This is a genomic window from Veillonella magna (assembly GCF_959600285.1).
In the GTDB taxonomy this organism is placed as follows: Bacteria; Bacillota; Negativicutes; order Veillonellales; family Veillonellaceae; genus Veillonella_A; species Veillonella_A magna.
The window spans coordinates 1-57671 of sequence record NZ_CAUGKU010000011.1 but is presented as its reverse complement, the minus strand read 5'-3'; the positions used below and the strand labels follow the sequence as shown (position 1 = coordinate 57671).

The window sequence follows — 57671 nt, the reverse complement described above, 5'->3', positions numbered from 1 at the left end:
CGGAACGCGCAGTGATTCATTACGTAGCCCAAGTACAGGGGAATTGTCTTGTGACGGTTACGTTGCGCGATCGAGATGGACGCGTGGTGGCTACTGGCGTTGGCGGTAATGCGAAGCTGACCGTAGAGAACCCACATGTATGGAGTGTCGGCAGTGGCTATTTATATACTATGGAGCTGGAGGTCAGTCGTTTAGGTAAGCAGCATGATATGTACAGCGTTCGTTTCGGTATACGGACCGTGGCTGTTAAGGGAGGACAGCTCCTTCTTAACGGTGAACCGATAACAATAAAAGGTGTTCATGTAAAAGCCGGCTTCGGCGATAGCCTTACGTACAGTGATCCGCAGGCGAAACAGCGGTTGCTGCAAATTGCTGCGTTAGGCGGCAATTGTGTATTTAGTGGTGGTAGGCCGCTTCCGGAGAATGTATTGTCCATGGCTGATGAATGTGGCCTTATGGTTATTGATGAAATTCCGGCTGTCGGTTTGGGATTGACATCAGCTAATAAGGGAGATGCACACTATGCGCGGGCGGATATGCGATCGCGTGCCTTGGAGGCGCATAAAGAAGCAATCCGGCGTCTCGTGCACCGTGATAAAAATCATACATCGGTTGTATGTTGGTCGCTCATGTATAAGCCGACTTCACTGACGAATGAGGATGCTGCTTATTTTGAAGGCATTTTCGATCAGCTTTTGCAAAGCGATTGGGAAGGGCGTCCTTGGGTGATGACGGTAGGGCAGATACCGACGTCGATTAGCGGCACCATCCTAGAAAAATGTAAGTTAATGATAGTGGCAAGCGGTGAAGATGTTTGGGGGCATGCAGCCGTAGCCGTACAGGATGCATTGTATAAGACGATTATGGAATGGCAAACAAAGGCACCGGATGTAGGTGTGGTTGCTTTGCTTGGCAAGGAAGACAATCGTGGTGCGCATCTTACATGGCAGATACAATCGTCCTTAACGGATATGTATCAAAGTCTTTTGGCGATGTTAGGTGCTATGCCTAATGTGCGCGGGGCGTTGGTATACGAAGATGCATTCGCATTGGGGAAAGAAGCGTTAAAAAGTTGGTAACAGACAGCAGTAAGGAGGATGTAATATGGTACCGGAGATTGAATTACTTAAAGGGCTGACGGAAGCGCAGCGCAATTATGTATTAATGAAAGCGGCTAGTAAAAAGGATACGGCCGTTGCTTATTTATGCTGGTTCTTAGTGGGCGTTCACTATTTTTATTTAGGCAAGCCGATTATTAATATTTTGTACTGGATTACCGGCGGTGGTTTCTTGATTTGGATGCTTATTGATTTATTTCGCATTCCCGGAATGGTGCGACGTTATAATTATAAGAAATTAGAGGAAGCCATTGCAGAAGCTAAAGAGCTGTATCCGTCAGAGCATATAACGATCGAGTCTTAAGCAAAGGGGCTGTAACGATACACCCTTACAAATAAGAAGGCGAGTTGAAGATGTATTTGTATCTTCAACCCGCCTTCTTGCCTATGTATATAAGAAAAAGGCCCTTCGGGCCTTTTCTTATTTGTAGTTGATGTAAGGTAATATAGTCTACCATACTTACTTATTTAAAAAAGCGACCAATAATTGGCATGCGTTGTCCGTCATGGCGATCCAATCCTTTAAGCAGCACCATGATGATTACATAGATGACACCGCCGATGGCTGCACTGATGACCATAGCTAAGAACATCGGCATAAGCGGAGCAATGTAACCATAGATGAAGTACATGGCTATGCCCATAATTACGGCGCTGACAATATTTTTCCAAAGGATGGAAATATCAAGAAAGTAACCGGTATAACGTTTAATCCAAATGAGATTGAGTAAAGCGGCTACGCCGATATCGGCTACGGTAGCATACGAAGCGCCGGCGATACCAAGCCAAGGAATAGCCGTTAAATTCCAGTTTAAAATTACTTTACATATGGCGGCAATCCCCATGTTGATTACCGGTAGGGTCGGTTTGCCGAGACCTTGGAGGATACCGGTCGTTACCTGGTGTAATCCGAGAAAGAAAATAGCGATAGCCAAAATTTGCGTTGCTTCGGCAGCTTTTGGCGCATTATAGATAACGGTTACTACCGGTTCGGCCAACACGTAGAGCATCAACGTAAACGGCACTGTGGCCATAAAGGTAATGCGCATAGCGCCGGATGTGCGATAGAAGACGCCTTTCGCATCGTTTAGCGACTTGGCATTGGAAATAGCCGGTACCAAGCTGGTAGCTAAGGCAGCAGTAATGATGGTGGCCAAGTTGATAAGAGGCACCGCCATACCGGTTAGATACCCGAATAACTCGGTGGCCTCACCGGTGGAAAAACCGGCAACGGCCAACCGACGAGGGACGATAAACAAATCCAGGTTAGCTACTAAAGGCAACATAACGCTGGCTAACGAAATAGGAATGGCCAGTTTAATTAATCGGTAGAGAATAGAACCGGAGCTTTCCTTCTCGATAACCGGTCGTTGCGAAAGACTGTCGGATGGAGTCATTTCGTCAGTGACGGTAGTGTTTGTATCGTTGCCGGTAGCAGTGGTTTTGTTATGGAGTTCGTTGGCACGTTGTGAAGTGCCGGTGCCTTCTAACGGTGTACCATCGGCCAAGCGTGGTAACTTATAGTAGTAATACATGAGAACGACCAATGCACCAAAGGCACCTATACCGGCACCTAAGCTAGCCCCGCCGGCAGCAGCGGCCAGTCCGTAAGGCAACAGGAGATACCCGGCACCGAGCATAACGACTACGCGCAGCAGCTGTTCGATAATTTGACTGATGGCAGTCGGTGTCATTAATTGCCAACCTTGTAAATACCCGCGATAGCAAGAGATGAGGGTAACAAAAAAGATGGCCGGCGACAAGGCAATTAATGAATAGTATGCCCTGTTATCAATGATGTATCCGGATGAAATTAACCAATCCGAACCGAAGTACATGAGCAAGCTGCACAGTAAGCCGGTGATGAATAATAAATTAAAGGATAAGGTGAATACCTTCTTGGCACCAGTATAATCGCAGCGTGCCACCTTTTCGGCGGTGACAATAGAAATCGCAATAGGAATCCCTGCACTGGATACTTGCAGAGCTAAGAGATAAATCGGAAAGGCCATCTGGTAAATACCAATCCCTTCGCCGCCGAGGACACGGGACAGTAAGATCCAGTTGATGCTGCCGATTGCTTTGACGACAAAGCCGGCAATCGTCAGTACCAGAGTGCCTTGTAAGAATCTGTTAACCATAGAAACTCCCTATAAATATGTAATACTGTTCAGCTTCTTATTGTAGCACAGTTTTTATTCCTACGCATTAGATAAATGAGAAGGTCCGGCGGCACTTTTTGCCCCGGTAGTGACAAAAAAGATGCAGTAACAAAAAGCGCTCCTCGCCGTAACGAGGAGCTTGATAAACTATAACTACTTATGAAATAGCTTGGCAGTATAGGTAATTGTAAAGATAGATAATTTTGCTACGCTGTTCATGGCAGTAAACAAAATAGTTTGCCAAGCAAGTAGCCTTACTGTAACGCTTGTTTATTATGCAAGGTTACCACATCGTCGGTATTGTCTTCGGTTACCGTGTACTGCGGAGCCGTGCCGACAAAGCGGAGTACAAGGGCGATAATAAAGTTGAGGACAAACAAGCCGGCAAATGTGTATAGTGTAATGTTATAGCCGGAGGTAGTTTCACGCAACACCGAGATCAGCATCGGACCGGCAATACCGGCAAAGCCCCACGCGGTAAGAATGCGACCATGAATAGCACTGAGTGCTTTGGTACCGAAGAGATCGCTCAAGTAAGCGGGCATGCAACTGAAGCCACCGCCATAGCAGGTGATAATCAAGAATACCAACGCTTGGAATACGAAGGGAGTATCGGTGTTAGCCAGCATAGCGAAGGCACCGATTTCCAAAAGGAAGAAGAGGGCATAGGTGATACCGCGACCGAGGTAGTCGGAGATGGTTGACCATACGATGCGACCACCGCCGTTTAACAGTCCGATAAGACCGACCATAGAAGCAGCTTGCGTCGGTGTCATGCCTACTACTTCTTGGGCCATCGGCGAGGCGACAGCCAGGAGACCGATACCGCAGGTGATGTTAATAAAGAATACCCACCACAATGCGGAGAACTGCCAGGTGCGCATAGCATCATGGGCGGTCATGCCACGCTGTAACAAACGAGATTCCGGTTTGTTAGCATCTACTGCAGGCGGTTTGAGGTACAGCGAAGATAGGGCCATAACGATGATATAGGCACAACCCAGTACCAAGAAGGTATTAATTAAGCCATAATTGACAGTAAGATACTGCATAAGGGGACCGGCGAGAAGCGCGGCAAAGCCGAAGCCCATAATAGCCAGGCCTGTGGCAAAACCACGATTGCGAGGGAAGTATTTTACCAGTGTAGATACAGGAGTGATGTAGCCAACGCCAAGGCCGATACCGCCGATGACACCATAGAAGATGTACAAGAGAGTTAAGCTATGCTGCGTTAATGCGTAAGCAGTTCCGAGCATGCCGATACCGAAGAAGCAAGTGGATAGAAGACCGCTTTTCTTCGGGCCGATTTTTTCCGCAAAGCTGCCCAGTAGACCGGCGGAGAGACCCAAAAACAGAATAGCCAAGGAGAAGGTCCAGGTGGTTTCCTTTAAGGACCAACCCATAGCGGCCATGATAGGCCGAGTCAATACACTCCAGGCGTAAACGCTGCCGATGCAAATGTGAATGCCCACGGCAGCGAGGGCGATAAGCCAACGATTTCTCATAATTTCATCCCTTTCTGTACGTCCCTCGAGTGACTCAGATACAAAAAGACCGCCTGAGCTCCTCGAAAGGGTGCCCAGACGGTCGGCAATACAAAGCGGTTACAGTACATGTGGTCAATTCCACTTATCCGTCAGCACTGTAGGCTTACTAATGATGGAATCATTATAACATACATGTATCGCTTGTCAACGTACAAATTGATAATTTTCGATTATCAATGATATGTATAAATTAGATGTAGTTACTATAGACAATAACTGTAGGCAGTACCTATAGGTAGTAACTACACACAGTAACTACAGGCAATAACCATAGCCTGCTGTCGCCGTTAACCTAATAGGTGAGTTAGGTTAGCGTTAAATACGGTTAGACGAACCGAGTACGTCTTTAATCTTATGCTGTACCATACCTTTGATGGCATCACGAGCCGGTCCTAAGTATTTGCGAGGATCGAATTCGCCGGGGTTTTTGGTAAGGTATTCGCGTACGGTAGCCGTCATAGCCAGGCGCAAGTCGGTGTCGATGTTAATTTTGCAAACAGCCATGGAAGCGGCTTTGCGAAGCATTTCTTCCGGAACACCTTGGGCTCCCGGAATGTCACCGCCGAATTCATTGCATTTTTTTACAAATTCCGGCAATACGCTGGAAGCACCGTGAAGTACGATCGGGAAGTCCGGTAATAATTTACCTACTTTTTCCAAACGGTCAAAGTCGAGGTACGGCGTGCCCTTGAACTTGTAAGCACCGTGGCTGGTGCCGATAGCGATAGCTAAGGAGTCAACGCCGGTAAGGTGTACAAATTCGGCGGCCTGTTCCGGATCGGTGAAGATAGCATCGTTGGCAGAAACATTCACGTCATCTTCTACGCCGGCCAAACGACCGAGTTCGGCTTCGACAACAACACCGTGAGCATGTGCATATTCAACTACTTTTTTAGTGAGAGCAACGTTTTCTTTGAAATCGTATTTGGAGCCGTCGATCATAACGGATGTAAAGCCGCCGTCGATGCAGTCTTTGCAAAGCTCGAAGGTGTCACCGTGGTCGAGATGTAAGGCAATCGGTAAATCCGTATCGGCTAAAGCAGCTTCTACCAATTTAATCAAGTAGATGTGCTTAGCATATTTACGGGCACCGGCGGACACCTGCAAAATTAACGGGGACTGTTCTTCTTTGGCAGCATCGACAATCCCTTGAACGATTTCCATATTATTAACATTAAAGGCACCGATAGCATAGCCGCCTTTATAGGCTTTTTCAAACATTTCTTTAGTGGATACTAATGGCATTTGTTATTCCTCCTTGTAATCACCTAATGTAATGTTCCGCTCACAGTTCGCGTGATGTCGGGATAGATTAGGTACCAGTGATACTGCTTCATGCAGTTTATTCTACTGTTAGTATAGCAAGAAGATGGTAAGTCGGCTACTATGAATTGTATATAAAAAGCACCCGCAATGGGTGCTTACGTTGTAGGCGCCGCATTGTTGTGGGACTTAATCGTTCCCAAGTGCGCTTGTAATAAGGGTTTCCATGCGTCGGGAATAGGTGCGGTCAGAGAAATATACGCTCCCGTCATGGGATGGACAAATTGCAGCCCGCCGGCGTGTAAGGCCTGGGTAGTCAGTAAATCCGTAGACCCGCCGTAAATATCATCACCTAAAAGAGGAAAGCCCAGGTGTGCCATGTGAACGCGAATTTGATGTGTACGTCCCGTATGCAATAGGAAACGCACATAAGAAAGGCGTTGTCCGTGAGCCAGGCATTCGATGTCGGTGTGAGCCCATTTGCCGGTTGGTGCGCAACAGCGTTCGATGATGCTGCCGGCTTTGCGATCAATAGGCCAGTGAACGGTTAGTTTAGCAGCAGGAAAGTTACCGTCGCAAAGACCATCGTAAATTTTACGGAATGTCACCCGTTTTTTGCTAAAACTGTGTTGCACGAAGGCATTTTTAGCAATGATAACCAGTCCGGAGGTATCCTTATCCAATCGGTGTACAGGATGAAAGGCGGCATCGGTTTGACCGGTACTGTTGTAATAGGCGATGACGGCATTCGCTAAGGTATGATACCGTTCATCGGAAGTGGGATGCATCAACAGCCCGCCGGGCTTATTGATGACGAGCAGATGTTCATCTTCGAAAGCGATGCTCAGAGGGACGGACCAAGGCTCTATATGGCGCGGTGCTTCCAAGTAGACTTCGAGGCAATCGCCGCAGCTGAGAATCGTATCCCAGGTGCATGGCAGGCCGTTGCGCTGAAATCGTCCGTGTGTTCGCAGACGCCGCCGCATTGCTTGAGAAACGCCATGTTGTTTTACGGCATGATTGATAGAGATGCGCCTTTGATCCGGTGGTATAAAAATGGATAATAAAGGTTTCATAGTTTATACACTTTCTAACTTTTGGTAATACAATGCATACATTGTATCCTATCGCCGTAGCGGATACAAGCGGGAGCATGAAAAATTTTCATATCAATTTAAAAGGGTGTGGCGAATGGCTATTCGGCAATGGTACTTCATATGATATAATATCTGTATTCCGGTATAGTATAGGAATAAGAATTGACTATAGTATAGGAATATACAATGATTACAAAGTGAGGAGGCGTGAGAATGGCAAAGGATTGTTCATTTGACGTTGTGTCGGAAGTCAACATGCAGGAGGTGGACAACGCCGTCAATCAGGCGAAGAAGGAAATCGGTACGCGCTATGATTTTCGCGGCAGTAAGTCCGAGATTTCCCTCGACGGCGATACCATCAAAGTCGTTTCCGATGATGAGTATAAATTAAATGCAGTAATAGATGTAATAAAAGGAAAAATGGTAAAGCGCGGTGTGGCGTTGAAGAATTTGGACTACGGCAAGGTAGAACCGGCTTCGGGAGCTACGGTGCGTCAGGTGATTACGATTAAAAAAGGTATTTCTAAAGAAACTGCTAAAGAAGTCGTTAAGCTGATTAAGAATATGAAGCTTAAGGTGACGGCACAGATTATGGAAGATCAAGTGCGTGTAGCCGGCAAGGATAAGGATTCGTTGCAGGCTGTCATCGGTATGTTGAAACAGCAGGACTTGCCGGTTGAACTACAGTTTGTGAATTTCCGCTCGTAATCACGCATAGGGGGCAGCTCACAAGGGCTGCTTCTTTGCGTAAGGAGGTATAGTTGGACGTAGAAAATATGCGCGGAGGATACACGACCGGGTCATGTGCCACGGCCGGTATGAAGGCGGCATTGTTGGCACTTCTTGAAGAAGAGTATCCAAGTCGCGTGCAAATAGAAAATCCTCAAGGTCAGTGGATTGATGTACCGGTAAAGGCGGTGCGTCGTCTTAGTGATACCGTAGCGGAGGCCACTATCGTTAAGGATGGCGGCGATGATCCGGATGTAACACATGGCACAGATGTGGTGACTACGGTAACGCTTACCGATGACGGTGTTCTGCGGTTTCAAGCAGGACACGGTGTAGGGACAGTGACTAAAGAGGGATTAGCATTAGCGCCGGGAGAGCCGGCCATTAACCCCGGTCCTCGGGCGATGATGAAGCTGGTGTTTGATGCATATTGCAAGGCACCGCAAGGTGTTGCGGTAACGGTAAGTGTTCCCGAAGGCGAAGCACTGGCGAAAAAAACACTTAATGCCACGCTAGGCATTGAGGGCGGCATATCCATTATCGGTACGACAGGGATTGTGAAGCCCATGAGTGAAGAAGGATTTAAAAACTCGTTGGTACCACAGCTGCGAGTCATGTATGCGGCCGGTCATAGAACAGCTGTGTTAGTGCCGGGACGCATCGGACAGGAGTTGGCTAAAAATGTACTGGGCATTCCCGTAGAACGCCAAGCAGAGACGAGTAATTTTATTGGCTTCATGTTGGAACAATGCGTTAAGATTGGTTTTACTAAAGTGCTTATTATCGGTCACATCGGTAAAATTATTAAGCTGGCCAGCGGGAGCTTTCACACACATAACCGCATGAGTGACGGACGTATGGAAACGTTGGTAGCGTACGCGGCGTTAGACGGAGCTTCGCAGAAGGTGGCTCAAGAAATTATGGAGTGCCGTACGACAGAAGCAGCTATGCCTATTCTGGCACGGGAGCATCTGGAAAGCGTCTATCAGCGTGTGGCCGATCGGGCAGCGATGCGATCCGAACGCTATATTGCAGGTGAGGCCAAGGTAGGGATTATTATTGCTACCTTGGATGGAGATATTTTAGCGGTCAATGATACGGCCCAAGCTATCGGAGGTGAAGAAGGTTGGCACATACCCTCCGTATAATCGGAATCGGTCCGGGCAACCCCGACTATGTCGTGCCCATCGGTCTCAAACGAATTGCCGAGGCCAAGGTGCTGGTAGGAAGCGAGCGTGCGCTACAGGATTTTGCCCGTGACGGACAACAGTGTTACCCGGTGACAGGCAAGCTCAGTGAACTAGCCTTGTGGATTGAACAGCAGTTAACGCATGATGATGTTGTGGTGCTGGTCAGCGGCGATACAGGGTATTATAGTTTATTACCGTACTTAAAGAAAAAATTTCCTACCTATCCGTTAGAGGTCATTCCCGGTATCAGCTCAATGACGTTTGCTTTTGCACGGCTCGGTGAAGTATGGCAGAACGCAGATTTGATGAGCTTTCACGGGCGCATTCCACCGGCGGCTAAATTGCGCTATGAAGAAGGGCGAACGTTGGGCTTTTTGACGGATAAGGAGCATAATCCGGCTGCGATTGCGCGGATTTTGATGGACGAACATGGCTGGCCGAAGGAAACAACGGCGGCTGCCTGTGAGCGCCTCAGCTATGAGGATGAACGTATTGAACGGGCCACGCTTGGCGATATTGCCGAGTTGCCCGGATTTTATCATTCAGTATTGGTGGTGATGGGATGAGACATTTTTTTGGAATTGATGATGACGAATTTATTCGCGGCGATGTACCGATGACGAAAAAAGAAATCCGTGCAATGGTGCTTAATGAAGCCCGCGTGCAGGAGGACAGTAGGGTGCTTGACGTCGGTGCCGGTACAGGATCGATTTCCATCGAAGCAGCTTTGGGGGCACCGAACGGTCACGTGTATGCCATTGAGCGTTTCGCTAAGGGCATCGAGCTTATTAAAGCAAACGCCGCTAAATTTAATGTGCATAATTTGACAGTGATTGAAGCCAAAGCGCCGGAGGGCATGGCTGACTTACCCCCGCTGGATGCGATTATTATCGGCGGCAGCGCCGGTGGCATGGGGGCTATTTTGGATGCATCCGAACGATTATTGAAAGACGGTGGTCGTTTGGTGGTTACCGCAGTGACCATGGAAACGGGGCACACGATTTTAAAGGAACTAAAAGGGCGACCATTTACGTATGAAGGATTTCAGATGCAGGTAAACCGCTTTCGCAAGGCGGGACCGTATCATCTGCTGAATCCGTTGAGTCCGATTTTTATTGTTACGGCTGTAAAGCAGCCACAGGAGGTATAGAGCGTGGCACAGGTACATATTGTCGGCGCAGGTCCGGGAGATCCGGAGCTTATTACGCGCAAGGGATATCGTTTGGTTAGTGAAGCTGATATCGTTATTTATGCAGGATCGTTGGTAAATCCTGAAATTCTGCAGGCCTGCAAAGAAGGCTGTGAAATTCATAACAGTGCTATGATGAATCTGGATGAAGTATTGGCGGTTATGAAGAAGGGCGCTGCCGAAGGAAAAAGCATTGTTCGTCTTCATACCGGTGACCCGGCTATTTACGGCGCCATTCAAGAACAGATGGATGCGCTGGATGAGTTGGGAATCAGCTATGATGTGACGCCGGGTGTCAGTTCATTCTTGGCTACGGCAGCCGCGTTGAAACAAGAATATACATTGCCGAATGTATCCCAGACAGTTATCATTACACGTATGGAAGGTAGAACCCCGATGCCGCCGAAGGAAAAGCTGGCTTTATTGGCATCCCATGAAGCAACCATGTGCATTTTCCTCAGCGTGCAGATGATTGATAAGGTTGTGGAAGAGCTTATCAGCGGCGGTTACGCAAAAGAAACGCCGGTGGCCATTGTAGTCAAGGCATCGTGGCCGGATCAGCGGATTATCCGTGGTACATTGGAAACCATTGCGGATATTGTAGCCAAGGAAGGCGTACTGCGTCAGGCGATGATTGTTGTCAGCAAGGTACTGGACAGTGACTATGAGTTGTCCAAGCTGTACGACAAAGGCTTCAGCCATATGTATCGGAGTGCTAAGGAATGAGTGTGTTAACGGCAACGGAGACTGATAAAGAAAGTGGTAGCCGGTCACGGATTGCCATTATGGCCGTAACAGCTAAAGGGGCCGCCTTAGGTCAACAGGTGGCGGCACAATTGCGCCAGTCCGGCGATGCGGTGGTATGTTACGAAAAAAGCGGCCGCGAAAGCAGTGATGAGGCTATTGTGTATACTTCGCTCAAGCCTATGATGGAGGAAATTTTTAACGGCTATGATCGGTTGCTCTTCATTATGGCCACCGGTATTGTGGTGCGCATGATTGCCCCTTATGTGGTGCATAAGTCATCGGATCCGGCCGTGGTTGTTATGGATGAAGGTGCTCATCATGCGATCAGTCTCTTGTCCGGGCATTTAGGCGGGGCCAATGAATGGACGGCAGAAATTGCGCAGATAGCCGGTGCCGATCCGGTGATAACTACAGCAACGGATGTCAATGGATTGCCGGCGCCGGATGTGTTGGCTCGCAAGCTGGGACTGGCTGTAGATGATTTTACGGATTTGCGTCATGTGAATGCTGCCATTGTAGCCGGTGAGCCGGTGCGCTATTATTTGGATACCTCGCTGTCTGAGTTTGAGACGTATCGCGAACAGGCGATGGCTTACGGCATTAAGGTAGTCCCTTTTGACGGCGCAGCTTGTCAGGGCGACGATTTGCCGAGAAGCAACGGTGATAAGGCAAATCAGATTCAGCGAACAGACCACATAAAGAGTGCCGGTGATAATGAGTGTGAGATAGTTGTGCGCATTATTATTACGGACCGCGTGATGACGGTAGAGGGTACGCGATTGTTTTTGCGACCTAAGACTATGGCGGTGGGGATTGGCTGTCGCCGCGATACACCGGCAGAGATGATAGAAGCGGCTGTACTCGACTCACTGGCCAATTTAGGACGTTCGCCGAAGAGTGTTTACGGAGCTGCATCGGTGATTGTCAAGGCTGATGAAAAGGGGTTATTGACAGCTATGAAACGATTGGGATGGCCCATTCAATTTTATACGCAAGAAGAAATGAAACCGCTCATTGCAGCGGCTGATATAGAAGAATCAAATTTTGTTAAACAGACGATAGGAGTAGGAAACGTATGCGAAACAACGGCAATGTTACTGGCCAAGAGCCGGGAATTATGGCAGAAAAAAACAGTGTATCCCAGAACCACGGTGGCAATAGCACGGGTACGGTAAAGGTAATTGGCATCGGACCGGGCAATGACGAATATATGACACCGCAGGCGCGGGAAGCTATTTTGGAAGCAGACCGTGTAGTAGGTTATTTAACGTACTTAGACTTAATTAAGGATTTGATTGCCGATAAGGAAACAGTGGGCACGGCAATGATGCAGGAAGTAGACCGTTGCCAGCAGGCGATTGACTTGGCGTTAGAAGGTCATAAGGTTGTCGTTGTATCCAGTGGTGATCCGGGCATTTACGGTATGGCCGGTTTGGTTATGGAATTGGCCAATAAGGTTGATGCGGACCGCCGTCCGGAGGTAGAAATTATTCCGGGTCTGAGTGCAGTTAATGTGGCGGCATCCGTTTTGGGGGCACCGCTTATGCACGACTTTGCAGTTATCAGTCTCAGTGATTTGATGACTCCGTGGGAGCTTATCAAAAAACGTGCGGATTTGTGTGCGGAAGGCGATATGGTTATTGCCTTGTATAATCCGCGCAGTAAAAAACGTGTTACCCATCTTGATGAAGTGCGTGAATTAGTATTGAAGCACCGCGACCCGAAGACGCCGGTAGGTATTGTACAAAAAGCGGGGCGTAAGGGTCAGCATATTGTGATTTCCGATTTGGAACACTTTACTAAAGAAGAAGTCGATATGCAGACGTTGGTTATTATCGGCAACAGTCAGACGTACGTGGAAAACGGTCGCATGATTACGCCGCGCGGTTATAAATTATGATTTGGGTTATTGCCGGTACACTCGATGGTCGGCGTCTTGCCGTGACTGTGCGTGAGCATACGAAAACTCCGGTCTTGGTATCCGTTGTCAGCCAGTATGGTGCAGAACTGGCGGCTCATGAGGGGATTGAAGTACATACCGGCCGACTGGATGAAGAGGCAATGAAGGCTCTGATTCGCGAGAAAAATATTAGTTTGCTTGTCGATGCCAGTCATCCTTATGCAGCAATCGTGACGGCTACTGCGCGCAGTGCTGCGGCGGCTGAAGGAATTCCGTTTGTTCGTTTTGAGCGAGCGGAGGTTCCTTTGCCGGCGTATGATAAGTTACATCATGTGTCGAATGAAGATGAAGCGGCTGCTCTGGCAGGAAAATTAGGCGATACTATATACCTCACGACGGGCAGTAAAACCATGCATATTTTTGCCAAGGCGGACGCATTGAAGAATAAAACGGTGTGGACCCGCGTGTTGCCGACAGCAGAGGTATTAACTATGATGGAAGAGCTGGGCGTATCACCGAAGCATATCATTGCTATGCAAGGACCGTTCAGTTATGATATGAATCGTATTATGTTTAGTGATACCAAAGCCGAAGTCGTAGTAATGAAGAATTCCGGTCTCGTAGGCGGATCTGATACGAAGTTAAAAGCGGCTATGGACCTGGGGTTGCATATTATCGTTATCGATCGCCCACAGCCTGCGAAGGGGGCTACGACGATAACATCGGCTGATGAATTTATTGATTTATGGGAGGATAGAGTAAATGGACTATGTAAAAAATCCTAAAGCCATTGAAGATAAAAGTATGGAGCTCATTTACCCGTACGTAAAAGATTTGGGTTTAACAGAGGATGAAGTGCGTGTTTATTCGCGTACGATTCATGCATCCGGCGATGTGGAGTATGCGCAGCTGGTGCGCACCAGTCCTGATGCGGTAGCAAAGGGCATCGAAGCGTTGAACAAGGGAGCGCATATTTATTGTGACGTAGAAATGGTGCGCACCGGTATCAACAAACCGGCGTTGGCATTGCGCGGCAGTGAAGTACACTGCTTGATTAAGGATCCGAAAGTAGCGGAACTGGCAAAAGAATTGGGAGTTACTCGTTCTATTGCGGCTATGCGCACCTTCGGCAAGCAGTTGGATGGACAGATTGTGGCTATTGGCAATGCACCGACCGCTCTTTATGAAGTATTGCGGTTAGCTTTGGAAGAAGGGGTACGTCCGGCACTTATTGTAGGTATCCCGGTAGGCTTTGTCGGTGCGGCGGAATCCAAGGATTACTTAATGGAAGTATCACCGGTGCCATATATTACGGTGAAAGGAAACAAAGGCGGTAGCCCGATTGCGGCTTCTGTTATTAATGCGCTTTTATATACAAATGTAAAACGCGATACTATGTTATTTGTACAGGGAGACGAGAAGAAATAAAATGACCGGAACAGCAAAGACGCGTAATGCGTGGCGTATGACGGTAGTTCTCGTATTTTTAGGGGCTGCCTTGGCAGCCCTTGTGCTGTCTATGGCCTTTGGTTCGGCGGACATCACCATTGCTAAGATTTGGCATACGCTGTGGAGTCCCACGTTACGGGATACGCAGGATATGGTTATCTGGAACATTCGCTTCCCGCGCAACATTGTAGCGGCTTTGGTAGGCGCTAACCTTGCTGTGGCCGGAGCTATCTTGCAAGCAGTGATGAAAAATCCCTTAGCAGATCCGCAGATTGTAGGCGTATCATCAGGGGCCGGCTTGGCAGGCGTTATTATTTTGATTTTATTTCCCAGCTGGGAATACTTGGTGCCGATGGTAGCTTTTGTCGGTGCTTTGGCAGCCGCTCTCATGGTGTATGCGTTGGCATGGCGCAATGGTATCCGACCGACGCGTATTATTTTGGCCGGCGTGGCAGTAGCAGCCTTTCTGGGCTCGGGGATTTCGGCATTACTGGTGTTCTACGGTGATCGCGTACAGGGAGCCCTTCTTTGGATGGTAGGCGGCTTATCGGCGCGCAGCTGGCCACAGGTGTATGTGTTGGCTCCTTACACGGTGGTAGGTCTTATTCTTGCCTTCTTGGGCAGTCGGCGGCTTACCATACTGTCATTGGGCGATGAAACGGCAAAAGGATTGGGCTTACCCGTGGAACAAACTCGCTTTATGATGACGGCTGTAGCCGCTTTTTTAGCAGCCAGTGCAGTCAGTGTGGCGGGCCTAATCGGTTTTGTGGGACTCGTTATTCCTCATATTGCCCGTATGATTATCGGTACGGAGTATCGCTTTTTATTGCCCGGATCCGCATGTTTAGGGGCAGCCGTACTTGTTGTCAGCGATACGCTGGGACGAGTTCTGTTTAGTCCTGTAGAGGTACCGGTAGGAATCATCATGGCCTTTTTCGGAGCGCCATTCTTCTTGTGGTTGTTAAGGAGGGATGCGTAATGTCGATGACGGAGCCAGTAATTACCGTTGCGAATTTATCGTTGGCCTTTGGTGAAAAACAGGTACTTAAAGAAATCGATTGGACGGTAGAAGGCGGTAAAATTACAACGCTTATAGGGCCGAACGGTTGTGGTAAAAGTACCTTGCTTAAATCTATTGTAGGTACCTTGAAGCCACAACAGGGAACGATCATGCTACAGGGAAAGCCCACATCTTCATGGGCAGCTAAGGAATTAGCCAAGCATATGGCATTTTTACCGCAAACACCGGAAATGCCAAAGGACATTACTGTGGAAGAATTGGTATACTGCGGTCGTTTTCCTCACCAAAATTGGTGGCGTAATACGGCCGGGGAAGATCGTCGTGCTGTAGAGGCAGCGATGGCGGCTACTAAAACATCGCACCTCAAGGAGCAACGGGTGAGTTCTTTATCCGGTGGCGAGCGGCAACGGGTGTGGATTGCTATGGCATTGGCCCAGGAGCCGACGGTGCTTCTTCTTGATGAACCTACAACGTATCTTGACATTAATCATCAGTTTGAGATTATGGAATTATTGCGACGCTTAAATGAAGAGCGAGGCCTGACGGTTGTCATGGTACTTCATGAATTAAATCAAGCAGCACGTTACTCAGATGCTATTGCGGTTCTCAGTGGAGGTCACATGGTAGCGACCGGTTCACCGGACACAGTCATGACAGCAGAACTGTTGCGTACAGTATTTGCCGTGGACAGTACTATCGAACGGGAATCCGATGGGTCACCGTATGTAAAAATTCACGGACTGCTGTAAGTGATAAGTTGTTCGATAACAGACTATGTTTGATAATAGACTATACATAATAAAATCGGTATCTTTGGCGGTGGCCAATCATGTATAGACGCATGATGAGCTGTTGCGAGAGATACCGATTTTTATTTTTCGTTTAGTATTACCACTGATGTATGGTTACTTACGAGGAGAATCAAAGGGACTGATGTAAGGACGAGTGCCGTTCATGACCTCCTCTGACCATGGCATCATCAAAGAGGTGATGATTGTTTTTATCTCGTTGCACGTAGGGGACCAAGCCCTCGTTGCAATAGAACTTTAATGTTTGATAGGTTAAGCCGGTCATTTTACAAACCTCTGCCATTGTATACATGAGTGCACCTCGACTTTCCTGTTGCTGATATAAATACAGTATGTGCTCACTTTAATGAAAGCTCGCTATTATTATAGCGTGGCTTTTTATTATTTTACAAAAAATACTTGACCGATAGTTACTACCGCTGTGTATAATCGGTGGCGTGATGAAAGGAGTATGAATAGATGAAGCAATCGTGGATTATAGGTATGCTGGCACTGATTAATTTTCTGGTCGGCACATCGCAATTTATTATTGTTGGTATTTTAGACAAAATTGCTGCCTCCATGGGGATTACTATCGAAATGGCAGGACAACTCGTTACAGCCTTTGCCTTAGCCAGTGCGTTTGGATCACCACCCTTTGTTATTTTAGTATCGCGTCCCCCAAAAAATGAACAATTAACAGCGGCACTAGTGACTTTGTTGGTCGGTATATTCATTTTGCTGGTGACGAATTCATTTTGGTGGATGATGTTATCTCGGGCTATCTTGGGAATTGGCTCCGGTGCATTTATCGCTATATCCTACGCTATTGCAGCATCCCTGGCCGGTAATAACGGACGGGCTGCGGCGATGTCATATATTTCTATGAGATTTAGTGCCTCCCTTACGATTCCGCTGCTGCATGGATTGCAGGGGGATGACGGAAGGGCTTATCGGTAGTGCCTTGCTAGCCTTGGGGGTTGCCAGCTTGGCAGGCTTTAAGGTCGGCGGCATTATGGCGGACTCGTTGGGAGCACGGAAGACGATTTTAATCGCCATCGCGTTACAGATGGCAGGGCTTGTATGCTTTTCGCTGTTACAGCAAGTTAGCTACGGTGCTGTTGGGGTACTGCTGATCTGGGCTATGTTCGCTTGGGTGTTTGGCTTGGCTGTGGGCATATCGCATGCGATAAATAAAAACGGTATTGTATCTTTGGTTGGCACTAAGGCGCCGAGAGTAAGATACAATACCGTTTTTTGTTTGTTAGTAATTATCGTGTAACAACCAATGATAGAATAATTACTTACATACTATCTACTTATATAGTAGTTGAAGGTGCAGATACGGCTTGAAGCAATTATAAGTTGTACGCATCTTTAATTAATTCATTCATAGCATCCGGCGTATGTAACCCCGGGTTTAAAAGGAAAAGATTTGATGGTAGATAGAATACCTTGCCGTTTTTAACAGCCTTTAGATTATTCCAAGCCGGGTTGCCGGTCATTTCCTTTTCCATAGTCTTGGTAATATCTTCCTTTTTGCCCATGGTAACGATGAAGATGACATCAGGATCATCTACCGCTAACGTTTCCAGTGAATAGGGAACTGTTTTAGCAGTGGAGTCGGCTAACTCTTTATGATTGAGGACCACATTATCCATGCCCAGTTCTTTTACCATAGAGGCAGTAATGGATTTTTCCGTTTCGGCTGTTACAGCTTTTCCGGTCGCACGCAATACGGCTACACGCGCCGGAGTCACATTGGTAAGCTTAGCCTTAGCGGCGGCGATACCGTCGTTGTATTGGGCTATTACCGCTTTTGCTTTGTCCGGCTGACCTACAATATCGCCTAAAAATTCTATAAGAGGCACATTGTCCTTGATGCCGTCATAGGTGATAAGAATATAAGGAAGCTTATTCGATTGCAACTGCGATTCAAACTTAGCATGTTGATTGGAAAGACCCAATACTAAATCGGGCTTTAATGCCAACAGCTGTTCCATATTGATGGACGCCGTATGACCTAACGATGGAAGCTTTTGCAGCTTATCGGATAAAACATCACTGGATTCTACCCGTGATACTGAAGTGCCGCCGACAGCATCAAGCATTTGCAAAATAGAATTGGACAGTACCGCAATACGTTCCGGCTTAGCAGGAATTGTGTACTGGGTGCCTTCATAAGTAACGGTGCGCGTAGCTTGTGACGCAGTAGAATCGGTCTTTCCGCAGCCGGCGATTACGGTGAGCAATCCGATGAGCAAAAGACCGAGGGCAATTAATTTTTTCATGAGCATTCACCATCCTTTGTAGTTAATATACGAATATTATTATACGGGTACGGGATGGGGCCTGCAACCCCGGAGAACGCAAAACGCCACAAGCAATGAAGTCTGTTGATGGTGAGGACATCATCGTTGTGGCGATGGCAATACGTATGAAATCGTAATGCGTAAGTGTATAGTGTACACAATTTTGCGCTGAACACGATGGGCATCGTGTATCAGAGTGTATCTCGTGTATCAGAGTGTATCAGTTATTTATTATCAGCTTGTAAGGCCTGCCATGCTTCATCGGCGTGGGCAGCAAAGATATCGCGAATCTTTTGATTTTCTCCCATGCCATGAATGTAGGTCCCTACTGTAAAGCCGGCGGCTTCCAGTTGTGATTTATGCGAATCCGGTTCATCACCGGCCATATCGTTGTTGGCATGATCGCCGGCTACCATCATCATCGGCATAAGGGTTACATGCTTGATGCCGTTGGCTTTCAGCTGTGGGATGATATCGTCAAGACGAGGCCACCCTTCCACTGAGTAGACGTACACATTTTTTAGCCCCATGGAGTCAATGCGGTCCTGGATCACGGAATAATAGGCATTGGACGGATCCGGAGTGCCGTGAGCCATGATGAGGATAGCGTCGCTGGCAGTTTGTTGCGGGAACTGTGTGCGAAGTGCATCAAGCATAGTAACGATGTCGTCACGCTGCTCTTCTTGTCCCATCCAATAAAGAAGCGGCATGCCGATGGTCATTTTTTTGAAGTTATGCTTGTATTGATTATACACGGCAGTTTTGTAATTGTATTCAAGGCCGGGAATCACATCCAATGTAGCCAAGGCCACACGGGTATAGCCTTCCTTTTGTAATTGATCAAGGGCTTCTTCCGGTGTAGGGTAGGTAATACCTTCCTTAGCCTTGATGCGGTCTATGATGATATGCGATGTAAAAGCGGTTACTACCTTTGTGCCGGGATGTTGTGCTTTGATTTCTTCTATGGTAGCATCGATTGTTTTGGCACGGGTATCTTTAAATGTGGTGCCGAAACTCATGACTACAATCGCATCCTTGTTTGGTTTGGCTTGCATAGCCGCGTCAGGATTTACGTATGTGCGCAAGCCGATTTCGGTAGCTTCCAAGAGAGCCGGTGTGGCCGTCTTTACTTCCGAACTTAATTGATAAGCTGCGTCGACAGAGGTTCCCCAAGCACCTACACCGACTAAAGCAAATGCGGCAAAGGCAGCTGCTACAGTGTGTTTCATTTTTCGATTCATGTCGTTCACTCCTAAATACCTAATCTACTCACATAATTGTCATTCATAACGAATATGCATTTTGAAATACATGTTCATTTGCATTCATCATAACAAAGAGGTTGAAAAGGGTCAATGGAAAACCGGCGTTTTAGATAGAGTAATAACAAATCGTTATATCTGCCAGAGTGAATTTGTCTATGCGTAGTCAAGGACGCGTTTTTCTGCTATCATTAATTACGACTCATGTATTATATAAAACTATAAAGACATGGCTCAAGGAGGCATATATATGAATGAATTTGAAAGCGGCACGACAGCACGCGAAACGTCAGATACCGTTTATGAAGTTGTATTTACACCGGTACTGGAACGACCGGAGTATCAAGGAGAACCGATTCACGGCAAATTATTGGCTTTGCGGGATGCAATGGGTGAAGAAGATTTTAATCGATATATTAATAGCTTGTTACGCATTACCTATAATGGCCGGGCGTTATGGCTGATTACGCGGAGTGAACGTAATCGCACCTTGATAGAAGGAAAGTACTTGCCGTTGATAGCTAAGATTTTCGATGTAGCTGCACCGCGCGTATTTTCACAGCCTTAAGAGAGAATACATTCTACTGTATGGGTTATACCGGGCAAAGTTTGTTGTGGACCGTACAGGAGAAGTTAATGATAATATTATCGTTTGGTGTAGCTGTGAAAACAGTGAAACAGTATGTGAACTATAAAAAATAAATACAGATAAAACCAGTAAAAACAAGAAATCTTGTGATAAATGCAACATTCTTTGTGATAGTCATTGATAATTTTATAAATGAGACAAATTCTCATTGACGAATTTAACAATGTACCGTATGATAAAGATACGAAATGAAAGATAACATTGTTATGCAAAGCTGCATGATAATAATCCATAACAGGTGGCAGTGAAGAAAAGTGACTCCACCATGATAGATAGGGATAACGTTGGTAGCTAGAGGACGACTGAAACGGAGGATAGTATGAACAAGAAAGGTATTATACTGGCAACATTTGGATCGATTTATGGTGAAGCCGTAGAAAAATCAGTAGGCTGCATGGAAGCCAAAATTCGTAAGACCTATCCGGAAGCAATAGTGCATCGCGTATTCTTAGCAGATGCCTTAATTGAAAAGTGGAATGAGAAATACGATAGAACTGTATGGGACTTGGAAGCAGCGATTGCGGACATGGCCGGTCAAGGCGTAAAAGATATTCATATTCTCCCCTTCACATTGGTGGCGGATCAGTGCTATCAGAAAATGCGCAAGACTATCGCTAAAATTAATTACGGAAATGACCGTGGTCTTCGCCTCAATGTAGGCAAGCCTTTATTGAGTTCGTTAGGGGTAAAAAACTACGCCGACGATTACGCCTCGACTATTGAAGCGATTATGAAGCATGTTAATATTCGGGCCCTCAATAAATCGGTATTGCTTATGGCCAACGGACAAAATCAATTAGAATTCAGTGCGTTGCAGCTAAAGTGTTTCTACGGAGCCGGACAAAATGTGGCTGTGTTTACGTCTAATGGATTTCCAAACTTTAAACAGGCATTGACCTTGTTAGAACGTTTGGATCATCATGAAGTCCTGGTGGTGCCGTTAGCACTGATTGGCTCCGAGCACCTGATGGATTTTCTTGGCGGTGAGCGTCCCGATTCGGTGGCATCGCTATTGACGGAAGAAGGCTATGGCGTATCTATTTGGAATGAAGGCTTAGGTGAAAATCCGTATATTCAAGACTTGTTCTTGAAGCATTTGGCTCACTCTATCCGCATGGTGGAGCGTAGGCAGCAAACCGGTCGCGAAGCTAGCGAGAACGAGCGCCGCGCATGTACGGCGTAAAGCAGTACGGACTCATACTACGCACGTAATTACGGATGTCGATCCCCGTTTTTGTCGCTAAGACAAGGCGGGGATTTTGTATATAAAGGGGGCTTTCCTATGAAACAAGCTATTGTTGTGGTTGCTTTTGGCACGACGGTACGGGCTGCCCGCAAGGCATGTATCGATCCTATTGTACAGCGTATTAAAGAGACATATAGCGATTATGATGTATATTTGGCATTTTCATCGCGTATTGTGGTAAAAAGATTGCGCGATGCCGGTGAAGAAGCGATTACAGAGGCCGGTATGATGGAACGTCTCATTGAAGAAGGCTATACATCATTGTTTGTGCAACCTTTGCATTTTACAGGGGGCGCAGAATATGATAAATTAAAGCGGAGTATCTTAGCCTATGAAGGACAGGGGCAACTGCGCACGGTTCGCGTCGGGCGCCCGTTGTTATTTTTCATGGGACAGGAGGAACACCCCGATGATTATGAAGCACTGATTGATACCTGCCTTAAGGCATTAATGGTGCCGCCGGAAGAAGGGGTACTCTTTGTCGGTCACGGCGGACTTAATGTAGGCAATGCTGCTTATTCGGTACTGCAGATGAAATTATGGCGTCGCGGATGGTGTAATGCACGAGTTATTACATTGGAATCCTATCCTACCTTGGAAGATACCGTACTGCCCTGGGAATGGGTGGATGGTAAGCGACCGTCGAAAATTCATGTGTATCCGTTACTATTAGTGGCAGGTGATCACATGTTAAATGACATGTTTGGTGATGAAGCGGATAGCATTGCGTCACGGTTGTATGCCGCCGGTTATGAGGTAGTAGAACATCGTCATGGTCTAGGCGAGTACCCGGCTATTGGAGATTTATATGTACAACATCTGGAGGATTGTTTGGCTAACAGGTATGAAGAACGATCGAAGCGTCGACCGGTAATTCCTGATGTTAAATAATGACGAAGGATATTATATTTACAAGGAGTGAATACTATGAAAGGCAAATTGTACGGTATTGGTGTGGGTCCGGGAGATCCGGAATTGATGACGGTAAAGGCAGCACGCATTGTTGGTGAAGCCGATATTATCATCACCCCGAAAACAGAAAAGAAGGATGGATCGGTGGCCCTGAATATTGCTAAGCCGTATATTCAGGAACATACGGAGATTGTGCCGGTTGTATTCCCGATGGTGTTGAATGATGATACGCAGCAAGAAGGTTGGGAAGAAGCACGAAATATTATCATCGGCTATTTAGAAGCCGGTAAGAATGTGGTGTTCCTTACTTTAGGTGATCCCATGTTTTACAGTACATACATGTATGTATATCGTTTGGTGGAAGGTACCGGCTATGATATCGAAACAATTCCGGGTGTTACTGCCTTCTGTGCCATCGGCTCTCACTTGGGATATCCTATTGTAGAAAAGGAAGAAGTATTGGCTATCGTACCGGCAACGGCACCGAAAGAAAAAATCGATAAGGTGCTGGCAGTTGCGGATGATGCCGTTATCATGAAGGTATATCGCAACTTTAAAGAAGTACAGGATACACTGAAGAAACATGATATGGCGGATGATGCGGTGATGATTAGTCGCGTAGGCCTTGACGGTGAAGAAGTGTATCGCGGACTTACAGATATGCCGTCCGATACGAAGCTTAATTATTTGTCTACAATCTTGGCAAAGCGTAAAGATAGATAAGCATAGGGAGGTAGCGCCTTATGAATAAGGAATACAAGATTCCGCGTATCGTTGTAGCCGGTACTAATTCCGGTGTAGGCAAGACGACGATTGTCGCAGGATTGCTGGCTGCACTGCGTGAACGCGGTATGAAGGCACAGCCCTTTAAAGTAGGACCGGATTATATCGATCCGGGCTTTCATAAAGCGGCCAGCGGTGAAGAATGCTACAATCTTGATACATGGTTGGTGCCTCAAGAGCGAATGAAACCTTTTTTTGCCGATATGGCTAAGGAGGCTGATATTGCTATCATTGAAGGCGTTATGGGCCTTTATGATGGCGGCCGTGAAGGCGTAAGTTCTACGGCACAAATTGCTAAAGAATTGGCAGCGCCGGTAATTTTGGTCATTGATTGTAAAGCCATGGGTGAAAGTGCGGCGGCTATTGCTAAGGGATTTCGTGATTATGATGACGAAGTACATCTGGCAGGCGTGCTCCTTAATCGCATCGGTTCGGATAATCACGAGCATATGATTCGCAGTGCTATGGAGCGCTTGGGAATTCCTGTTATCGGTGCTATTCGTCGTGATGATCGTATGCATTCACCGGAACGTCACTTGGGACTTACTCCGGTGACGGAAGTGGACCCGACGGATGCGATTACTACCATTCGTGAAGCTGTGAAAAGTATGGTCGATATGGATGCCTTGGAGTCTATCGCACGTAGTGCACCGGGATTGGCGGTAGCCGAAACATCGGCTGAACAAAAAATAAAACGTCGCGCTCGTATCGGTGTAGCCTACGATGAAGCGTTTTCATTTTACTATCCGGCCAGCTTGAAGGCGTTGGAAATGGCCGGTGCTACTATCGTACAGTTCAGTCCTCTGGCGGATACTGTATTGCCTGAGGTAGACGCGCTCTTTTTCGGCGGTGGTTTTCCGGAAATGTTCCTGTCGCAGTTGGAACGCAATGAAGCTATGAAAGAAGCGATTCGCGAGGCAGCGGCAGTAGGTATGCCCATATACGCGGAGTGTGGCGGTTTAATGTACATGTGTCATAGTGTTGTTGATTTTAATGGCAACGAACTGCCTATGGTTGGTTTGGTGCCGGCCGTGTGCCGTATGCAAGGTAAATTGCAAAAAGTGGGCTATGTGACGGCTACGGCATTGCAAGATACTTTGCTTGCACCGCAGGGAGTACGGTTACGAGGCCATGAATTTCATTTCTCTACCATGGAACCGATGACGGAAACGTTCCCGTGGGCGTTTCAATTTGAAGGCGGTCGCAAACCGGTAAATTATTCCGGTGGCTATGCGAAGAACAATATACTGGCTTCCTATTTACATTTAAACTTTGCCGGTAACGATGAGGCGGCGAGGCGGTTTGTTGAGGCAGCGGCTCAATGGCGTAGGAAGGTAAACACAGTAACGACAAAGTGAGGTAGGAAGGATGGCTGAACGAGGTTTAATTTTAGTCAATACCGGTGATGGCAAGGGAAAAACCACGGCTGCCTTAGGATTGGCACTGCGAGCTGTGGGCGATGGCTTACGAGTATTGATCTTACAATTTATTAAAAGTGGCGGTGGTTACGGTGAATTAAAAGGTATTGCCCGATTAGGCGAGTCCATTGAAATTCGCCCGATGGGGAATGGCTTTGTCTATCACCGACAAGAGCAATCGGAAGAAGCGATGGCGACACATAAAAAAGCGGCAGACGAGGCATGGGCTATGCTGGAACGAGAAGTACAATCCGATGCGTGGGATATCATTGTCATGGATGAGATTAACTACGCTATGAAGTTTGGCCTGGTGTCGGAAGAGAAGGTTCTTTCTATGCTGAAAGCGAAACCAGAACGCCTTCACGTTGTCTTAACGGGGCGTGATGCACCGGAGTCTATTATTGCGATAGCCGATACCGTGACCGAGATGCGAATGGTGAAGCATGCATATCAAAAAGGTATCAAAGCCATGAAGGGCATTGAGTTCTGAATGTATTGTACAAATGGATAGAAGATAGATGTATACAGGTTGGATCGGTGATGAAGAGCACCGGTTCAGCTTTTTCTATGATGCATTTTTAATATCGAAAAAATTAGAAATGCACCCTTGAAAATACCTTGGGACATGGTATAATTGAATTGTAGTAAGAGACACTAATATAAGAACTTGGTTGTATAAGAAAGTTCTTACTTAGGTATATTTTTATAATTCCAAGGGGGTTATTACAATGGCTTTAGTAAACTATGTAAAATCTGCAGACTTCAAAACTGAAAAACACGTTCCTGTTATTACTGCTCCGGATAAAGTAGCTGCCGGCGAAAAAGTTGAAATTCGTTTGGAAGTAGGCAAAGACATTGCACATCCGAACACTACGGAACATCATATTGCTTGGATTAAATTGTATTATGTAGAAGAAGGCACTACATTGCCGTATGAAGTAGCTCGCCTTGAATTCAATGTACATGGTGAAGCCGGTGCAGGTGCTAACGAAGGCCCTGTATTTGCTGAAGCAGCCGGTGTTGTTACGGCAACCTTCAAAAAATCCGGTAAATTGATTGCTACTTCCTACTGTAACATTCATGGCTTGTGGGAATCCGAAAAGGATATCGTAGTAGGCTAAGTTAATACATAATAGAAGCATGCGTGCTTTTTAATGAGAAAGGGCCGCACCGAGGTTTGTGAAACAACTTATTTCGGTGTGGTCCTTTTTTCTTATATCTTGGTGTCATGCCTGGCAAAAAAAGTAGTAATCGAAGAGTAGAACATCTCTTGGTTAGATTTGCTAAGGCCGACAATCTATCATATAATAATCGTAATAAGTGTTTTGCAATAACTAATCATAGGAAGAGGGAATGACATGAATAGTGAGAAGCTACTAGCCGAAGCCAAAGAAGTCGTTCGGGACTTAAGCGTTCGTGAATTGATTGAAGCATCCATTCATAATGGAGAAGGGACGTTCTCCGATCGGGGAGCTTTGTGTGTTACGACGGGGACCCACACGGGACGATCTCCGAAAGATAAGTTCATTGTCGATACGCCCTTAACCCATGATAGTGTGGACTGGGATAACAATCAGGCTTGTACGGAAGAAACATTTGACCGCCTTTATGCTAGGTGTGAAGAGTACATTAAGAATCATCGTGTGTATGTAAAAAATGTTAAGGCTGGTGCTGATCCAAACTACCAGATTCGTGTTAAGTTTATCAACGAAATGGCCTGGCAGACGGTTTTTATTAGCCAGCTGTTCATTAAAACTGATGAACCGAGCACTGTACCGGAGGACTTTACGGTTATTTCTCTGCCCAGCGTTATGGCGAACCCGGCTGTTGATGGCACAAATTCGGAAACATTCATTGTCCTCAACTTTGATAAGAGAATTGCCCTCATCGGTGGCGGTCTGTATGCGGGAGAATTGAAGAAATCCATCTTCTCCGTCATGAACTATATTCTTCCTCAAAAAGGCATTCTTTCCATGCATTGCTCCTGCAACGAAGGCAGTCAGGGCGATGTGGCTCTCTTCTTTGGCCTTTCCGGTACGGGCAAGACTACTCTTTCCGCGGATCCCGAGCGATCTCTCATCGGTGATGATGAACATGGTTGGGGTGATAATGGGGTCTTTAATGTTGAAGGTGGTTGCTATGCCAAGTGTATTGATTTGACAGAGGACAGTCAGCCGGAAATCTACGGTGCTATTCGCTTCGGTGCGGTAATGGAAAATGTTGTTATCGATGCGAAGACAGGCGTGCCTGATTTCAGTGATAGTACCATTACGGAAAATACTCGCGTAGCATATCCGATGGAGTACATTCCCAATGCTAAGATTCCCAGCTGTGCAGGTCAGCCGAAGAATATTATCCTTTTGACGGCTGATGCGTTTGGTGTGTTGCCTCCTATTTCAAAATTGACGAAGGAGCAGGCCATGTACCATTATTTGACGGGGTATACGAGCAAGGTAGCCGGTACCGAACGAGGCATTAAGAAACCGCAGGCTACGTTCTCTACTGCTTTCGGCGCGCCATTCCTTCCCCTACAGCCATTGGTGTATGCAAAGCTTTTAGGTGAACGGATTGTTCAGCATGATACGAATGTGTATCTTGTTAATACGGGCTGGAGCGGTGGTCCCTATGGTGTAGGGCAACGTATGAAGCTGGCGTACACGAGGGCTATGATTCATGCGGCCCTCGAGGGCGAGCTGGGGAAAGACGGTTGGACGACGATGCCCCTGTTTAATGTGGCTATTCCTAAATCTTGTCCTAATGTGCCGAGTGACATTCTTAATCCGCGCAATACATGGGCGGACAAGGATGCCTATGACGACATGGCGAAGAAGTTGGCCGGTCTCTTTAATGATAACTTTAAGAAACTTTTTGAAGGCAAGGTTACCGAAGATATTGCGTCGGCAGGCCCTAAGCTCTAGAAAACTCTCTGATAGATAATTTTATAATTAAAAGAGTGCTCTATGATGTGTAGTCTTTACAGGACAATCAGTAAAGAGAAGATATCGTAAGGAGCACTCTTTTTTTGAAGTATATTTGTGGAAGTATATTTATGGAAGCATATACTTAGAAAGGAAAAAAGTAGGAAGCGATGATCAATAGGGTAGAATGCATGAAATGGAGGGAACCATGTTGATGAGCGAAGAAGAGTGGGAGCGGCTGTTAGCTATTCGGACGGCCGGTCGAGATGACAGCCGTTCCGATGGCGAACATCATCCGTATGAACCGACGGATTACTGCGTCTTGGAACGATTGGCTAATAGTGGTTTGATTCGCAAAAGGAATATGCTCATCGACTACGGCAGCGGTAAGGGGAGAGTAAGTATTTTTCTGGCCTATCAGATTGGGTGTCGTTCTATTGGTGTCGAATACGATGAACGCCTCTTTCAGAAGGCAATGATCAACGCCGAGAGTCGGGCTGCACGGCAACGGGTTTCCTTTGTCCTCGGTGATGCGGCAACGTATGCGCTTCCGGACGAAGCGGATTGCTGTTTTTTCTTTAATCCCTTTGCGCTACATACACTAAAACGAGTTCTGGGAAATATCTTTGATTCTTTGCAGCGAGTACCGCGCCCATTACGCCTCTTTTTCTATTATCCCTACAAAGATGTGGAGAGTTTTCTAAATCAGCATTGGCGCCTTGATGCCGAAGAGCCGGTAGACTGTAGGGACCTTTTTGACGGAAACGATGAAAGAGAAAAAATCTTGGTCTATTCGGTTCGAACTATGGAAAATACCTCCATCTTAAGCCGGTAGTACATGCCGGATGGAAGAGTATTGACAAAGCATGTGTTCTATAATACAATAACAAAGTATTCCAGATGCGGTTGTGGTGGAATGGCAGACACGCTGTCTTCAGGCGGCAGTGCTTTCGGGCGTGCGGGTTCAACTCCCGCCAACCGCACCAGACTATAGTAAATATGCGGCTTACGAGATTTTCGTAGGCCGCTTTTTTTGCGTTTGACTACATTTTATCTCCAGGTGTTTGACTACATTTTGACTGCAACCTAAAATACTTTTTCTAATCTTTTTATCTCGCGATACCTTTTTGCGCTCTTTCTTGAGGATTATTTTGATGGTTAATTGTAAAATGAAATTGAACACATAAAAAATCCATAGCGGCTACCGTCATGTTATGATTAAAGTGACAAAACTAGACCAACACACGAGGTATCACTATGGACTACACTAATCATAACACATCATTGCGTACAAACAAACACCTTTCGTATGAAGAACGTTTCTACATTGAAAAGCAGCTGCAGGCTAATGTCTCGAAATCAGCCATTGCCAAAGCACTTGGTCGTTCTAGAACAACGATTCATACTGAAATCAAACGTGGCACCGTAGTACAAATTAAGCAAGGTACATCAGTACTCATGTACTTGGCCGATCGTGGTCAGGGCAGTTACGAAGCATCTAGAAAAGGTTCTTTCAATACCTTGAAGGCCGGTGCTATTGAAGCATTCTTGGCTTGGATAGAAAGTAAAATTGTAAAGGATAGATGGTCATTGGATGCAGCTGTTGGCTATGCTATACGCAATCACCTGTTTGCACGTGATGCAATGGTATCCGCTAAAACGCTATATAACTATGTGCACCAAGGAATACTTCCAATAGCTCCTATTGATTTACCACTTATGGTGCGCCGTTCGACCCGTAAGGATAGAATACGTAAGCACAAAAAGCACTTGGGAAAGTCCATTGATTTACGAGATACGTCTATCTTACGCCGTGAAGAATTTGGTCATTGGGAGTTAGATACGGTACGAGGCAGCAAAGACAAGCAAGATGAGGTAATCGTTTCTTTACTTGAACGCAAAACACGAGCCTATGTAACGCTTAGGTCTCCTTCAGCTAAGGCAGCAGATATTACAACTACCTTACAGAGTTGGTTAAGTCGGTGTAGTGACGTCTTAGATAGCAAGAGTTTATGTAAAACGATTACGTCAAATAACGGGCTTGAATTCGCCTCCATTACCAACCTAGAAAATGAGGGACTCCAAATCTTTTTTGCTCATCCCTATGCCGCATGGGAGCGAGGGTCTAATGAAAGACACAATGGATTGTTGCGCCGTTTCATTCCCAAAGGTATTCCTATACATACTGTGTCTGAAGCCGCTCTTAAACGGGCAACAAATTGGTGTAACACATTACCCAGAAAAATTCTTGGCTACCGTACACCACGAGAGGCATTCCTTGACGAAATTAGAAAGCTAACGGATGTAACGAGTGTTCAATTTCATATTGCAATTTAGAATTTTTTTTCATCAAATTCAAATTTAATCTTTAAATTCTACTGTAGCAACAACTGAAGTAGGCTTCTTGGAGCTGCTTGTACAGCTCTTTGTCAATTTAAATTCTACTGTAGCAACAACTGAAGACTGACAGGGAAATCCGAATGAGTAAAGAGCGACGTTATTTAAATTCTACTGTAGCAATAACTGAAGGAGACGAATTCAACATATAAAGAGTCTATTGAGAATAATTTAAATTCTACTGTAGCAATAACTGAAGGGCAATAGGATACTATGTCATCACGGCACCGTACACATTTAAATTCTACTGTAGTAACAACTGAAGAATTAATGAGAGTAAAGACGATGTAGCCATAGCAATTTTTAAATTCTACTGTAGTAACAACTGAAGGCCCGTATCCGCCAACAGAAAAGCAGTTGAACGCATTTTTAAATTCTACTGTAGTAACAACTGAAGGTTATTGGTAATTTATTCGGCGTTATCAGCTATGAATTTTTAAATTCTACTGTAGTAACAACTGAAGCGCACGGATGGCCGATGGTACATCACTATCCCTTGGTTTTAAATTCTACTGTAGTAACAACTGAAGAACCGAGGAAGTTTGGAGAGTTCAGATTTATATCAAATTTTAAATTCTACTGTAGTAACAACTGAAGTGTGAGTGCGTACGCTTATTGGCTCCCGTTGGTCATTTTAAATTCTACTGTAGTAACAACTGAAGCCTAACACTCATACCGCAATGGCGGTGCAGATAAAAACAAGCATTTCTGTCGGACTGCCACTACTGAGTATTCTGTTGAAATAATTATGCTATAAATTTTTCATATTTACAAGTCATTGAGCCATTGTCGATAGAAGGGAAAATAGATTATACCAAGGGTCGACAGAGATTGTTTAGTGAGGCTGTGTCTGAATGATACTACTTGGTGTGTATTCTAAGTGATGACAGTGTAGGCGCTTGATGACTATGATATACTGAGATTGGTAATAGCTAGTAGAAAATTACATAATAAAAAAGGCCTTTACCGATATACTAGGTATGCATGAAAAAATAGCAGCAAAAGTATGGGATACAAATCATATGATAAGAATGTAGGAAAATGGCTTTCTAAGACTGTAGGCTTTTGGCTGATTCATGTATATTTTCACCGATGATATTCGTTCCATGGGTTGAACGTAATAGTGAACTTTTGGCTGATTCATGTATGCTTTCACCGAGGTGATAGCTATGAATCAAGCAATATATACAAGAACGATATTTGTTGTACAAACGCTTTTATATCGAAAAGGAACGTAAGCCAATGTCTCAAAGTCAGCTATTGCTAAGGCCCTTGGTCGTTCTAGAATAACGATTTATATTGAGATTAAAAGTGGCACCGTAGTATAAATTAAGCAAGGAAGGCTAATAGACGTAGTAAGTATTCAATTTTATATTGTAATTTTGGGTTGCTAAAAATTACTATATATGGAATAATGGAGATGCATAAGAGTGGTGTAGGAGTGAGCACGCCTTGAAAGAGGAGACGCCGGTTGAAATCCGGCCACGGCATATAGATGTGCTGGTGCAAAGCAGAATCGGTATCGCGGTTCTGCTTTTTTATTATATGCCGGTCGACTACGGTACCGTATATTCCCGGAATAAGCGACGATGATGGTACACGGGCTGCAACGCTGCGCCGGATGCCGCCAATGCCCCGCCGAAATAAGCGACGATGATGGTACACGGGCTGCTCGTAAAGAAGGTGATCCTGATGGTAAGACCGTACAAGTACCGGCTGAATTATCCTATGAAGAATGGTATAATAAATATGTAAAAAACCATGAGACAGATGCGTTGAATGGCTTAGTAACTAGTAATGGTATACCTATCACTTCTTTCTCGAAGCATCAGCAAGAACGGGCGGATTTACGCAAAGTTGATATTGAAGGTATAAAAGATGCTTTGCTGAATCCATTACATATTGGGGATGTTCGAGAAGGAGAGAATGGTAAATCACAACGGTTTATAGGCGAGCGAGCAACAGTTAATATTAATCCTGAAACAGGCATCGTAATCACGTCATGGAGGACGGGAACACGATTTGTAAAGAAGTATAAGAAGGAGGGGTAAACGTGCATGAAGTGTTAGACGTAAAATTAACCAATCAAGAGATGCTATTTTTACGCAACAAAGGGTTTTATGTAAGCTCTCCATTATCTATGGATATGGCCTATAGTATTGTTGATAAATTAGGCGATGAAGATTATGGAATCGCCGCAGATATTATTACCAAAATAACTACTCATCCCAACTGGTAGTAAACCGCTTACGAAAGTAGGCGGTTTTTTATATCCATTTTAAGCCCGGAAGGGCTTTTTTATTGCAAGGAGGTATACATATGACAAAAGAAGAGTTGGAGACTTTCTAGTTTACCGAGGAAAAGAGGACAAAAAAATAAACCGCTTGAAGCGGTATGCGATATAATAGGCACAACGAGATACCAAGGCGTAGCATGTTTAACTTTTACATCTCAAAAGAATGGTAGGTAATAAAAAAGAGACACTCTGCCGTTAATGACAGATGTCTCTCATTTATTGAGTACATGTACCTTCTAATGTTTTACGCGCGTGTAATTTTATCAGAACGAAGGCAGCGAGTGCATACATTAACCTTTTTGGTTTCGCCGTCTACAATTGCCCGTACTCTCTGGATATTAGGCTTCCAAGTCCTTTTTGTGCGGATATGAGAATGACTCACGTTCATACCGCTAGCTGTGGATTTGCCACATACTTCGCAAAGGTTTGCCATCAATTCCACCTCCAAGCATTTTTACAACATAACATAGGTATTCTATCATAAAGGGAAAGTAAAAGCAAGTAGTGAGATTGATCTAAACATATATCTAATTATTTTCCTGTGCTATAATGTACATAACAGTAATGACGAACGTATACACGATGGATGAAAGCAGTCTATGAATTGTGCTTGTGTGTACAACGAATAGTACTCGCTTATGATAGATACGATGATGGGGAAGGACGGTAGTAAGCAGATGGAAACAGCATTACAGACAATCAAGGGCATAGGACCGGGGCGTGAACGACAATTTCATCGTCTGGGTGTGCGCACAATTCCGGGCCTGCTTACGTATTTCCCACGTGCCTATGAGGACCGGAGCCATATTGTACCTTTGCGCGAATTGAAAGCCGGTGAAACGGCAGCGGTCATTGGTACCATTGCGACGGTACAGGAAAAGCGACCGCGTCGGGGTTTGTCAATTTTGGAGATTGTACTAGCAGATAGCACGGGACGTTGTAAGATTGTATTTTTTAATCAATCGTATAAAAAGAACATGTATAAAAAAGGATTGCGCCTTTACGCTTACGGTAAAGTCGATATGGGATACGGTGCGTTGCAGATGAATACACCGCATGTGGAAATGCTATACGGTGATCAACAACCGGACACGGGCATCGTACCGGTATACCCTTTGGTGGAAGGTGTATCCCAATATATAGTAAGGCAGGCACTGACGAATTGGTTTGCTGCGCATCGGGAGTTGCCGGATATTTTACCGCCGGAGGTAAGTGAAGCGCATTCCTTTATGGCGCGGTATGCAGCGTTTAAAGAAATGCATTTTCCCAGTACACCGGAAGCCTATAAGGCTGCGCGGCGGCAATTGGCGTATGAGGAGCTTTTTGTGATGCAAGCAGGATTATTGTTACTGCGAAGCCGACAACAAGCGGTAAAAGGGGTGGCGATGAAACCAAATGGACCACTTATCACCTCTTTCCTGGCATCGTTACCGTTTACCTTGACCGGTGATCAGCAGCGAGCTTTTCATGAGATAGCTACCGATATGGAAGACACCTTGCCGATGCAACGGCTATTGCAGGGGGATGTAGGCTCCGGCAAGACAGTAGTTGGCGCTTTAGCATTACTTAAAGCAGTAGAAAACGGATATCAAGGGGCACTGATGGCACCGACGGAAATTTTGGCACAGCAGCATTATGAAGGCATTACAGCGATGTGTAGTTCGCTTGATATCGCGTTGGCCTTGCTGACAGGTTCAACAAAGGCAAAAGAAAAACAGGTCATTTATGAAGGCTTGGCTGCAGGGACCATCGATATAGTTATCGGTACACATGCGCTTATTCAAGAGGGTGTGCACTTTAACAAACTTGCATTGACAATCATTGATGAGCAGCATCGCTTTGGTGTAGAGCAACGGGCGCGATTACAGCAAAAGGGGATGAATCCCCATGTTCTTGTAATGACGGCTACCCCGATTCCGCGAACCATGACACTTTCCATTTACGGAGATTTGGAGGTCAGTGCCATTGAAGAAATGCCGCCGGGGCGTAAGCCGGTGCAGACATTTGCCGTCAATTCATCCTATAAGGAACGGATGCGTAACTTCTTTGCCAAAGAAATGGAGACAGGTCATCAAGTCTATGTGGTTTGCCCCTTGGTAGAAGAGTCGGAAAAGCTGGATTTACAAGCAGCTGAGGCACTGTTCATGGAGCTGGCTGCGTATTATCACGGGCGTTTTGCGGTAGGTATGGTACACGGTCGCATGAGTGCAGCCGAAAAGGAAGAGGTTATGGAGGCCTTTCATCGCCGGGATATTCAGCTTTTAGTATCTACTACGGTTATTGAAGTAGGCGTCAATGTACCGAATGCGACGATCATGTGTGTGGAAGGAGCGGAACGATTCGGACTTTCACAGCTGCATCAGTTGCGTGGTCGTGTGGGGCGCGGTGATGCGCAGGCATATTGCATATTGGTCAGTGACAGTCGTAACGAGGAGAGCAAAAAGCGATTGCATTTAATGGAAACTATTCAAGATGGATTTGTTTTGGCGGAACAGGATTTATTGCTGCGCGGTGCAGGGCAGCTGTTTGGCCTTATGCAGCACGGCTTGCCGGATTTGAAGGTGGCGGATATCGTTCGAGATATTGATATGTTGGCCGAGGCGCGCAGAGATGCGAAAGCGTTCATTGCCAAGCAAGGCTTTGCGTATTGTGCGGAGAAGATGAAGCCGGAATTGGAACAGCGCTTCGGTGATGATTTTATTCGCATCCTATATAGCTAAGCAGCGCATATCATTTTGTTAATGAAGGCAATATAAAAAGAGGAGTTACAACGAAGTGAGTGAACCGACGTCCCGGTATTAGAGGTTAGAGCTAATCATTGGGAACGTTCGTACACTTTGTTCGTCGTAACTCCTTTTTATTTCATACACTATGTACTTGTTAACTCATTTTTACCAGCGTACTGCATAACGGCGGTACTGGATGTACCAGAGACGCCACGTGTAAAGAATACCGGCTACCGACACACTGCTCAATAAGCCAACCCAGATGCCGTACGGACCATAGCCGAGCAGCTTGCTAAACACATAGGCTACGGGAACACTGACGCCCCAATAGGTGGAGATAGCAATGACGGAAATAATTCGCACATCCTTGTAGCCGCGCAAGATCCCTTGAATCGGTGTGCCAAAGGCATCAATTATCGTAAAGAACACTGCATAGGATAGGAAGCTGCCGATAAGGTTTACCATATGACGTTCCGTTGTATATAAACCGGCGATGGTAGATAGATGGGTGAAGCTGTACATACTGATCAAGGCAGCAATGACGAGAGACACACCGCGAGCAATGTACGCATAGGCCTTTGCATCCGCATAGCGTTGAGCGCCGACTTCGTAACCAACGGCAATGGTAGAGGCGATGCTCAAGCTAAGGGGGAAGCAATAAAAGAGATTGGTAAAGCTGATGGCTGCCTGATGGGCTGCGATGATTTCGGTACCAAAATAGGCCATTACAAGACCGGCTACACTAAAGATACTCATTTCACAGAAGATAGATATCCCAATCGGCACACCTAAGCGAAGCTGTTCTTGAATGTATGGCCATTGCCACGGTTCGAGCTGTTTGAAAAAGTGATAGTCTTTAAACGCTTTACAGCGTGTTACAATCACTAGATAACAGAGTAAGTTAAACCAACAGCAGATAGCCGTGGCAATACCGGCACCGACACCGCCTAAGGCCGGTAATCCGAAATGACCGTTAATCAATACATAATTTAAGAGGACACTAAGGAAAAAGCTGGTTATCATGATGCCCATGGAATAATGGGTATACCCATGAGAGTCGACGGTGTTACGCAAAATGGATAGCCACATCAAGGGAAGAATGCCGAAAGCGATGGCTGTCATATAATGAATGCAAACCTCGTAGGCTTGCGGTTCTAGATTGAGCAGTAACAATAACGGTTTAAGACCTAAGAGACCTAAGATAAGTAGGAAAAGTCCCATGCAGGTAGCTAGATACAGCCCTTGACGGACGATAGTAGGAATTTGCTCCGGTCGTTTCGCGCCGAGTAGTTGGGCAATAATCGGTGAAATGCCGAGGAGTATGCCCATAGCGCCGAAGAAGCAGGCGACCCAAATATTATAGCCGATAGAAATTCCCGCCAGATCGACGGTGCTGTATTGACCGGTAAGGAATACAGCCACAAAAGTACCGGCTAAGAGAGAAAACTGCGTCAATATAACCGGTGTAGCCAGACGCAGAAACAGTCGGAGCTTTTGGAAAATCGTTTCAGTTTGATGCATAGATACAACCCTTTCTAATACAACACATGGAGCACTGTATAGGCAGTTACGGAGCAATAAAAAAAGCCCCCAACCTAAGAGTGGAGAACTTGCCTATAGGTGTGCACTTGAAATGTACACCGCACAAAATGAGAGTAAGAAAATCCCAGTAAATTTATTATATTTCTCATGATACCCTCATAATTATTATGATATAATTGTACCATATAAGGCTACGAAAGGTAAAGTAGCGACCTGCAAGGGAGATGCCTGAAAGATATCAGACGTCTTTTTTATGTACAATCAAGCAGGACTATAACCGACAGTGGCAGAATTTGATAGACGTATAGTTAGATGATAACGATGATGGAGGAACCGCATTGGAGATTGCTAGTGTGGCAGGCTTGCTTGCTATTGTAAAAATTATTGTCATTGATATTTTATTAGCCGGGGATAATGCGATTGTAATTGGGATGGCGGCTAAAAATTTACCGCCTCATCACCGCAAACAGGCTATTTTATGGGGGACTGTCGGGGCTATTGTATTGCGCTTAGTCATGGCCGTTTTATTTGTAGAAGCGCTTAACACGATTCCGGCGTTACACTTAATCGGTGGTCTATTGCTACTTTGGATTGGCTATTCACTCCTAGACGATACCAAGAAGGAGCATTCCATTGAAGCCAAGGATAATTTGCGTAGCGCTATTATGACGATTGTGATTGCCGATGGCGTAATGGGGATAGACAATGTAATCGGTGTTGTTGGTGCTGCCGAAGGTCACATGGGCTTAGTGGTGGCGGGCATGTTGATAACGGTGCCGATTATTATCTGGGGCAGTACGCTATTTGTTAAACTGATCGATAGATATCCGGTTATACTCTATGCCGGTGGCGGTATTCTTGGCTGGGTCGGCGGCGGTATGATTGAAGCCGATCATTTAGTGGCACCATACCTTGCTCCCTATGCGATTCCTTTTAAATTGGCTTGTGTTGTCCTTGTCTTGGCAGCTGCTATTATAAAAAAGAGAATGCGATAATGTTTACGTGCGTTTTATAGTCAACAGTGCTATAATATTCCTTACATGATTATGAGGAAGGATGCGAATGGATTGTTAGACTTATTAGATATAGCCACGTGGATTGCTCTAGGCAAAATTATTATTGTAGATATTGTATTAGCCGGAGACAACGCTGTTGTTATCGGTATGGCGGCGGAAAAGCTGTCACCGGATTTGCAAAAGAAAGCTATCTTTTGGGGCACCTTCGGTGCCATCGCTATTCGGTTGGTATTGGCCTTTTTGTTGGCGGAAGCATTACATATCATTCCGGCACTACACATTATAGGTGGTATTGTACTGGCTTGGATTGCAGTGAAACTCTTGATGGATCAAGATGAAGAAGCACATGTGGAAGCAAAGGATTCCCTTAGAGAGGCGATTATTACTATAGTGCTGGCGGATGCTATGATGAGCATTGACAATGTGATTGGTGTCGTAGCAGCCGCACAAGGCATTATGGAACTGGTTGTACTGGGCATGTTGGTAACGGTACCGATTATTATCTTTAGTGCTTCCTTATTTGCAAAGCTTATCAGCAAATATCCGATTATTTTATATGCCGGTGGTGCCGTATTGGGTTGGGTAGCCGGTGAAATGGTAGTAGCCGATCCGTTGCTGGCTGCTGTTTGGCAGTGGCCGCAAGCAGTAGCCGGCGTTATTGGTATTGTTGTTGTCATGGTGGCCGTAGCTATTATGAAACAAATTAAGAAGTAAATAAAAAGTAATTAAAATAAAGCGATGCTCATATATCTCAGAGGTCAGGTTTTACGAATGAAATAGATAAAAGAAGGAGACTATCAGCAACGAAAGCTCGGTCTATCGAAGAGCGTTTCTTATGCGGATAGTCTCCTTTCTTCTCCTCACTAGAAGAAAAAAGTATCCTACGATAGCTATGCAGAATGCCCTTCGAAAGACCGGGCTTCAAAGAGCTATCGTAGGATACTTTTTTATTTATCTATTCATTCGTAAGACTTGACTGCCAAGACATGAGTCGACCTCCAAGTTATTTATTTAGTTTCCGGGCGTAACTGAAGAATCTATAGGCGTGAGTTTTTAGTTTTTATGTCATAGGTTACACGTTGGATAGCAGTAATTGAATGTTCGGTAATATTAATTGGATGTTCGACAGCATTAGTTACTTTTGTTTGTACATATCTATCGGTTGAAAGGTACACATAAATTTTTTGTAATTTTTATTTTCGGTTGAAAGAAGCATACAATACAGATATATACTGGATTTTCAGATTGGATGCGAAATTAAGATAATTGCATGATAAAAAAATATGGGTAATTATGTTTAAAAAGGGGGTCGTTTTTGCCTGTTATAAGTGAGGGGGTAATTTTCCCCACTAGATTTTAGGGAGGTACGACTCATGAATTACATCAAACAAATAAACGGGTTTCAAAAATGGATACTAGTGCATCCGGGAGTTTCTTCATCGGCGCGTTTTCTTTGGCTTACGTTACTTCATTATAATAATGTGGCCGGATGGAAAAAGAATTTTAATTTATCAATGAACGCATTGCTGTTAAGTACAGGCTTGTGTGAACGCACGATTCGCAATGCGAGAAATGAGTTATGCTCGTTAGGTCTTTTAATATATAAGAAGGGAAGAGTGGGAATTGCCCCGACATACCAACTGATCCCGGTAGAAGAGTTTGATAAGCCCGATGATCTTCCGATAGATGAAATCACTACGGACGAAATGACTACGGGTCAAATGAAGGAAGGCAAAACAGCCACAGATGTAACGATAACAGAACTGGTAACATCTGCTGGTGATAATGAAGAGGTACCACAGGCAGAATTAGAATTGGAAGACATTGCCAATAATAAAGATGAAATTAATATAGCGTTAGAGCCGGTAAAAGCTTCCGAGAATGATGGTAAACATACAGCTAATATAGAGTTAGAACCGGCAAAATTTACCGGCAATGACGATGAAAAAATAGATAATACAAAACATATACCGGCAACGGTACCGGCAATACTACCGGTAAAGGTTAGGGTAAAAAGTTACGAAACTTTTGTACCTATACTTAAACTAAACGAAACTAGACTAAACATCTCTAAAGAAAGTACAAAGAAAGGTAGCGAAGCTATCCTTGTAGAGCCCCAAGACAATACATTAAAAAATGCAGAAGAGGACATGTCGAATGTAACATTGCAATCGAAATCTGTGTCTACGATTGAATTACAATCCAATGCTACGATCACATCGAAAGAAACATCCAAATCCACAGCGAAGTCTACAGCGATGTCTAACAAGGCTGACGAAGAAGAACCGTTTGTTCCGCCAACGCTGGAGATGGTGCAGGCGTATTGTAAAGAGAAGGACTACCACATTGATCCGGAAGCGTTCATGGCGTACTACGATGCGGTAGGTTGGTCTGTGGGCAAGAAGACGATGAAGAGCTGGAAACGAGCGGCTGCTTACTGGGAACGAAATGAAAAGAAGTGGAAGGCGGAAGCGAAGGAACGGCGAGATGCCTATCGCTCACAAGGGTACGGTTCTCGCTCACAAGGGTATCGCTCTCGTTCACAAAGGGATGGTTCTCGTACTACGGGATATGCTAACGGCAATGATAACAGAGACGGCTCCACAAATTACAGCGGAACGGGAGAATCCACAACCAACAGAAGAACAGGCTGCGCCAGACGTTTCTACTACCACGTGGCAGGAGTCGGGTTAACAACAGTGGAAAGGAAACCGGCACCGCGGCATACCTTTACCTATCACCGAGCAGGAGGCGATGACTAATGGCAGGGATGCAGTCCATTGCTTCATAAGAAGAAGGAAAAGCGTAGAACATTTTGTTGTCTGAAGTCTACTGTAGTAGCGACTGAAGGATGATGTAAAGAAAGCTTTGCGCACCCCATGGTCATTTAAATTCTACTTTAGTAACAACTGAAGAGTTACGACAACGGGAGATGTACAAGTCCGGGAAACATTTAAATTCTACTGTAGTAACAACTGAAGTTATCGCGGTCCGTTTCGGTAGCTTTAAAACCAAGATTTAAATTCTACTGTAGTAACAACTGAAGTTTCCACCGCTCTTTCCATCGCTCTTTCCATTATGCATTTAAATTCTACTGTAGTAACAACTGAAGAATGTCGACTCTCGACGCCACTCTTCTAATACCTCATTTAAATTCTACTGTAGTAACAACTGAAGACTGTCCTTTTTCTTTTTGTAGAAATACCCGTGGCACATTTAAATTCTACTGTAGTAACAACTGAAGCTTTGACATTGCGCAGGGCAAGGTTGGCCAACAAGAATTTAAATTCTACTGTAGTAACAACTGAAGGCCTCTTAGAGTTAGAATCATATGAATTTCATAGCAATTTAAATTCTACTGTAGTAACAACTGAAGTTAAAGAGGTGTTGTTATGAGATTACCGAATGGATTATTTAAATTCTACTGTAGTAACAACTGAAGGAAGAAAGACTAAGAAAAAAAATATCTCAAGAAAATAATTTAAATTCTACTGTAGTAACAACTGAAGACGTCCCAATAAATATGCGCACTAAACCAATATCATATTTAAATTCTACTGTAGTAACAACTGAAGGTTATCCGAGAAAGCCATACAGTCGCTAAAGTTGGAATTTAAATTCTACTGTAGTAACAACTGAAGTCGTAGGATATATTTTTGGGATTGCAAAAATCAAATATTTAAATTCTACTGTAGTAACAACTGAAGTCTACCACTCATATTGCAGTGGCAGTGCAGATAAAAATAAGCATTTCTGTCGGACTGCTACTCTTAAGTATTCTGATGAAATAATTATGCTATAAATTTTTCATATTTACAAGTCTTTGAGCCATTGTCGATAGAAGGGGAAATAGATTATACCAAGGGTCGACAAAGATTATTCGGGAGGTTGTGTTTGAATGATACCTCTTGGTGTACATTTTAAGTGATGACAGCATAGACTCTTATATAATTTATATATAGTTAGATGCATATGATATACTAAGATTAGCAATAGCTGGTAGAACAATACATAATGAAAGAGGCTTTTTACCGATATACCAGGCATGTATGAAAAAGTAACCATAGAACTTTGTAACATGTATAAGGTAGATTAAGTCCAATACGATTTAAATTGTACTGTAGTCACAATTCAGGTTCGTTTGCACTATAGCCGAGAGGACCAAGCCCTTTTATTTATATTTTACTGTCATTGGCGCAGGAGTGATCAATTAACCCATAGTGGAATTTCAAAATATACTAATAATCTTAATTGGTAATTGCTTTGATATAATTACTTGTTTTAGTTAATTCTTACATGGTATGTATGGCACATATGATTGACGCATGGGATGTATGATAAAATGTTATTTGTGCTTGACAGAATATAGTTTTGGAATGATAATTGGCTTAAGAATCAATTGAAACAATCAAATTAAAAAGTTTGAGCAATTTTATATATAGAAAGGGTGAAAAATATAAATGCGTTTTTCGTTGTATTTTACGCTGGCGCATAATCGGCTCCCTACAGAGTTACGGCGCTCTATCATTAGCTTTATTAAAAATGCATTAACAGAAGCCAATGATGGAAGATACTTCACATCGTTTTTTCAAAATACAATCAATAAGTGCTATACATTTTCGGTGGTATTAGACAAGCCGGTGTTCAGCAGCGAATGCATTACTATTGAAAAACCTCGTATGAAGGTTAGTTTTTCGGCAACGGACGAGTCCAATGGGTTAGGTCGAATTTTCTTGAATTGTTTAATAAAACAAAAGCATAAAACATATCCGTTGGCGTTGCAAAATCAGATGACCTTGGATCGTATTCAACTGGAACGAGAACAGAAAGTAGTAAGTGATCAAGTCTTGGTACGTACAAGTCCCGGTGGTGGACTGGTAGTTCGTAATCATGATAGAAACACGAACAAAGATAGCTACTATTGCTGTGATGATGCCGATTTTGTAACGGAGTTGGAGCGTTCGCTGTCCGATCAGTTAGATAGAGCCGGCTTTAAGGACACGGCCATTACAGTTACGGTGGCGGAAGCAAAAAAAGTTATTGTGTCACATTTTGGTCTTAAATTGCCTGTAACGGTGGGATATTTCATTCTTTCCGGTAATCGATTTACTCTGCAATATTTGCTCGATGCAGGGATTGGCAGTCGACGCTCGCAGGGGTTTGGCAAAATTGACAAAGTACAAGTATAAAAACGTGGAAAGTGTAAAGATATAGCTCACAAGTTACTTGAGAAACAAGTTATTTGAGAAAAAAGATATATAGCTTGGAAGGAGGGATACTGTGTTAATACATAATCCGGAAGGGAGTCAATTTGATACGTCAATCTTTGCTTCCGACTGGCGTTATTCTGCAGCCATTATAGGCTTGCGTGAATATTTGCGTTCGTGTGACGCTGAATTCAAAGAGGATGCCAGAGCATACAATCCGGTTATCGATTGTGAAGATGAATGTTTTCAGTTTAACATGACAGATATTACGGAAGAACAATATATTCAGTTTGTCGGTAAATTTTTTGGCCCCTTGTTACAGCCTTGCCAATTAGAGAGAAAATTACGCGAAGCAGCTCCGCTTAGTGAAGACGACTTAAAAGAATGCAATGACTTGTTGACAGGGCAAGGGTCCAATACGATTCTTAAGAAAATATTTAATAAAGAAAAGATTAGCGAGGAAAATCGTGCGGAGATTCTTGATACCTTGCGGGCCCATAAGCAAGAGCTAGTACTAGAAACATATCGCAATAAGAAAAATCTTTATGCTAACTATGCCAACACGAATATGCTGCTCAAAGAGGCCGGAGAGGCATGTCGGTTAAATGGTTACTATCTTGATGTACCTAAAAAGGGAAAATCACAAGGGTATGGCTTTGATAAGGGGAGAATCGACAGTACGGACAGTATTATTTTTGATTTTATTCCCTTTGCGTTTTCTGGCGGACGAATCAAGTATTTTATTAATAACAGCTATAGTATTAGGCAGATGATAGCCGTGGCAGGAAGTTTACGAAAGATTAAAGATGATGAGGAGAAGGAAGAACGCCGGTTAACAGATACGCAGGTGTTGTGGAAATTTTTAATCCATATCATAAAGCATAATCCGGGAGATATTGAAATCATTGTTAAGGATCAAGACAAGGGATTTTTTGAAACAGTATATGTTCGCGAGAAAGCGATGAAAATATTAGAAGGCATGGAAAAGACCTTTACTATGGATGATCATGCCAATCCGGGACAAAAGAAAGAAGTAACTTTTTATCAGGCGCTATCGCGGATTTATAAGAGCGACGGTAATCAAGATTATATCGATATTCAAAAAGAGGTACTCAAAGCCGTTTTACAAGATACGCTACTGGATAAATGGATTGAATTTTTTCTCAAGGAAAATGAATTTACGGCCAATGCGCATGTAAAGGCAGTGATTCATCGACTGATAGGAATAAACCTACAAATTAGAACTGGAGGGGATACGATGAAGACAGCAGCAAAGCAAGCTTGGGCCTGTGCACAAGAAGTGCGAAAAAGCCCGGCTGTTAAAGAAAATAAATTACGAACCTATCGGACAAAGTTGCTCAGTGCGATAGTCGGACATAACTATGATAAAGCCAGCCAGATACTACTCCATTTATCGATTTACAGTGGTATATATTTCCCCTTTGCCAGTGAAATATTTGCTGATTTTGAACAGAATAAGGACGTATTTTACACCTTTATCGAAGCATTAGGGGCACCGGAAAAAGTAGAAGCATCGTCATCGGGTGTCAATGAATAAGTAAGGAGGAGAACCAATGAAAGCAGTAACGATAACAGTCATTGCTAACATGACATCAAATTATTCGGAAGGATTGGGGAATATTTCAACGGTGCAAAAGGTAGTTCGTAATCAGCGCAGTTATGCTATCCGAAGCCGAGAAAGTTTAAAGAATGCGCTTATGGTGCAAAGCGGTTGGTATGATGAATTAGCCACCACTGTTGACGGCGCCGTACAAAAGGCTGTATCCGAAGTAAAAAATGCGGCTACCTGCCGCGCTCTCGATGCAGGCTATATGAATACGAATGTTAAGGTAGCCGGTGATAAGGGAAAGGCTACGTATATCCGCAAGAGTTCTTTTTTTCTAACCGATGCCATTTCGGTGGACCCCTTTGCCGATGAAACGCGATTCCATAATAATTTATATTTAGCCACTATCGAAGCCAAACAGCAGGGACTGAATGTACAAAACAGTGCTGATAAGGTAGGTCTTATGCCCTATCAGTATGAATATGATAAATCCTATAAAGTATACAGCTTAACTATCGACTTGGAACAGCTGGGGCGAGATGATAATTTTAATGCCGAGGCTCCTAAAGAAGAAAAAATTGCTCGTATTAATGCGCTGTTAGATGCTGTCCGCGATTTGAATTTAGTTGTCAAAGGTAATCTGGATAATGCGGAACCTATTTTTGTAGTCGGTGGAATCAGCCCGCGTCGTACACACTACTTTGAAAATGTAGTTCATATGAAGAATGGGGCGTTACAGCTTACGGAAGATTTAAAGAATAAATTAGACCAAGGTTTCCATTGCGGGTTCTTAGAAGGTGGCGCATTTACCAATGAAGAAGAGGTTAAAGCAGTATTAAAACCGCAATCGGTAAGTGCCTTCTTTGATAGGGTCAAAGCTGATGTAGCTGCGTACTATGAAGGAAAGTAGGAGGAAATCACAATGAAAGCGGTACGATTGCACGTAACGCAGCCGGTGGCCCACTATCATCGCGGTGAATCCATTGATAACCGCATGACATATCCCTTGCCGCAGCCGTCGACCGTCATCGGGGCGTTACATGCGGCGTGTGGGTATAACTCCTATCATCCTATGGATGTGAGTATCCAAGGAAGATTCGGTTCGTTGCAGAAAGAAATTTTTACGAGCCATTGCTTTTTGAATACAGTTATGGATGACCGTGGCATGTTGGTTAAGGTGCCGAACGGTGAGTTTTTATCCGGACAATATATTCCGGTAGCCAAGGCAAAGAAATCGCAAGGGAATAGCTTCAAGAAGGGAATCACCATTGACGTTCTTAACGAAGAGCTATTGGAAGAATATCGGGCATTGCTGAGAAAAAAGGATGCCTTTGATGAGGAAAAGAAAGGGCGCCTTGCCGATGTATGTAATCCTTTGGAAAAGGAAGCCAAAGAACTACTGGCGGCTGCTAAGAAAGCAGACAAAGAAGAAGCGAAGGCGCTAAAAGAAAAAGCAAAGGCATTAAAAGCAGAAGCAAAAGCGTACAAGGATGAGTTTAAGGATCGCGAAGAGCGCGAATACACGCTACCCATGAGCTGTTATAAGGATTTAACCACCATTCCTCAGTACTATGAAACCTTGTACGAAGTAGAGCTTGTTATTCATGTTCGGGCTGATGAAGACATATTACGCGATATTATGGAACATATAGATAATGTATCATGCATTGGTCGCAGCGAAGATTTTGTTACGATTGAGGATTGTCGGATGGTGGAATTATCCATCAACGAAACTGAAAAAGAGATACAATCACCATACACCATGTATGTATATAGTCCTGATTTTGACGAAATTATAAAGGCAACAGGATATCGTACAAAGTATTATGTATCTAAGGTATATCATCTGGAAGAGAAAACGGGAAAACGTATTTTTTCGAAGGTACCGGTTATACTTACATCATCGCCTTCGGTTGATGTTGAATGTGATGAAGACGGGCGCACGTTTATTGATGTAACAGAAGCGGATACGCCGTTAGTAGTTAATTTTTTATAGCAGTGACAGGTTAATTCGCCGTTATGGCACGTTGATTAATGGCGTGTCATGCGGCGATTTTTTAGTATTGAGGAGTCGGTATGGAGATAACAATAGCAAATAATGTACGCATGGATATTGATGTATTGTTCGAACGGCTATGCGAAGCTATCGCCACGGAAGAATTGTCACACTACTATGCGAAAGGTAAAGGACGTGGCACTCACGATACTACGGCTTGGCAATCATTAAGGAATCACCTGAAAGCAGTGGCAAGTAAAGCTAAGCAATTAATAGAGATTGGCGTACTTCCCGATTATGCAATGGAGATTGTAGCGGGAAACGGACAAACGGTGTACAAGAAACATCCGGCGCTTATCGTTCTTTTGGCATGCTTCTTCCACGACATGGGAAAATGTAATGAACAGTTTCAAGAACGGGTTAAAAGTCAGAAGAAGAAATATTTTAATAGTGAAAAAGAGTTGCCCCACAATTATTTGTCTATTTTTTGTACTCGCCAGGCTATAGACGGAGTGTATGCATTGGAGGATGCGGAGTGGCAGGATTTAGTGTATGCGATAGCGCATCATCATTTTCTCTTTGATGATATGGCTAAACGTATCGATAAGAGTGCCGTTTTAGAAGAGGTTAAAGAAAAGTTTTTACAGAAATTCTGCGCAGGGGCAACAAAAGTAAAAAAGAGAACGCTGCGGGATGGTCTTGATCGTACCAATGTAAAAATCCCCATTGAAATTTGGAATTACCGCGATTATATTACGGGACTACTCATGTTATGTGATTATGCGGCCAGCGGCGATCGAGAGGTAGCCTACGCTAATGAATTTTTGGAAGAGACCATGGAACATGTGGTGACAACATGGCAAGAAAAAAATCCGGACGCCGATTGGAATGACTTACAACGATATTGCAAAGATCATCGCAATGCGAATGTCATGATTACCGGTGAAACAGGCATGGGAAAGACAGAAGGTGCACTTCTGTGGATAGGCAATGAGAAGGGACTATTCTTCTTGCCGTTGCGTACAGCGATTAATGCAATTCATAATCGTGTGGTGGAGTATGTAACGGCATATTATCGCGCCAAAGGCTATGAAGACTATCGGCAACGTGTACACGAGAGTACATCATTACTTCACTCTACCGGCTTATATCACTTGATGAAGACGGAAATCGAGGAGAGCCAAGAGGTAGACATGGCTGCATCGAATGTGTCAGATGTTTTTTATGAACTACTGGAATGGCGGGAACGGGCTAAACAGTTTTCATTGCCGTTAATTATATCTACGGTTGACCAGCTCTTTGACTTTGTATTTCGCTTAAAAGGGTACCAGCGAAAAATGGCAACCGTAGCTATTTCTAAAGTAGTAATTGATGAAATTCAGATGTATGACCCCAGACTGTTGGCCTATTTAATTTACGGTTTGGAGTGTGCCGTGCAATTAGGAGGAAAAGTCGCTATCATAACAGCGACTATGCCACCATTCATTCGCGATTTATTGGTACAGCACATACCCTTTAACGGGGTAGATACCGAACCGGGACGTATTGTTGATGGGCGTAGACAGCTTCATGCACTAGGAAACCCGTCGTTTTTCAAAGCAAAGCCACCGCGCCATTCGGTATGCATACGACCTTGTAAGATTTCGGCCGAGGATATTTTGACTTGTTATCGTCAAAACGAAACGAAGGGTAACAGCAATAAAATTTTAGTTATATGTAATACCATTGCCGATGCACAGCGTATGTATATTGCTTTGCGCCAAGAAGTGGGTGAGGCAGTATCTATTTTTCACAGTCGGTTTACCGGTGTCGATCGAGCTAAAAAAGAAAGCCAGATTATGTCCTTTGGCAGGACGGAGCATAGTGGATCCGGCATTTGGGTAACGACTTCGATTTGTGAAGCCTCGCTAGACATTGACTTTGATGTATTGTTTACGGAGTTATCTTACATAACATCGTTATTGCAGCGATTGGGACGGTGTAATCGGAAAGGCAATAAGCCGATTGATGTATGTAATTGTTATATTTATACGGACATTGAAGATGCCTATTTAACAGAGTCGTACGAGGCAGGCGACAGGAAAAAGGGATTCATCGACCGAGATTTGTATGAAGCGTCAAAGGAAGTATTGTTAACACTCGTGGATGATACGATGGATCCGTGTTCTATCGGAGCGTGTGCGGGTATACCGGTGACGGAAGAAGAAAAATTGGCCTGGATTGAGACGGCGTTCACCATGGATAGGGTGAAGGATAGTCGATTTATGAAGGCATATCGCCAGGAATATAGCGCGATACGAAACGGTGAGCTGGCCATTATTAAGAGTACAAATGATACGCCTGATGCAGTGATGGCGCGCAAGCTGCGGGATATTGATTCTATTGATGTGATTCCCGAAAAGGAAATTCTCTGTCATGACAGCCTTAGTACTGATACATACGCGGCTATGGAGACAGCCAAAGAAGTCCTTAATGATGGCAATGCTTCGGCAGCGGATAAGGAACGAGCACGGCAAACCATTCAGCAGCATACCGTGTCGGTACCAGGAAGTATTCGGTATTCAAGAAAAGATGGCACCTCGGCATTAAGTAAATCATGGTATGAGGTTACACCGTATTGGAAGATTCCCAGAACTACATTATACTATGACAATACCATTGGCCTAATTATGAAGGAGGATATAGCTAATGCTTATAAGGCTATGTTATCGAATGCTGACGATGAAGTAAGCGGAATGGATAATATGCTGTAAGCACAGGGAGGTGAACAGCGATGAGTACATCGAATATACGGGTTACCGGCGTTATGCTTTACTACTATCTGGTATGTCCGCGTAAGCTTTGGTATTTTGCTAACGGCATTACATTGGAGCAAGATAACGAATTGGTACAAATTGGACGTGTTATCGATGAACAAACTTTTGCTAAAGAAGATAAGCATATCGAGATTGACGCAGTGATTAATATTGATTTTATTAAATCCAAGAAGGAGATTCACGAAGTAAAGAAAAGTCGTGCGGTGGAAGAGGCATCTATTTGGCAAATCAAATATTATTTGTATTATTTGAAAGAGCGCGGTGCTACAGGCCTTAGTGGTGTCATTAATTACCCGTTATTAAAAAAGAAAGAATACGTCACATTGACAGCGGATGATGAGCAGGTGCTTGACGATATGCTGGTAGATATTCGGCGTATTGTGACAGACACAAAACCACCGGAGCTGACAACAAAAAAGATTTGTAAAGCCTGCGCATACTATGATTTGTGCTATTTGTAAGAGGTGGGATTATGAAACAGAGCTTTTATATCTATTCGGCAGGGCGTTTGGAACGTAAGGATAATACGGTTCATTTCGTAACGGCAGAAGGTAAGGGGAGATACCTTCCGATTGAAACGATTAGTGATTTATATATCATGGGAGAAGTAGATGTTAACAGTCGGTGTTTAAACTTTCTGGGGGCAGCTAATGTGGCCGTTCATTTTTTTAATTATTATAGCTTTTATACAGGTTCTTTTTATCCGCGAGAAAAACAAGTAGCAGGAAAATTATTGGTTAAACAGGTGGAGCATTACCAAGAAGCAGATAAACGATTGACCTTGGCTAAGGCGTTTGTTCAAGGGGCTATGGACAGTATGTATAGAAATCTACGCTATTACAACAGTCGCGGTAAGGATGTGTCATCTATGATGGGAGAAATAAAAGCGATGGAAAGACCATTGTCGCGGGCCATAACAATTCAAGAGGTTATGGGGTGTGAGGGGATGGCACGTAAAGCGTATTACAGCGCATGGAATACCATCGTAGATCAAGAAATTAATTTTACGAAACGAGAAAAACGGCCGCCGACTACTATGATTAACTCCCTGATATCATACGTTAATATGTTGATTTACACGAAGGCACTAGGCGAAATATATCATACAGCACTAAATCCGACGATTAGCTATTTACATGAGCCGGGAGAGAGACGCTTTTCTTTATGCCTTGATATTACGGAAATATTTAAGCCACTTATCGGTGATCGTTTGATTTTCCGTCTGCTAAACAAGAAGCAGATTACGCAGAAAAGTTTTACGGAGGGACTAAATTACCTGCATCTGAAGCCTGAAGCATCACGGCTGATTGCCGGTGAACTGGAGGAAAGCTTGAAGAAAACTATTATGCATAAGGACTTGGGTCGCCAGGTATCTTATCAATATTTGATGCGGTTGGAATGCTTTAAGTTAACGAAGCATTTTATTGGTGAAAAGAATTACGAGCCCTTTGTTATCTGGTGGTAGTACTGATGTGTGATAGGATAGCGTTAGAGCGATAGGTGTAATATTGGCTATCATCGCAGGAGGTATAATATGTATGTTATTTTAGTGTATGACATTGCTAAGGATGAGAATGGTGCAAAAGCATGGCGGCGGATTTATTCTATTTCTAAACAATATTTACATCATGTGCAAAACTCTGTTTTTGAAGGCGAATTGACAGAGTCAGGCATTGTTAAATTGCGAGCAGAACTAAAACAATGGATTCGCGATGATCTTGATTCTGTGTTGCTTTTTAAGAGCAGTGGGTCCAGATGGCTCAAAAAAGAGGTGTGGGGAAAAGAAGATAAAGCAACATCTAATTTTTTATAGATATGATAGTTTTTCTTCTTCATTGGAAAAAGCATCCTACAGAAAAAAGCATCCTACGATAGCTATGCGGAATCCCTTTATAAGACCAGGATTCTAAGAGTTATTGCAGGGTGCTTTTTATTATAAGATAAAATTTATTTGACTATCTCGTTTTCTTTTCGGTTATTACATCTTTACTGTTTCCCCTTCTAAAGCAGCTTCCGCTTCTTCTTGCTTTACATAGTCGAAGTAGCGTTTGGTTTCGGCAACGATAACGCCGGTTAAACCAAGAAGCGCGATTAGGTTAGGAATTGCCATGAGACCGTTGACGATATCGGCTAATACCCAGATAGCTTCCAATTTAAGGAAGGGACCGCAAGCAATAAGACCGATAAAGATCAACCGATACGGGAGAATAGCTTTTACGCCTAATAGGTATTCGATACAGCGTTCACCATAGTAATTCCAACCGAGGATGGTGGTGAAGGCAAATAGGGAGAGTCCAATCATGAGAAGAAGGCTTCCCATGTTGCCGTATACGGAAACGAACGCTTGCTGTGTCATGGCAGCTCCATTGAATTCGCCGGACCAAGCTCCGGTTACGATAAGCGATAAACCGGTAAGTGTACAGATGATAATAGTATCGATGAAGGTACCTGTCATGGAGATGAGACCTTGTTCGGCAGGCCATTTTGTTTTTGCCGCAGCAGCTACAATAGGTGCACTGCCAAGACCGGATTCATTGGAGAATACACCGCGAGCTACACCGTTGCGAAGCGCCATCATTACCGTGGCACCGAGGAAACCGCCGGTAGCAGCTGTAGGTGTGAACGCACTTTCAATGACGGAAGCAATAGCTGCCGGTAGGGCATCGATATTAAAAATGAGGATGCCTGCAGTAATTATTAAATACAACAGAGCCATAGTCGGTACGAGTTTACCGGCTATACGAGCAATGGACTTTAATCCGCCAAGGGTAATAGCGGCGACCAAGACAGTGAGCACTATACCGGTATATTCCACAGGGATACCGGCTGCCAGCTGAGTAATTTCAACGATGGAGTTTACCTGGGCAAAGGTACCGATGCCAAAGTAGGCACAAAGTACGCCGAATAAAGCGAAGAGCACAGCTAAGGGGCGATACTTTTCTCCGAGTCCTTTTTCAATATAGTACATAGGACCGCCGGCAATATTGCCATTTTTATCAACGCTGCGGTATTTCACGGCTAAGAGACCTTCCGCATACTTGGTGGCCATACCGAAGAAGGCTGCCAGCCACATCCAAAAGAGGGCACCGGGACCACCGGCTTTCAGTGCCGTAGCTACGCCAACGATATTACCGGTGCCGACGGTAGCAGCTAAGGCGGTCATCAGTGATTGAAAGCTGTTCACATCGCCGGACCCATCATTTTTAGAAGTGAAAATTAAGGTAAGGGCACGAGGTAGACGAACAACCTGCAATACACCGAGCCGTACGGTCAGCCAGATACCGGTGCCGACTAATAACATAAGAAGGGGTGGGCCCCATACAAACGAATCAATTTGGTTGAGTATATCTAACATACATACGTCTCCTTTTCTCAGACATTAGGAAATGTGACGGTGTTTTTGGTAATAAAAAAACACCGGAATATGGAATATACTCTGGTGCAAACGAAGTCGTTACTATGGTGGCTTATTACGCCGGGCTGCAGCCTACCGGCATGATAAGGCAACCAATACAAGCAATAAAAGGCAAATGTATCACCACGGGTAATATCTACATTGCCGCGTATTACTTGGTTGTAACAATTTACGATGAGCTCTGTCCTTTGGCCTGAGAGATAAGGGATTGATTCGTAACTGACATTCCAATGATGGTTTATCGTGTTACATCGATCAGTCCCGTGCACCTTCGGCGCCCATTTAAGGGACTCTCCAGAGTTGTGTCCGCATACGGTTCCGCTCTTGTGAGCACCTGAGAGTTTTGCTCCTTCGGTAGGTAATCCTTCTCCCATATGTTTCATCCACGCCATATTGATTTGATGGACCTAATTATAACGAGGTCACTGAAAAAAAGCAAGAGGTTTGCACAAAAAAATCTACATACAAGAGAAGAGTGTATCTTGTATGTAGATTTTCTTAGTCACGTAGTCGTGTCAGCTCAATACATTCCTTGCCGGTAAGCTGCTCAATATCTATGACTAACATGTGCATGGACGGGCCACCGGTGGCGATTTCTTGTTCGCGTCGATCCATGGTAACTAAAGATTCCGGAGCGTAACGATCGGCCAGGATATGAGCTGCCGCCATAAATTCTTCCTTGTCGGTAATGATGCGCACACGTCCGAAGGCAATCGCACTGCGGTACAAGGTGGTAAATTTATGAGGGATAACAAGGTCGCTGTCGATGACGGTGAAGCTGGCTTTGTCATTAGTTGTAAGAGCATCGATTTTATGCCCTGAAAGAGCGGAGTGAAAATAGAGTTTATTATTTTTATAGGCATAGCTGATGGGAACGCCGTAAGGATATCCACCATCGCCAATGACAGAGAGTACACCGGAAGTGTTCTGCTGTAAAATAGCTTCGGTTTCACTCATGGGAAGCTGTTGTTTGTGGCGGCGCATAGAACGGAACATAGACTCATCCTTTCTGTAGAAAATGTATAATCATTGCATGTCGACCAATACCATTATATACTGAGGATAACAAAAAGAGAATGGAGGAAAGGTATAATGAGCGTAGGCAAGACATATATTCTCTGTTGTCCCACATTAAAGCGTGAACTATTGGCCGCTTTAGCTGAGGAGGAAGACAAGGTAACTAATAAAAAGGCAATGGATACTGCAAGTGCTGGTGAGTTAAGTACACCAACGGTAATTTATTTACCTGCCGGATTGCACAGTGATCCTAAGAAACTGCAGCGCTATGTACAAGAGCAGATTGATAAGTTGACCGATGCAATGCGTATCATCGTTTGTCCATCCGGTTGTGGCGGAGGCACTATTGGTTTGCGTGCAACACATGGTGAGCTGATTCTACCGCGCACGCGTGATTGTCTTGATATTCTTCTTAGCGGTAAAAGTCTTACTACGTTGCAACGACCTAAGCACAGTATTTTTTTAACAGCTGATTGGGCTGATTACATGAAGCAGTCTACTCTTGACTTGGATAGTCTCGTGAAGAGTAAAGGCCGTGAAGCGGCGGAAACATTTTTGCGACAGATTTATAAGGACTTCAAGGATTTTTACATTATCGACACGGGTACGTATAACACAAAAGAAGTAGAAGAGTATATCCGTCCGTTGGTGAATGTACTGGATGGGCGGATCCTAAGTGTCAAGGGAACATATGGTGTGTTACGTAAAATTGCACGACAGCAATTTGATGATGACTTCTTGATCGTACCAAAAGGTGGAGAAGTGCCGCCATCATACTATACGATAGATACAGATATCTAAGTACAAGCGAGGAGGTGGGATGTAAATGAAAGATTCTAGATTGTTTATTGATAAGGCAATTTCAGCGGCGGATTCCTATTGGAAGGCATACAGTAAGGTACCGTTTTTAGTTGCTATGGAGAAAGGAACTCTTTCGCAGGATGCGTTTAAAAATTATATAGTGCAGGATAGCTTGTATTTACGAGCCTATTTAAAATGTTTCGGTTACGCAGTGGCGAAGAGCCGAACGCTCCGTGAAATGCAGCTTTTTTATGAAGCCCTCGGTTATGTAAGTGACGGAGAAAATAAAACGAGGTTAGCATATTTAGAAGAGTTTGGACTTAGTGATGCTGATATCGATGAGATGACACTAAAACCGGTGGGTAAGGCATATGCTGAGTTTTTGTTGACTACGGCAAAACAGGGAACAGTAGAGGATATTGTCATGGTCACCATGCCGTGTCTCATGGGCTATTATGATGTGTTTACGACATTGGTAGGGCGGTCGCCACATTTGGCATATGGGTATTACGCGCCAATGGTTGCCGATTATACATTATCACGTTATGCTGCCTATATTGAAAGCTGGCGACAGGAGGTAGAGCGCCTGTGTGCTGGACTTGATAATGAAAGACAAGCGGTACTCATTGATTTGTTTGTTGAGGCCAGTCGGCATGAGTTGGCCTTTTGGAAGATGTTATTGTGATTTCATAAAAAGTAGTAATATCTTAATTTAATAAAATTGGTAGATATTAATAGATACTAACTACCTTGCAGTCTTTTTTACACTGACAATTGTGTGTAATAGACTCTCGTGATATAATAAGTCAACTCCTGGCCATATAAGGCATTAGCGGTGTATATTAAGTGCAGATACATATGTTGTCATTGACAGGAGAGATTTGAGAGAAAGAGTATATGTAAAAGAGAGAGGTGTTATTATGGCACAAAATTTATGGAATCTAGTGACAGAACTAAAATCTGATGCTTATGAATGGGTTGGACTTAGTCATAGGCTGAACAATGAAAGTCCGGTGTGGTCCGGTATTCCCAAAGGCTCCGTTGAACTTGGAAAGCCTTGCTTTGATTGGGATAACGATATTTTGGAATGCCAGATTCAAACGTTTAAGTTCCCCGGACAGTTTGGTACACATATCGACTTTCCCGGACACTTTGTACGCGGTGCAGCATTAGCGGAAGCCTTTGGACCTTATGATATGATATATCCGTTGGTGGTAATCAATGTGGCGGATAAGGTAGCAAAGGATCAAGAGTATGCCGTGACGGTAGAAGATATTAAAGCCTTCGAAGCCGAGCATGGGCAAATTCCGGAAGGTGCTTTCGTAGCATTGCGTACGGATTGGTATAAGCGTTGGCCAAATATGGATTTACTCAGCGGGGTTGATGCGGATGGGGTTGAGCATGCGCCGGGGTGGTCACTGGAGGCACTGCGCTATATTTATGAGGAACGCAATGCTGCCGGTAATGGTCATGAAACACTAGATACCGATGCATCGTATATAGTACGTGAACATGGCGATTTAGTTTGTGAGCGCTATGTATTGTCTAAAGGAAAAATTCAGATAGAGTTACTGGCTAATCTTGATAGGGTAGCACCTACCGGTGCCGTGTTGTTTGCGGCGTGGGCTAATATTGAGGGAGCCAATGGATTACCGGTACGAGCTGTGGCAGTGCAGCCAAAACGCTAGAAAGGAATTAGTAAAAGATGATCAATATTCTGTTCGTCTGCCACGGCAATATCCTGAAAAGTCCCGGAAAAGCCAGTAAAATCAATGGTTTTAGGGAGTGGAAAGGCATTTACTACACCACAACTACACCATTTTTGAAAGAGTCTTGATATGACGCAAAATGAAAATAGCAGATAAATGAGGAAGGGCAGGCATATCAACATGGAAACGCTAACGAAGATATGTGAAGCCCTGGACTGTGAGATAACCGACGTGATCGAGCTTGTCAGAGATGAGAAATCTATATCTGAATAAGGTAAATTCAAGATGAATTAAAGCGATAGTATGTTTCTATGAAGGAAGTGGCTGTCGCTTTTTTCTATTGCTCTAAAGTGTTTTGAAAATATGAGTAAAAACATCAGAAATTTAGGGTTGGTCACGATAGCATATTTCATGGTACGATATAACTAACCAAAAAGCATTTCGCCCTATATCATTCGTTTCATTCATATCTGGTTCAATTCAAATCTTGATGTAAAAGTTCGTGTTACAAGAAAATTCAATGATTAAATTTAGGAGGTGCACGTTATGAAGGTGATTCATGTAAAAAGAAATTTTACTTTCATTGATGATCGAAGCCCCAAATATTTTGTGATTAATGGAAAAGTTAAAGGGAGGATCGGCGCTTTGATTGATAACCAATTTAAAACAGATGAAGCACAGGCCGAAGTTTTTGTAAAGGATTTTTTGGAATCAGAAGTAATATACTCAAGTTAAATGAAGATGGAGAATTTTTTATTGAGTATAAACTCAATACAGCTTGGCTAATTTGTACATGTCTGATGCTGCTCCTTACAATTACGTTCATTGCAATTATGGGGATATCTTCTATTAGGCAAGATATTGCAAATCATTTGATTTATATGATATTGCTTCCGGGAGTATGGGTACTTTATATTGGTATTACATTACTGTTTTTAAGAAATAAGTTATATATCATTACAAAATGGTCATAAATTTCTTCAGTTTGAAATAAGTAATATTGTTATTCCGTTTCATTTTGGATAACCAAATTGGAATTTGAAGGAGGAAATTAAACTATGGATTTAATTGATGTGAGCAAACATTCACAAGAGATAAGAAAACTTTATCATGGATTAGAAAAGCAAATTCATGGCTCTGTTTGGTCAGTTGAGGAAGATGCTTTAGCTTTTTTGACTGATGCGGGATTAGTCGGAAGACTTACGATGGATCATCAGGGGCGTTGGCCTAGTGAAGAAAAAGAGTTGCTTCCTTCGAAAATCGGAGAATGTGTATGGTGGTTAGCGGTTCTTGCAGATCGAATGGGATTGAATTTTGCTGATTGTGTAGAGCAATTTCTTAAAGAACGTTTAGAAACTTTAGACTGAAAAATTCCAGTTTGTGATGGTAGATAATATGGAATGGTTTAATTTTTTTGGGCTGATTTTTATTGCAGTCATTATGATACCCAATGTTGTATTTGCGAT

At 44.1% G+C, this 57671-nt stretch carries 56 protein-coding genes, 1 tRNA gene, 2 CRISPR repeat arrays and 2 riboswitches (1 of these 61 running past the window's edge); of the genes, 46 read left to right on the top strand and 11 right to left on the bottom strand.

Going from position 1 to position 57671, the window contains the following annotated elements; genetic code table 11:
• Nucleotides 1-1079: the 3' portion of a glycoside hydrolase family 2 TIM barrel-domain containing protein gene (locus Q5873_RS07370; RefSeq protein ID WP_303060176.1), read on the top strand. It extends 589 nt beyond the left edge of the window; only the last 1079 of its 1668 coding nucleotides appear in the window; the start codon falls outside the window, past its left edge; it ends in the stop codon at nucleotides 1077-1079.
• A 25-nt stretch (nucleotides 1080-1104) separates the two neighbouring features.
• Nucleotides 1105-1422 carry a TM2 domain-containing protein gene (locus tag Q5873_RS07365; RefSeq protein WP_051245786.1) on the top strand — a complete coding sequence of 106 codons (318 nt, stop codon included), beginning with the start codon at nucleotides 1105-1107 and terminating at the stop codon, nucleotides 1420-1422.
• Nucleotides 1423-1582: 160 nt separating this feature from the next.
• On the opposite strand, the gene Q5873_RS07360 is transcribed toward Q5873_RS07365, so the two are convergent.
• The 4 genes from Q5873_RS07360 to Q5873_RS07345 form a co-directional block, all read right to left on the bottom strand.
• Entirely contained in the window at nucleotides 1583-3259 is a 1677-nt protein-coding gene (locus Q5873_RS07360) for a putative polysaccharide biosynthesis protein (protein ID WP_303060174.1), read from the bottom strand.
• 275 nt (nucleotides 3260-3534) lie between these two features.
• Entirely contained in the window at nucleotides 3535-4785 is a 1251-nt protein-coding gene (locus Q5873_RS07355) for an L-lactate MFS transporter (RefSeq protein ID WP_083963074.1), read from the bottom strand.
• Nucleotides 4786-4850: 65 nt separating this feature from the next.
• Nucleotides 4851-4934: riboswitch (ZMP/ZTP riboswitch) on the bottom strand.
• 208 nt (nucleotides 4935-5142) lie between these two features.
• Entirely contained in the window at nucleotides 5143-6072 is a 930-nt protein-coding gene (gene fba / locus Q5873_RS07350) for a class II fructose-1,6-bisphosphate aldolase (protein WP_028255340.1), read from the bottom strand.
• Nucleotides 6073-6248: 176 nt separating this feature from the next.
• Nucleotides 6249-7166: an RluA family pseudouridine synthase gene (locus Q5873_RS07345; protein WP_303060169.1), complete on the bottom strand. Its 918-nt coding sequence runs from the start codon at nucleotides 7164-7166 to the stop codon at nucleotides 6249-6251.
• Nucleotides 7167-7400: 234 nt separating this feature from the next.
• Between Q5873_RS07345 and Q5873_RS07340 the strand changes: the two genes are divergently transcribed.
• From Q5873_RS07340 to Q5873_RS07290, 11 genes are read left to right on the top strand one after another with little or no spacing between them, the layout of a single operon-like run.
• The gene (locus tag Q5873_RS07340) at nucleotides 7401-7895 is read left to right on the top strand and encodes a YajQ family cyclic di-GMP-binding protein (protein ID WP_205088026.1); all 495 of its coding nucleotides are present in this window, start codon (nucleotides 7401-7403) and stop codon (nucleotides 7893-7895) included.
• Nucleotides 7896-7948: 53 nt separating this feature from the next.
• The gene (gene cbiD / locus Q5873_RS07335) at nucleotides 7949-9064 is read left to right on the top strand and encodes a cobalt-precorrin-5B (C(1))-methyltransferase CbiD (protein ID WP_303060167.1); all 1116 of its coding nucleotides are present in this window, start codon (nucleotides 7949-7951) and stop codon (nucleotides 9062-9064) included.
• Nucleotides 9043-9672: a precorrin-6y C5,15-methyltransferase (decarboxylating) subunit CbiE gene (cbiE, locus tag Q5873_RS07330; protein WP_303060166.1), complete on the top strand. Its 630-nt coding sequence runs from the start codon at nucleotides 9043-9045 to the stop codon at nucleotides 9670-9672. The genes cbiD and cbiE overlap by 22 nt, the downstream gene beginning before the upstream one ends.
• A complete protein-coding gene (cbiT, locus tag Q5873_RS07325) occupies nucleotides 9669-10256 on the top strand; it encodes a precorrin-6Y C5,15-methyltransferase (decarboxylating) subunit CbiT (protein WP_205088028.1) in 588 nt (195 codons plus the stop codon). The genes cbiE and cbiT overlap by 4 nt, the downstream gene beginning before the upstream one ends.
• A 3-nt stretch (nucleotides 10257-10259) precedes the next feature.
• Nucleotides 10260-11021: a precorrin-4 C(11)-methyltransferase gene (cobM, locus tag Q5873_RS07320; protein ID WP_303060163.1), complete on the top strand. Its 762-nt coding sequence runs from the start codon at nucleotides 10260-10262 to the stop codon at nucleotides 11019-11021.
• Complete coding sequence (locus tag Q5873_RS07315; RefSeq protein ID WP_303060161.1) at nucleotides 11018-12217, top strand: cobalt-precorrin 5A hydrolase; 1200 nt, start codon at nucleotides 11018-11020, stop codon at nucleotides 12215-12217. Before cobM ends, Q5873_RS07315 begins: the two co-directional genes overlap by 4 nt.
• On the top strand, nucleotides 12160-12942 hold the full coding sequence (cobJ, locus tag Q5873_RS07310) for a precorrin-3B C(17)-methyltransferase (RefSeq protein ID WP_071838097.1): 783 nt from the start codon (nucleotides 12160-12162) through the stop codon (nucleotides 12940-12942). The genes Q5873_RS07315 and cobJ overlap by 58 nt, the downstream gene beginning before the upstream one ends.
• Complete coding sequence (gene cobK, locus Q5873_RS07305; protein ID WP_303060158.1) at nucleotides 12939-13727, top strand: precorrin-6A reductase; 789 nt, start codon at nucleotides 12939-12941, stop codon at nucleotides 13725-13727. The genes cobJ and cobK overlap by 4 nt, the downstream gene beginning before the upstream one ends.
• Nucleotides 13705-14370, top strand: coding sequence for a precorrin-8X methylmutase (locus Q5873_RS07300; RefSeq protein WP_028255331.1), 666 nt, complete (start codon nucleotides 13705-13707; stop codon nucleotides 14368-14370). The genes cobK and Q5873_RS07300 overlap by 23 nt, the downstream gene beginning before the upstream one ends.
• A gap of 1 nt (nucleotide 14371) precedes the next feature.
• Nucleotides 14372-15370, top strand: a complete 999-nt coding sequence (locus tag Q5873_RS07295) for a FecCD family ABC transporter permease (RefSeq protein WP_288190675.1) — start codon at nucleotides 14372-14374, stop codon at nucleotides 15368-15370.
• The gene (locus tag Q5873_RS07290; RefSeq protein ID WP_303060155.1) at nucleotides 15370-16161 is read left to right on the top strand and encodes an ABC transporter ATP-binding protein; all 792 of its coding nucleotides are present in this window, start codon (nucleotides 15370-15372) and stop codon (nucleotides 16159-16161) included. The genes Q5873_RS07295 and Q5873_RS07290 overlap by 1 nt, the downstream gene beginning before the upstream one ends.
• A gap of 172 nt (nucleotides 16162-16333) precedes the next feature.
• Here the strand turns inward: Q5873_RS07290 and Q5873_RS07285 are convergent, their stop codons facing one another.
• Nucleotides 16334-16504: a MerR family DNA-binding transcriptional regulator gene (locus tag Q5873_RS07285; protein ID WP_303060212.1), complete on the bottom strand. Its 171-nt coding sequence runs from the start codon at nucleotides 16502-16504 to the stop codon at nucleotides 16334-16336.
• A gap of 176 nt (nucleotides 16505-16680) precedes the next feature.
• Here Q5873_RS07285 and Q5873_RS07280 point away from each other — a divergent pair, with 176 nt between their 5' ends.
• Nucleotides 16681-17160, top strand: a complete 480-nt coding sequence (locus tag Q5873_RS07280) for an MFS transporter (protein WP_303060153.1) — start codon at nucleotides 16681-16683, stop codon at nucleotides 17158-17160.
• A complete protein-coding gene (locus Q5873_RS07275) occupies nucleotides 17138-17482 on the top strand; it encodes a hypothetical protein (protein WP_288190678.1) in 345 nt (114 codons plus the stop codon). The genes Q5873_RS07280 and Q5873_RS07275 overlap by 23 nt, the downstream gene beginning before the upstream one ends.
• A gap of 76 nt (nucleotides 17483-17558) precedes the next feature.
• Here the strand turns inward: Q5873_RS07275 and Q5873_RS07270 are convergent, their stop codons facing one another.
• Both Q5873_RS07270 and Q5873_RS07265 read right to left on the bottom strand, forming a co-directional pair.
• A complete protein-coding gene (locus Q5873_RS07270) occupies nucleotides 17559-18491 on the bottom strand; it encodes an ABC transporter substrate-binding protein (RefSeq protein ID WP_288300676.1) in 933 nt (310 codons plus the stop codon).
• A gap of 245 nt (nucleotides 18492-18736) precedes the next feature.
• Complete coding sequence (locus Q5873_RS07265; RefSeq protein ID WP_303060210.1) at nucleotides 18737-19741, bottom strand: sirohydrochlorin cobaltochelatase; 1005 nt, start codon at nucleotides 19739-19741, stop codon at nucleotides 18737-18739.
• Between the two features lie 283 nt (nucleotides 19742-20024).
• Between Q5873_RS07265 and Q5873_RS07260 the strand changes: the two genes are divergently transcribed.
• From Q5873_RS07260 to Q5873_RS07200, 13 genes are all read left to right on the top strand, one after another.
• Complete coding sequence (locus tag Q5873_RS07260) at nucleotides 20025-20342, top strand: hypothetical protein (RefSeq protein WP_276789342.1); 318 nt, start codon at nucleotides 20025-20027, stop codon at nucleotides 20340-20342.
• A gap of 400 nt (nucleotides 20343-20742) precedes the next feature.
• Nucleotides 20743-21606, top strand: a complete 864-nt coding sequence (locus Q5873_RS07255; RefSeq protein WP_028255562.1) for a sirohydrochlorin cobaltochelatase — start codon at nucleotides 20743-20745, stop codon at nucleotides 21604-21606.
• Between the two features lie 99 nt (nucleotides 21607-21705).
• On the top strand, nucleotides 21706-22560 hold the full coding sequence (locus Q5873_RS07250) for a sirohydrochlorin cobaltochelatase (protein WP_289088463.1): 855 nt from the start codon (nucleotides 21706-21708) through the stop codon (nucleotides 22558-22560).
• Nucleotides 22561-22596: 36 nt separating this feature from the next.
• Nucleotides 22597-23304 carry a precorrin-2 C(20)-methyltransferase gene (gene cobI, locus Q5873_RS07245; RefSeq protein WP_028255564.1) on the top strand — a complete coding sequence of 236 codons (708 nt, stop codon included), beginning with the start codon at nucleotides 22597-22599 and terminating at the stop codon, nucleotides 23302-23304.
• 20 nt (nucleotides 23305-23324) lie between these two features.
• Nucleotides 23325-24722, top strand: coding sequence for a cobyrinic acid a,c-diamide synthase CobB (locus Q5873_RS07240; protein ID WP_303060149.1), 1398 nt, complete (start codon nucleotides 23325-23327; stop codon nucleotides 24720-24722).
• Nucleotides 24723-24732: 10 nt separating this feature from the next.
• Nucleotides 24733-25272, top strand: coding sequence for a cob(I)yrinic acid a,c-diamide adenosyltransferase (cobO, locus tag Q5873_RS07235; RefSeq protein WP_303060147.1), 540 nt, complete (start codon nucleotides 24733-24735; stop codon nucleotides 25270-25272).
• A 238-nt stretch (nucleotides 25273-25510) separates the two neighbouring features.
• Entirely contained in the window at nucleotides 25511-25903 is a 393-nt protein-coding gene (locus Q5873_RS07230; RefSeq protein ID WP_028255567.1) for a class II SORL domain-containing protein, read from the top strand.
• 237 nt (nucleotides 25904-26140) lie between these two features.
• Nucleotides 26141-27700 (top strand): phosphoenolpyruvate carboxykinase (ATP), encoded by a 1560-nt coding sequence (pckA, locus tag Q5873_RS07225; protein ID WP_303060145.1) that lies wholly within the window; start codon nucleotides 26141-26143, stop codon nucleotides 27698-27700.
• Between the two features lie 211 nt (nucleotides 27701-27911).
• Complete coding sequence (locus Q5873_RS07220) at nucleotides 27912-28535, top strand: class I SAM-dependent methyltransferase (RefSeq protein ID WP_303060208.1); 624 nt, start codon at nucleotides 27912-27914, stop codon at nucleotides 28533-28535.
• 67 nt (nucleotides 28536-28602) lie between these two features.
• Nucleotides 28603-28686: transfer RNA gene (locus Q5873_RS07215), tRNA-Leu, on the top strand.
• Nucleotides 28687-28957: 271 nt separating this feature from the next.
• On the top strand, nucleotides 28958-30037 hold the full coding sequence (locus tag Q5873_RS07210) for an IS30 family transposase (protein WP_303060143.1): 1080 nt from the start codon (nucleotides 28958-28960) through the stop codon (nucleotides 30035-30037).
• 29 nt (nucleotides 30038-30066) lie between these two features.
• Nucleotides 30067-30759: direct repeats of the CRISPR family, unit length 30 nt; unit sequence TTTTAAATTCTACTGTAGTAACAACTGAAG.
• Nucleotides 30760-31686: 927 nt separating this feature from the next.
• Nucleotides 31687-32148: a hypothetical protein gene (locus Q5873_RS07205; RefSeq protein WP_303060141.1), complete on the top strand. Its 462-nt coding sequence runs from the start codon at nucleotides 31687-31689 to the stop codon at nucleotides 32146-32148.
• 2 nt (nucleotides 32149-32150) lie between these two features.
• The gene (locus Q5873_RS07200; protein WP_303060140.1) at nucleotides 32151-32336 is read left to right on the top strand and encodes a hypothetical protein; all 186 of its coding nucleotides are present in this window, start codon (nucleotides 32151-32153) and stop codon (nucleotides 32334-32336) included.
• 301 nt (nucleotides 32337-32637) lie between these two features.
• Here Q5873_RS07200 and rpmB read toward each other — a convergent pair whose 3' ends face one another.
• A complete protein-coding gene (rpmB, locus tag Q5873_RS07195) occupies nucleotides 32638-32826 on the bottom strand; it encodes a 50S ribosomal protein L28 (RefSeq protein WP_071838105.1) in 189 nt (62 codons plus the stop codon).
• A gap of 244 nt (nucleotides 32827-33070) precedes the next feature.
• Here rpmB and recG point away from each other — a divergent pair, with 244 nt between their 5' ends.
• Complete coding sequence (recG, locus tag Q5873_RS07190; RefSeq protein ID WP_303060137.1) at nucleotides 33071-35113, top strand: ATP-dependent DNA helicase RecG; 2043 nt, start codon at nucleotides 33071-33073, stop codon at nucleotides 35111-35113.
• Nucleotides 35114-35284: 171 nt separating this feature from the next.
• On the opposite strand, the gene Q5873_RS07185 is transcribed toward recG, so the two are convergent.
• Complete coding sequence (locus Q5873_RS07185; RefSeq protein WP_303060135.1) at nucleotides 35285-36640, bottom strand: MATE family efflux transporter; 1356 nt, start codon at nucleotides 36638-36640, stop codon at nucleotides 35285-35287.
• 359 nt (nucleotides 36641-36999) lie between these two features.
• Here Q5873_RS07185 and Q5873_RS07180 point away from each other — a divergent pair, with 359 nt between their 5' ends.
• From Q5873_RS07180 to cas2, 11 genes are all read left to right on the top strand, one after another.
• On the top strand, nucleotides 37000-37656 hold the full coding sequence (locus tag Q5873_RS07180) for a YjbE family putative metal transport protein (RefSeq protein WP_205088050.1): 657 nt from the start codon (nucleotides 37000-37002) through the stop codon (nucleotides 37654-37656).
• Nucleotides 37657-37728: 72 nt separating this feature from the next.
• A complete protein-coding gene (locus Q5873_RS07175) occupies nucleotides 37729-38391 on the top strand; it encodes a TerC family protein (protein WP_303060134.1) in 663 nt (220 codons plus the stop codon).
• 659 nt (nucleotides 38392-39050) lie between these two features.
• The gene (locus Q5873_RS07170) at nucleotides 39051-40439 is read left to right on the top strand and encodes a helix-turn-helix domain-containing protein (protein WP_303060132.1); all 1389 of its coding nucleotides are present in this window, start codon (nucleotides 39051-39053) and stop codon (nucleotides 40437-40439) included.
• Between the two features lie 58 nt (nucleotides 40440-40497).
• Nucleotides 40498-41384: a CRISPR direct-repeat array (repeat unit 30 nt; unit sequence ATTTAAATTCTACTGTAGTAACAACTGAAG).
• A gap of 753 nt (nucleotides 41385-42137) precedes the next feature.
• Nucleotides 42138-42866, top strand: coding sequence for a CRISPR-associated endoribonuclease Cas6 (locus tag Q5873_RS07165; protein ID WP_303060130.1), 729 nt, complete (start codon nucleotides 42138-42140; stop codon nucleotides 42864-42866).
• A gap of 91 nt (nucleotides 42867-42957) precedes the next feature.
• Entirely contained in the window at nucleotides 42958-44442 is a 1485-nt protein-coding gene (gene cas8a1 / locus Q5873_RS07160; protein WP_303060128.1) for a type I CRISPR-associated protein Cas8a1/Csx8, read from the top strand.
• A gap of 16 nt (nucleotides 44443-44458) precedes the next feature.
• Nucleotides 44459-45361, top strand: a complete 903-nt coding sequence (gene cas7i / locus Q5873_RS07155) for a type I-B CRISPR-associated protein Cas7/Cst2/DevR (protein WP_288300697.1) — start codon at nucleotides 44459-44461, stop codon at nucleotides 45359-45361.
• A 12-nt stretch (nucleotides 45362-45373) separates the two neighbouring features.
• Nucleotides 45374-46447, top strand: a complete 1074-nt coding sequence (gene cas5 / locus Q5873_RS07150) for a CRISPR-associated protein Cas5 (protein ID WP_303060125.1) — start codon at nucleotides 45374-45376, stop codon at nucleotides 46445-46447.
• Between the two features lie 80 nt (nucleotides 46448-46527).
• A complete protein-coding gene (cas3, locus tag Q5873_RS07145) occupies nucleotides 46528-49200 on the top strand; it encodes a CRISPR-associated helicase Cas3' (RefSeq protein WP_303060123.1) in 2673 nt (890 codons plus the stop codon).
• 20 nt (nucleotides 49201-49220) lie between these two features.
• The gene (gene cas4 / locus Q5873_RS07140; RefSeq protein ID WP_303060120.1) at nucleotides 49221-49724 is read left to right on the top strand and encodes a CRISPR-associated protein Cas4; all 504 of its coding nucleotides are present in this window, start codon (nucleotides 49221-49223) and stop codon (nucleotides 49722-49724) included.
• 11 nt (nucleotides 49725-49735) lie between these two features.
• Nucleotides 49736-50728: a type I-B CRISPR-associated endonuclease Cas1b gene (cas1b, locus tag Q5873_RS07135; RefSeq protein ID WP_028255580.1), complete on the top strand. Its 993-nt coding sequence runs from the start codon at nucleotides 49736-49738 to the stop codon at nucleotides 50726-50728.
• Nucleotides 50729-50797: 69 nt separating this feature from the next.
• Nucleotides 50798-51076, top strand: coding sequence for a CRISPR-associated endonuclease Cas2 (gene cas2, locus Q5873_RS07130; RefSeq protein ID WP_028255581.1), 279 nt, complete (start codon nucleotides 50798-50800; stop codon nucleotides 51074-51076).
• Nucleotides 51077-51241: 165 nt separating this feature from the next.
• On the opposite strand, the gene Q5873_RS07125 is transcribed toward cas2, so the two are convergent.
• Entirely contained in the window at nucleotides 51242-52618 is a 1377-nt protein-coding gene (locus Q5873_RS07125; protein WP_303060117.1) for an alanine/glycine:cation symporter family protein, read from the bottom strand.
• A 231-nt stretch (nucleotides 52619-52849) separates the two neighbouring features.
• Nucleotides 52850-52986, bottom strand: a riboswitch (glycine riboswitch).
• Between the two features lie 190 nt (nucleotides 52987-53176).
• Nucleotides 53177-53674 carry a pyridoxamine 5'-phosphate oxidase family protein gene (locus tag Q5873_RS07120; protein ID WP_303060115.1) on the bottom strand — a complete coding sequence of 166 codons (498 nt, stop codon included), beginning with the start codon at nucleotides 53672-53674 and terminating at the stop codon, nucleotides 53177-53179.
• Between the two features lie 96 nt (nucleotides 53675-53770).
• Between Q5873_RS07120 and Q5873_RS07115 the strand changes: the two genes are divergently transcribed.
• The 6 genes from Q5873_RS07115 to Q5873_RS07090 all read left to right on the top strand — a co-directional run bounded on the left by Q5873_RS07115 (nucleotide 53771) and on the right by Q5873_RS07090 (nucleotide 57572).
• Nucleotides 53771-54496, top strand: coding sequence for a DUF1638 domain-containing protein (locus Q5873_RS07115; RefSeq protein WP_303060114.1), 726 nt, complete (start codon nucleotides 53771-53773; stop codon nucleotides 54494-54496).
• Nucleotides 54497-54521: 25 nt separating this feature from the next.
• A complete protein-coding gene (locus Q5873_RS07110; protein WP_303060113.1) occupies nucleotides 54522-55181 on the top strand; it encodes a thiaminase II/PqqC family protein in 660 nt (219 codons plus the stop codon).
• Between the two features lie 235 nt (nucleotides 55182-55416).
• A complete protein-coding gene (locus tag Q5873_RS07105) occupies nucleotides 55417-56184 on the top strand; it encodes a cyclase family protein (protein ID WP_303060111.1) in 768 nt (255 codons plus the stop codon).
• A 177-nt stretch (nucleotides 56185-56361) separates the two neighbouring features.
• Entirely contained in the window at nucleotides 56362-56478 is a 117-nt protein-coding gene (locus tag Q5873_RS07100; protein ID WP_303060109.1) for a helix-turn-helix domain-containing protein, read from the top strand.
• A gap of 273 nt (nucleotides 56479-56751) precedes the next feature.
• Nucleotides 56752-56940 carry a hypothetical protein gene (locus tag Q5873_RS07095; RefSeq protein WP_303060107.1) on the top strand — a complete coding sequence of 63 codons (189 nt, stop codon included), beginning with the start codon at nucleotides 56752-56754 and terminating at the stop codon, nucleotides 56938-56940.
• A gap of 323 nt (nucleotides 56941-57263) precedes the next feature.
• The gene (locus Q5873_RS07090; RefSeq protein WP_303060105.1) at nucleotides 57264-57572 is read left to right on the top strand and encodes a nucleoside triphosphate pyrophosphohydrolase family protein; all 309 of its coding nucleotides are present in this window, start codon (nucleotides 57264-57266) and stop codon (nucleotides 57570-57572) included.
• Nucleotides 57573-57671 lie beyond the last annotated feature (99 nt).

Bases quoted from the DNA above. Each gene is read 5' to 3' on its own strand.
- Q5873_RS07230 (WP_028255567.1), top strand. From the start codon at position 25,511: ATGGCTTTAGTAAACTATGTAAAATCTGCAGACTTCAAAACTGAAAAA.
- Q5873_RS07280 (WP_303060153.1), top strand. From the start codon at position 16,681: ATGAAGCAATCGTGGATTATAGGTATGCTGGCACTGATTAATTTTCTG.
- Q5873_RS07115 (WP_303060114.1), top strand. From the start codon at position 53,771: ATGAGCGTAGGCAAGACATATATTCTCTGTTGTCCCACATTAAAGCGT.
- Q5873_RS07185 (WP_303060135.1), bottom strand. From the start codon at position 36,640: ATGCATCAAACTGAAACGATTTTCCAAAAGCTCCGACTGTTTCTGCGT.
- rpmB (WP_071838105.1), bottom strand. From the start codon at position 32,826: ATGGCAAACCTTTGCGAAGTATGTGGCAAATCCACAGCTAGCGGTATG.
- Q5873_RS07315 (WP_303060161.1), top strand. From the start codon at position 11,018: ATGAGTGTGTTAACGGCAACGGAGACTGATAAAGAAAGTGGTAGCCGG.
- pckA (WP_303060145.1), top strand. From the start codon at position 26,141: ATGAATAGTGAGAAGCTACTAGCCGAAGCCAAAGAAGTCGTTCGGGAC.
- Q5873_RS07285 (WP_303060212.1), bottom strand. From the start codon at position 16,504: ATGGCAGAGGTTTGTAAAATGACCGGCTTAACCTATCAAACATTAAAG.
- Q5873_RS07360 (WP_303060174.1), bottom strand. From the start codon at position 3,259: ATGGTTAACAGATTCTTACAAGGCACTCTGGTACTGACGATTGCCGGC.
- Q5873_RS07345 (WP_303060169.1), bottom strand. From the start codon at position 7,166: ATGAAACCTTTATTATCCATTTTTATACCACCGGATCAAAGGCGCATC.
- Q5873_RS07270 (WP_288300676.1), bottom strand. From the start codon at position 18,491: ATGAAAAAATTAATTGCCCTCGGTCTTTTGCTCATCGGATTGCTCACC.
- Q5873_RS07205 (WP_303060141.1), top strand. From the start codon at position 31,687: ATGATGGTACACGGGCTGCAACGCTGCGCCGGATGCCGCCAATGCCCC.
- cas2 (WP_028255581.1), top strand. From the start codon at position 50,798: ATGTATGTTATTTTAGTGTATGACATTGCTAAGGATGAGAATGGTGCA.
- Q5873_RS07095 (WP_303060107.1), top strand. From the start codon at position 56,752: ATGAAGGTGATTCATGTAAAAAGAAATTTTACTTTCATTGATGATCGA.
- Q5873_RS07290 (WP_303060155.1), top strand. From the start codon at position 15,370: ATGTCGATGACGGAGCCAGTAATTACCGTTGCGAATTTATCGTTGGCC.
- recG (WP_303060137.1), top strand. From the start codon at position 33,071: ATGGAAACAGCATTACAGACAATCAAGGGCATAGGACCGGGGCGTGAA.
- Q5873_RS07125 (WP_303060117.1), bottom strand. From the start codon at position 52,618: ATGTTAGATATACTCAACCAAATTGATTCGTTTGTATGGGGCCCACCC.
- Q5873_RS07250 (WP_289088463.1), top strand. From the start codon at position 21,706: ATGAAACAAGCTATTGTTGTGGTTGCTTTTGGCACGACGGTACGGGCT.
- cbiT (WP_205088028.1), top strand. From the start codon at position 9,669: ATGAGACATTTTTTTGGAATTGATGATGACGAATTTATTCGCGGCGAT.
- cas7i (WP_288300697.1), top strand. From the start codon at position 44,459: ATGAAAGCAGTAACGATAACAGTCATTGCTAACATGACATCAAATTAT.
- Q5873_RS07100 (WP_303060109.1), top strand. From the start codon at position 56,362: ATGAGGAAGGGCAGGCATATCAACATGGAAACGCTAACGAAGATATGT.
- Q5873_RS07300 (WP_028255331.1), top strand. From the start codon at position 13,705: ATGGACTATGTAAAAAATCCTAAAGCCATTGAAGATAAAAGTATGGAG.
- cobO (WP_303060147.1), top strand. From the start codon at position 24,733: ATGGCTGAACGAGGTTTAATTTTAGTCAATACCGGTGATGGCAAGGGA.
- Q5873_RS07365 (WP_051245786.1), top strand. From the start codon at position 1,105: ATGGTACCGGAGATTGAATTACTTAAAGGGCTGACGGAAGCGCAGCGC.
- Q5873_RS07110 (WP_303060113.1), top strand. From the start codon at position 54,522: ATGAAAGATTCTAGATTGTTTATTGATAAGGCAATTTCAGCGGCGGAT.
- cas4 (WP_303060120.1), top strand. From the start codon at position 49,221: ATGAGTACATCGAATATACGGGTTACCGGCGTTATGCTTTACTACTAT.
- Q5873_RS07090 (WP_303060105.1), top strand. From the start codon at position 57,264: ATGGATTTAATTGATGTGAGCAAACATTCACAAGAGATAAGAAAACTT.
- Q5873_RS07295 (WP_288190675.1), top strand. From the start codon at position 14,372: ATGACCGGAACAGCAAAGACGCGTAATGCGTGGCGTATGACGGTAGTT.
- Q5873_RS07340 (WP_205088026.1), top strand. From the start codon at position 7,401: ATGGCAAAGGATTGTTCATTTGACGTTGTGTCGGAAGTCAACATGCAG.
- cobJ (WP_071838097.1), top strand. From the start codon at position 12,160: ATGGCAGAAAAAAACAGTGTATCCCAGAACCACGGTGGCAATAGCACG.
- cas3 (WP_303060123.1), top strand. From the start codon at position 46,528: ATGGAGATAACAATAGCAAATAATGTACGCATGGATATTGATGTATTG.
- Q5873_RS07255 (WP_028255562.1), top strand. From the start codon at position 20,743: ATGAACAAGAAAGGTATTATACTGGCAACATTTGGATCGATTTATGGT.
- Q5873_RS07240 (WP_303060149.1), top strand. From the start codon at position 23,325: ATGAATAAGGAATACAAGATTCCGCGTATCGTTGTAGCCGGTACTAAT.
- Q5873_RS07170 (WP_303060132.1), top strand. From the start codon at position 39,051: ATGAATTACATCAAACAAATAAACGGGTTTCAAAAATGGATACTAGTG.
- Q5873_RS07120 (WP_303060115.1), bottom strand. From the start codon at position 53,674: ATGTTCCGTTCTATGCGCCGCCACAAACAACAGCTTCCCATGAGTGAA.
- Q5873_RS07265 (WP_303060210.1), bottom strand. From the start codon at position 19,741: ATGAAACACACTGTAGCAGCTGCCTTTGCCGCATTTGCTTTAGTCGGT.
- Q5873_RS07165 (WP_303060130.1), top strand. From the start codon at position 42,138: ATGCGTTTTTCGTTGTATTTTACGCTGGCGCATAATCGGCTCCCTACA.
- cobI (WP_028255564.1), top strand. From the start codon at position 22,597: ATGAAAGGCAAATTGTACGGTATTGGTGTGGGTCCGGGAGATCCGGAA.
- Q5873_RS07210 (WP_303060143.1), top strand. From the start codon at position 28,958: ATGGACTACACTAATCATAACACATCATTGCGTACAAACAAACACCTT.
- cas1b (WP_028255580.1), top strand. From the start codon at position 49,736: ATGAAACAGAGCTTTTATATCTATTCGGCAGGGCGTTTGGAACGTAAG.
- cobK (WP_303060158.1), top strand. From the start codon at position 12,939: ATGATTTGGGTTATTGCCGGTACACTCGATGGTCGGCGTCTTGCCGTG.
- cas5 (WP_303060125.1), top strand. From the start codon at position 45,374: ATGAAAGCGGTACGATTGCACGTAACGCAGCCGGTGGCCCACTATCAT.
- Q5873_RS07260 (WP_276789342.1), top strand. From the start codon at position 20,025: ATGAATGAATTTGAAAGCGGCACGACAGCACGCGAAACGTCAGATACC.
- fba (WP_028255340.1), bottom strand. From the start codon at position 6,072: ATGCCATTAGTATCCACTAAAGAAATGTTTGAAAAAGCCTATAAAGGC.
- Q5873_RS07275 (WP_288190678.1), top strand. From the start codon at position 17,138: ATGACGGAAGGGCTTATCGGTAGTGCCTTGCTAGCCTTGGGGGTTGCC.
- Q5873_RS07105 (WP_303060111.1), top strand. From the start codon at position 55,417: ATGGCACAAAATTTATGGAATCTAGTGACAGAACTAAAATCTGATGCT.
- Q5873_RS07355 (WP_083963074.1), bottom strand. From the start codon at position 4,785: ATGAGAAATCGTTGGCTTATCGCCCTCGCTGCCGTGGGCATTCACATT.